The organism is Sporosarcina sp. SAFN-015 (assembly GCF_051966875.1).
Lineage (GTDB): Bacteria > Bacillota > Bacilli > Bacillales_A > Planococcaceae > Sporosarcina.
In genome coordinates, this window is record NZ_JBQCKP010000002.1 from 115,343 (window position 1) to 173,013 (window position 57,671).

At 46.0% G+C, this 57,671-nt stretch carries 57 protein-coding genes and 1 other annotated feature (2 of these 58 running past the window's edge); of the genes, 51 read left to right on the forward strand and 6 right to left on the reverse strand.

Features of this window, described 5'->3' with window-relative positions; genetic code table 11:
* Positions 1-1,393 carry the 3' portion of an acetyl-CoA hydrolase/transferase family protein gene (locus ACTHPA_RS03545; protein WP_440498732.1) on the forward strand. It extends 122 nt beyond the left edge of the window, so 1,393 of the gene's 1,515 nt are visible here — the last part of the coding sequence; the start codon falls outside the window, past its left edge; its stop codon occupies positions 1,391-1,393.
* 407 nt (positions 1,394-1,800) lie between these two features.
* On the opposite strand, the gene mgtE is transcribed toward ACTHPA_RS03545, so the two are convergent.
* Positions 1,801-3,159: a magnesium transporter gene (gene mgtE, locus ACTHPA_RS03550; RefSeq protein ID WP_440498734.1), complete on the reverse strand. Its 1,359-nt coding sequence runs from the start codon at positions 3,157-3,159 to the stop codon at positions 1,801-1,803.
* Positions 3,160-3,363: 204 nt separating this feature from the next.
* On the opposite strand from mgtE, the gene ACTHPA_RS03555 reads away from it, so the two are divergent.
* The 9 genes from ACTHPA_RS03555 (at position 3,364) to ACTHPA_RS03595 (ending at position 9,588) form a co-directional block, all read left to right on the forward strand.
* A complete protein-coding gene (locus ACTHPA_RS03555) occupies positions 3,364-4,176 on the forward strand; it encodes a transporter substrate-binding domain-containing protein (protein ID WP_440498736.1) in 813 nt (270 codons plus the stop codon).
* Positions 4,177-4,245: 69 nt separating this feature from the next.
* A complete protein-coding gene (locus ACTHPA_RS03560) occupies positions 4,246-4,878 on the forward strand; it encodes an amino acid ABC transporter permease (protein WP_440499200.1) in 633 nt (210 codons plus the stop codon).
* A gap of 12 nt (positions 4,879-4,890) precedes the next feature.
* Positions 4,891-5,616 (forward strand): amino acid ABC transporter ATP-binding protein, encoded by a 726-nt coding sequence (locus ACTHPA_RS03565; RefSeq protein WP_440498737.1) that lies wholly within the window; start codon positions 4,891-4,893, stop codon positions 5,614-5,616.
* A 120-nt stretch (positions 5,617-5,736) separates the two neighbouring features.
* Positions 5,737-6,195, forward strand: coding sequence for a GyrI-like domain-containing protein (locus tag ACTHPA_RS03570; protein WP_440498739.1), 459 nt, complete (start codon positions 5,737-5,739; stop codon positions 6,193-6,195).
* Between the two features lie 30 nt (positions 6,196-6,225).
* Complete coding sequence (locus tag ACTHPA_RS03575; protein ID WP_440498740.1) at positions 6,226-6,576, forward strand: VOC family protein; 351 nt, start codon at positions 6,226-6,228, stop codon at positions 6,574-6,576.
* 15 nt (positions 6,577-6,591) lie between these two features.
* Positions 6,592-6,999, forward strand: a complete 408-nt coding sequence (locus tag ACTHPA_RS03580) for a VOC family protein (RefSeq protein WP_440498741.1) — start codon at positions 6,592-6,594, stop codon at positions 6,997-6,999.
* A gap of 142 nt (positions 7,000-7,141) precedes the next feature.
* The gene (yfkAB, locus tag ACTHPA_RS03585) at positions 7,142-8,272 is read left to right on the forward strand and encodes a radical SAM/CxCxxxxC motif protein YfkAB (RefSeq protein ID WP_440498742.1); all 1,131 of its coding nucleotides are present in this window, start codon (positions 7,142-7,144) and stop codon (positions 8,270-8,272) included.
* A 26-nt stretch (positions 8,273-8,298) separates the two neighbouring features.
* On the forward strand, positions 8,299-8,541 hold the full coding sequence (locus ACTHPA_RS03590) for a hypothetical protein (protein ID WP_440498744.1): 243 nt from the start codon (positions 8,299-8,301) through the stop codon (positions 8,539-8,541).
* A gap of 117 nt (positions 8,542-8,658) precedes the next feature.
* Positions 8,659-9,588: an AEC family transporter gene (locus ACTHPA_RS03595; RefSeq protein ID WP_440499201.1), complete on the forward strand. Its 930-nt coding sequence runs from the start codon at positions 8,659-8,661 to the stop codon at positions 9,586-9,588.
* Positions 9,589-9,783: 195 nt separating this feature from the next.
* Here ACTHPA_RS03595 and ACTHPA_RS03600 read toward each other — a convergent pair whose 3' ends face one another.
* The 3 genes from ACTHPA_RS03600 to ACTHPA_RS03610 all read right to left on the reverse strand — a co-directional run bounded on the left by ACTHPA_RS03600 (position 9,784) and on the right by ACTHPA_RS03610 (position 12,417).
* Positions 9,784-10,848, reverse strand: a complete 1,065-nt coding sequence (locus tag ACTHPA_RS03600) for a M24 family metallopeptidase (protein ID WP_440498745.1) — start codon at positions 10,846-10,848, stop codon at positions 9,784-9,786.
* Positions 10,849-11,123: 275 nt separating this feature from the next.
* Positions 11,124-11,903: a cytochrome c oxidase assembly protein gene (locus ACTHPA_RS03605; protein ID WP_440498747.1), complete on the reverse strand. Its 780-nt coding sequence runs from the start codon at positions 11,901-11,903 to the stop codon at positions 11,124-11,126.
* On the reverse strand, positions 11,896-12,417 hold the full coding sequence (locus tag ACTHPA_RS03610) for a DUF2243 domain-containing protein (RefSeq protein WP_440498748.1): 522 nt from the start codon (positions 12,415-12,417) through the stop codon (positions 11,896-11,898). Before ACTHPA_RS03610 ends, ACTHPA_RS03605 begins: the two co-directional genes overlap by 8 nt.
* 120 nt (positions 12,418-12,537) lie before the next feature.
* Between ACTHPA_RS03610 and ACTHPA_RS03615 the strand changes: the two genes are divergently transcribed.
* From ACTHPA_RS03615 to ACTHPA_RS03640, 6 genes are all read left to right on the forward strand, one after another.
* Complete coding sequence (locus ACTHPA_RS03615; protein WP_440498749.1) at positions 12,538-12,972, forward strand: YugN family protein; 435 nt, start codon at positions 12,538-12,540, stop codon at positions 12,970-12,972.
* Between the two features lie 251 nt (positions 12,973-13,223).
* A complete protein-coding gene (locus tag ACTHPA_RS03620) occupies positions 13,224-14,441 on the forward strand; it encodes an MFS transporter (RefSeq protein WP_440498750.1) in 1,218 nt (405 codons plus the stop codon).
* 28 nt (positions 14,442-14,469) lie between these two features.
* Positions 14,470-15,876 carry a M20 family metallopeptidase gene (locus tag ACTHPA_RS03625; protein ID WP_440498752.1) on the forward strand — a complete coding sequence of 469 codons (1,407 nt, stop codon included), beginning with the start codon at positions 14,470-14,472 and terminating at the stop codon, positions 15,874-15,876.
* A gap of 127 nt (positions 15,877-16,003) precedes the next feature.
* On the forward strand, positions 16,004-17,299 hold the full coding sequence (locus ACTHPA_RS03630) for a hypothetical protein (RefSeq protein WP_440498753.1): 1,296 nt from the start codon (positions 16,004-16,006) through the stop codon (positions 17,297-17,299).
* A 223-nt stretch (positions 17,300-17,522) separates the two neighbouring features.
* Positions 17,523-18,422 (forward strand): ABC transporter ATP-binding protein, encoded by a 900-nt coding sequence (locus tag ACTHPA_RS03635; protein WP_440498755.1) that lies wholly within the window; start codon positions 17,523-17,525, stop codon positions 18,420-18,422.
* Entirely contained in the window at positions 18,403-20,946 is a 2,544-nt protein-coding gene (locus tag ACTHPA_RS03640; RefSeq protein WP_440498756.1) for an ABC transporter permease subunit, read from the forward strand. The genes ACTHPA_RS03635 and ACTHPA_RS03640 overlap by 20 nt, the downstream gene beginning before the upstream one ends.
* Before the next feature lie 179 nt (positions 20,947-21,125).
* Here ACTHPA_RS03640 and ACTHPA_RS03645 read toward each other — a convergent pair whose 3' ends face one another.
* On the reverse strand, positions 21,126-21,887 hold the full coding sequence (locus tag ACTHPA_RS03645) for a SurA N-terminal domain-containing protein (protein ID WP_440498758.1): 762 nt from the start codon (positions 21,885-21,887) through the stop codon (positions 21,126-21,128).
* A 219-nt stretch (positions 21,888-22,106) separates the two neighbouring features.
* Positions 22,107-22,811: a 23S rRNA pseudouridine(2604) synthase RluF gene (gene rluF, locus ACTHPA_RS03650; RefSeq protein ID WP_440498759.1), complete on the reverse strand. Its 705-nt coding sequence runs from the start codon at positions 22,809-22,811 to the stop codon at positions 22,107-22,109.
* Between the two features lie 209 nt (positions 22,812-23,020).
* Positions 23,021-23,249: a binding site (T-box leader), on the forward strand.
* 84 nt (positions 23,250-23,333) lie between these two features.
* Here rluF and ACTHPA_RS03655 point away from each other — a divergent pair.
* The 35 genes from ACTHPA_RS03655 to ACTHPA_RS03825 form a co-directional block, all read left to right on the forward strand.
* A complete protein-coding gene (locus tag ACTHPA_RS03655) occupies positions 23,334-24,692 on the forward strand; it encodes an anthranilate synthase component I family protein (protein ID WP_440498760.1) in 1,359 nt (452 codons plus the stop codon).
* A gap of 30 nt (positions 24,693-24,722) precedes the next feature.
* Positions 24,723-25,754 carry an anthranilate phosphoribosyltransferase gene (gene trpD / locus ACTHPA_RS03660; RefSeq protein WP_440498761.1) on the forward strand — a complete coding sequence of 344 codons (1,032 nt, stop codon included), beginning with the start codon at positions 24,723-24,725 and terminating at the stop codon, positions 25,752-25,754.
* Complete coding sequence (gene trpC, locus ACTHPA_RS03665) at positions 25,751-26,542, forward strand: indole-3-glycerol phosphate synthase TrpC (RefSeq protein ID WP_440498762.1); 792 nt, start codon at positions 25,751-25,753, stop codon at positions 26,540-26,542. Before trpD ends, trpC begins: the two co-directional genes overlap by 4 nt.
* Entirely contained in the window at positions 26,539-27,150 is a 612-nt protein-coding gene (locus ACTHPA_RS03670) for a phosphoribosylanthranilate isomerase (protein WP_440498763.1), read from the forward strand. Before trpC ends, ACTHPA_RS03670 begins: the two co-directional genes overlap by 4 nt.
* A 1-nt stretch (position 27,151) precedes the next feature.
* On the forward strand, positions 27,152-28,345 hold the full coding sequence (trpB, locus tag ACTHPA_RS03675) for a tryptophan synthase subunit beta (protein WP_440498764.1): 1,194 nt from the start codon (positions 27,152-27,154) through the stop codon (positions 28,343-28,345).
* A complete protein-coding gene (gene trpA, locus ACTHPA_RS03680; RefSeq protein ID WP_440498765.1) occupies positions 28,342-29,136 on the forward strand; it encodes a tryptophan synthase subunit alpha in 795 nt (264 codons plus the stop codon). The genes trpB and trpA overlap by 4 nt, the downstream gene beginning before the upstream one ends.
* A 48-nt stretch (positions 29,137-29,184) precedes the next feature.
* Positions 29,185-30,159, forward strand: a complete 975-nt coding sequence (locus ACTHPA_RS03685) for a DUF4003 family protein (protein WP_440498767.1) — start codon at positions 29,185-29,187, stop codon at positions 30,157-30,159.
* 318 nt (positions 30,160-30,477) lie between these two features.
* The gene (locus ACTHPA_RS03690) at positions 30,478-31,503 is read left to right on the forward strand and encodes an ABC transporter ATP-binding protein (protein WP_440498768.1); all 1,026 of its coding nucleotides are present in this window, start codon (positions 30,478-30,480) and stop codon (positions 31,501-31,503) included.
* The gene (locus ACTHPA_RS03695) at positions 31,484-32,410 is read left to right on the forward strand and encodes an ABC transporter ATP-binding protein (RefSeq protein WP_440498769.1); all 927 of its coding nucleotides are present in this window, start codon (positions 31,484-31,486) and stop codon (positions 32,408-32,410) included. Before ACTHPA_RS03690 ends, ACTHPA_RS03695 begins: the two co-directional genes overlap by 20 nt.
* Before the next feature lie 14 nt (positions 32,411-32,424).
* Positions 32,425-33,393: an oligopeptide ABC transporter permease gene (gene opp4B, locus ACTHPA_RS03700; RefSeq protein WP_440498770.1), complete on the forward strand. Its 969-nt coding sequence runs from the start codon at positions 32,425-32,427 to the stop codon at positions 33,391-33,393.
* A gap of 28 nt (positions 33,394-33,421) precedes the next feature.
* Positions 33,422-34,333, forward strand: a complete 912-nt coding sequence (locus tag ACTHPA_RS03705) for an ABC transporter permease (RefSeq protein ID WP_440498771.1) — start codon at positions 33,422-33,424, stop codon at positions 34,331-34,333.
* 22 nt (positions 34,334-34,355) lie between these two features.
* Positions 34,356-36,191, forward strand: a complete 1,836-nt coding sequence (opp4A, locus tag ACTHPA_RS03710) for an oligopeptide ABC transporter substrate-binding protein (RefSeq protein WP_440498773.1) — start codon at positions 34,356-34,358, stop codon at positions 36,189-36,191.
* Positions 36,192-36,417: 226 nt separating this feature from the next.
* On the forward strand, positions 36,418-37,242 hold the full coding sequence (locus tag ACTHPA_RS03715) for a M55 family metallopeptidase (RefSeq protein ID WP_440499202.1): 825 nt from the start codon (positions 36,418-36,420) through the stop codon (positions 37,240-37,242).
* Between the two features lie 15 nt (positions 37,243-37,257).
* Positions 37,258-38,193: an ABC transporter permease gene (locus ACTHPA_RS03720; protein WP_440498775.1), complete on the forward strand. Its 936-nt coding sequence runs from the start codon at positions 37,258-37,260 to the stop codon at positions 38,191-38,193.
* Positions 38,193-39,131, forward strand: a complete 939-nt coding sequence (locus ACTHPA_RS03725; protein WP_440499203.1) for an ABC transporter permease — start codon at positions 38,193-38,195, stop codon at positions 39,129-39,131. The genes ACTHPA_RS03720 and ACTHPA_RS03725 overlap by 1 nt, the downstream gene beginning before the upstream one ends.
* Before the next feature lie 110 nt (positions 39,132-39,241).
* A complete protein-coding gene (locus ACTHPA_RS03730; protein WP_440499204.1) occupies positions 39,242-40,228 on the forward strand; it encodes an ABC transporter ATP-binding protein in 987 nt (328 codons plus the stop codon).
* Between the two features lie 55 nt (positions 40,229-40,283).
* A complete protein-coding gene (locus tag ACTHPA_RS03735) occupies positions 40,284-41,951 on the forward strand; it encodes an ABC transporter substrate-binding protein (protein WP_440498776.1) in 1,668 nt (555 codons plus the stop codon).
* 107 nt (positions 41,952-42,058) lie between these two features.
* Positions 42,059-42,982: a S66 peptidase family protein gene (locus ACTHPA_RS03740; RefSeq protein WP_440498777.1), complete on the forward strand. Its 924-nt coding sequence runs from the start codon at positions 42,059-42,061 to the stop codon at positions 42,980-42,982.
* Positions 42,983-44,089, forward strand: coding sequence for a mandelate racemase/muconate lactonizing enzyme family protein (locus ACTHPA_RS03745; RefSeq protein WP_440498778.1), 1,107 nt, complete (start codon positions 42,983-42,985; stop codon positions 44,087-44,089).
* Positions 44,086-45,030 (forward strand): C40 family peptidase, encoded by a 945-nt coding sequence (locus tag ACTHPA_RS03750; RefSeq protein ID WP_440498780.1) that lies wholly within the window; start codon positions 44,086-44,088, stop codon positions 45,028-45,030. The genes ACTHPA_RS03745 and ACTHPA_RS03750 overlap by 4 nt, the downstream gene beginning before the upstream one ends.
* The gene (locus ACTHPA_RS03755) at positions 45,031-46,044 is read left to right on the forward strand and encodes an ABC transporter ATP-binding protein (protein ID WP_440498781.1); all 1,014 of its coding nucleotides are present in this window, start codon (positions 45,031-45,033) and stop codon (positions 46,042-46,044) included.
* 492 nt (positions 46,045-46,536) lie between these two features.
* Positions 46,537-46,839 (forward strand): urease subunit gamma, encoded by a 303-nt coding sequence (ureA, locus tag ACTHPA_RS03760; protein WP_440498783.1) that lies wholly within the window; start codon positions 46,537-46,539, stop codon positions 46,837-46,839.
* 17 nt (positions 46,840-46,856) lie between these two features.
* Positions 46,857-47,222 (forward strand): urease subunit beta, encoded by a 366-nt coding sequence (ureB, locus tag ACTHPA_RS03765; RefSeq protein WP_440498784.1) that lies wholly within the window; start codon positions 46,857-46,859, stop codon positions 47,220-47,222.
* Entirely contained in the window at positions 47,223-48,938 is a 1,716-nt protein-coding gene (ureC, locus tag ACTHPA_RS03770; RefSeq protein WP_440498786.1) for an urease subunit alpha, read from the forward strand.
* Positions 48,939-48,974: 36 nt separating this feature from the next.
* Positions 48,975-49,421 (forward strand): urease accessory protein UreE, encoded by a 447-nt coding sequence (locus ACTHPA_RS03775; RefSeq protein ID WP_440498787.1) that lies wholly within the window; start codon positions 48,975-48,977, stop codon positions 49,419-49,421.
* Positions 49,363-50,103, forward strand: coding sequence for an urease accessory protein UreF (locus tag ACTHPA_RS03780; protein WP_440498788.1), 741 nt, complete (start codon positions 49,363-49,365; stop codon positions 50,101-50,103). Before ACTHPA_RS03775 ends, ACTHPA_RS03780 begins: the two co-directional genes overlap by 59 nt.
* A gap of 18 nt (positions 50,104-50,121) precedes the next feature.
* Positions 50,122-50,751, forward strand: coding sequence for an urease accessory protein UreG (gene ureG, locus ACTHPA_RS03785; protein WP_440498789.1), 630 nt, complete (start codon positions 50,122-50,124; stop codon positions 50,749-50,751).
* Positions 50,752-50,785: 34 nt separating this feature from the next.
* A complete protein-coding gene (locus ACTHPA_RS03790; RefSeq protein WP_440498790.1) occupies positions 50,786-51,550 on the forward strand; it encodes an urease accessory protein UreD in 765 nt (254 codons plus the stop codon).
* A 16-nt stretch (positions 51,551-51,566) separates the two neighbouring features.
* A complete protein-coding gene (locus tag ACTHPA_RS03795; protein WP_440498791.1) occupies positions 51,567-53,135 on the forward strand; it encodes an ABC transporter substrate-binding protein in 1,569 nt (522 codons plus the stop codon).
* Positions 53,125-54,096, forward strand: a complete 972-nt coding sequence (locus tag ACTHPA_RS03800; protein WP_440498792.1) for an ABC transporter permease — start codon at positions 53,125-53,127, stop codon at positions 54,094-54,096. Before ACTHPA_RS03795 ends, ACTHPA_RS03800 begins: the two co-directional genes overlap by 11 nt.
* Positions 54,093-54,905, forward strand: a complete 813-nt coding sequence (locus ACTHPA_RS03805; protein ID WP_440498793.1) for an ABC transporter permease — start codon at positions 54,093-54,095, stop codon at positions 54,903-54,905. The genes ACTHPA_RS03800 and ACTHPA_RS03805 overlap by 4 nt, the downstream gene beginning before the upstream one ends.
* Positions 54,898-55,644, forward strand: coding sequence for an ATP-binding cassette domain-containing protein (locus ACTHPA_RS03810; protein WP_440498794.1), 747 nt, complete (start codon positions 54,898-54,900; stop codon positions 55,642-55,644). Before ACTHPA_RS03805 ends, ACTHPA_RS03810 begins: the two co-directional genes overlap by 8 nt.
* A 27-nt stretch (positions 55,645-55,671) precedes the next feature.
* A complete protein-coding gene (locus ACTHPA_RS03815; protein WP_440499205.1) occupies positions 55,672-56,361 on the forward strand; it encodes an ABC transporter ATP-binding protein in 690 nt (229 codons plus the stop codon).
* 61 nt (positions 56,362-56,422) lie between these two features.
* On the forward strand, positions 56,423-56,899 hold the full coding sequence (locus ACTHPA_RS03820) for an acyl-CoA thioesterase (protein ID WP_440498796.1): 477 nt from the start codon (positions 56,423-56,425) through the stop codon (positions 56,897-56,899).
* Positions 56,900-56,983: 84 nt separating this feature from the next.
* Positions 56,984-57,671, forward strand: the 5' portion of a protein-coding gene (locus ACTHPA_RS03825; RefSeq protein ID WP_440498798.1) for a hypothetical protein. The gene runs 263 nt beyond the window's last position; only the first 688 of its 951 coding nucleotides appear in the window; its start codon is at positions 56,984-56,986; its stop codon lies beyond the right edge, outside the window.

The following is a 57,671-nucleotide window of genomic DNA, read 5'->3' on the forward strand; positions in this document are numbered from 1 at the left end:
GGGTGACGCGAAAGCGGTTCCAATGGCTTTAGTGAAACGGGCAGAAACGGAAAAGTTCAAAGTGAATGTATTCACGGGAGCATCCCTCGGCTCGGATATCGATAAATTATTTGCGGAAGCGGGAATTGTGAAAAAGAGACTCCCTTTCCAAGCGGAAAAGGCGATGCGCAACGGCATTAACAATGGCGAACTGCTTTTTGTGGACCATCATCTGTCCCATACGGCAGAGTGGATTCGTTCGAATGTGACTGAACCGATTGATTTCGCAATTTTGGAAGCGATTTCAGTGACAGAAGATGGGATGATCATTCCTTCAACGTCTGTCGGCAACTCGTTATCGTTTGCGAAGCATGCAAAGTCAATAATCATTGAAATAAATACAGCACAGACGACTGCATGGGAGGGAATCCATGATTTGTATGACCCAGGCAAACAAGGAGAACGGAATCCGATTCCACTGATGAAAGTGGATGACCGGATTGGAACAATCGGCATTCCAATCGACGTGGATCGAGTAAAAGGGATCGTGTTCACGCACCAACAAGATTCCGCGTCAACAATTACGAAGCCTGACCATGATACGGAAGTTATGGCTGAACACTTGCTGTCATTTCTACGTTCGGAGGTGGAGGCGGGCCGATTAACGAACAGCCTCGCGCCTCTTCAATCGGGAATTGGTTCCCAGGCGAACGCAGTATTGCATGGTTTACTGGATTCGGAATTCGAAGACCTTGAAGTATATTCAGAAGTGCTGCAAGACGCAGTATTTGATTTGATTGATGCGGGCAAGATCCGTACCGCTTCATGTGCATCGATTACTCTGTCGCAAGAAAAGATGGATAAGGTTTTCGGTAATTTGGATCACTACCGGGACAAGCTGATCATGCGTCCGCAAGAAATCTCGAACCATCCTGAAATCATCCGCCGACTCGGTTTAATTTCCATCAATACGGCTCTTGAACTAGACATTTACGGCAACGTCAATTCGACGCATGTAACCGGGACGAAGATGATGAATGGCATCGGGGGCTCCGGCGATTTCGCCCGAAATGCAAGACTTGCCATCTTCGTTACAAAATCGATTGCCAAAAACGGCGATATTTCAAGCATTGTCCCGTTCGTTTCGCACGTGGATCATACAGAACATGATGTCGATGTCATAGTCACGGAGCAAGGATATGCGGATCTCCGCGGTCTTGCGCCAAGGGAACGCGTTGGCCTCATCATTGCGAATTGCGCGCACCCAATGTACCGCAGTCAACTATGGGAATACTATTACGAGGCGCTTGAACGGGGCGGGCATACGCCACATGTACTCGAAAAAGCATTCTCTTGGCATATGAATCTCATGCAGCACGGCACGATGCACCCATTCACCGAGAAACGCGTCTAACGTTAACCAACCAATCGAATTTAACTATATACTGCAAAGAAAAGCTGTCCAGAAATGACTGTGACAGCTTTTTTATATATGTGGTGTCCATGTCCAAAGCAAGAGGAAAGGAACCGACTTTCGCGCTCAAGAATCTGTATGTCGCGCTCAAGAAATCGGTAAAGCGCTCAAGAATCTGATGTCGCGCTCAAGAAAACGGTAAAGCGCTCAAGAATCTGATTCCACGCTCAAGAAATCGGTAAAGCGCTCAAGAATCCGGATGTCGCGCTCAAGAAATCGGTAAAGCGCTCAAGAATCTGATTCCGCGCTCAAGAAAACGGTAAAGCGCTCAAGAATCCGGATGTCGCGCTCAAGAAATTGGTAATGCGCTCAAGAATCCAGATTCCGCGCACAAAGCGATATAATCCCTACATCAATTTCGAAATGAACATCGTTGCAATTCCGAAATAGATCAATAGCGATAAAATATCATTGATGGTTGTAATAAGTGGGCCCGACGCAACTGCAGGATCAACTTTGAATTTACTTAAAATCAACGGAATGATAGTCCCTGCCAACGTACCGATAATGAGAGTCGCAACGAGGGAAGAACCGACGACGAGTCCAAGTGTGAAGCTGCCTTGCCAAATATAGGCGATGACGGAAATTACCCCGCCGCAGACAACACCGAGCATGATGCCGACGAGCAACTCGCGGAAGACTAAGCTGAGTGTCTTCTTCCATGTCAATTCTTCCGAGACAAGACCCCGAACGACAACAGCCAATGATTGAGTACCTGTATTTCCGGTCATCCCTGCAATCATGGGCATGAAAAATGCCAATGCGACGACGGCTTCGAGCGTTGCCTCAAATTTGGCAATGATGCTTCCTGAAACGAGGCCGATGAACAATAGCAAAATAAGCCATGGAAGCCGTTTATACGTAGCAACGAACGGTTTTGTGTGGAAGTCGATCTCTTTGCCGGAAGCAAACAACATTTCAATATCTTCATTTGCTTCCCGCATGACGATGTCAAGCACGTCGTCTGCTGTAATAATGCCAACTAGAATATTGTCATCATTGACGACGGGCACGGAAAGGAAGTCGTGCTTGCCTAGCATCCTGGCGACGTCACTCTCTTTTGTATCTTCATGGACTTTAACGATGTCCGTCGTCATTACATCGGTAATTTCATCTCCGGGCTCGCTTAAAAGAAGGTCGCGATAGGAAGCGACGCCGACCAACTCTTTTTCATCATTGATGACATATACGTAATTCAAGTAATCCGCAAAGTCTCGAAAATACTTCAATTTGTTAATCGTTTTTTCAACTGTAAAAGATTTATGAACCCAAACATACTGGCTGATCATCGCTCGTCCTGCAGATTTTTTCGGATACATCATCTTTTTACGGATGTCTTTCTTTTCTTCCTCTCGCATTTGAGCAATAAGGCGATTGACCTTTTTATCCGGCAGATCGGACAGCAGATGGGCGAGGTCATCCCTCTTCAACACTTCCAATAATTCCGTGGAACGAACAGCTCCGATTTTATTCAATACACGCAGTTGTTCGTTGCGGGTCAAGTATCTTAGTAACGTTACGAGCTGCTCCAAAGAGAGCCACTCCAAAAAAAGGATTCGGCGTTTTTTTGGCAAATCGCGGTAATGTACGGATATTTCATACGGAGTTAATTCGCTGATGATTTTTTGAAAAGTTTCTTTCTGCCCTTCCTTCAATACGTGGACAATTGCACGTGATACTTCTTCCTGATCCCCTTTTAACGTCATGACTCCCTCACCTCTCTTTTCATATGAAATGAAATACTTGCTAACCCGTCTATTCCCCTCATTCCTTGTTACATAAACAGAACAAGGATTTCACTGGTAGAATAATTGATTACGAAAAAAGATGTTTAGCGCAGAAATGATAGGGAAAGAGAGTTAGTAAGCAAAAAAAGACGGCATTTTGTCGGGAAAAAGGGAGTTTTTTCTATGGGAAAATGGAAGACGCTATTATTCTTGCTTATGGCAGCCATGCTGGTGCTTTCAGCATGCGGAGAGGATAAAGGAGAAGCGACAGATGAGGGGTATAAGCTTGTCAAAAAAGGCAAATTGACATATGCGGCGAGCGGTCTCTACAAGCCGTTCAACTTCGAGGAGAATGGTGAATTGACTGGGTTTGATATGGAAATCGGAGCGGAAATCGCGAAGAGAATGGGTCTAGAGCCGAATCCGGTGACAAACCCATTTGAAACGATCCTTCAAGGACTTGTTGCGAATAAATATGATGCCATCATCGGTTCGATGGCCTACACGAAAAAACGTGCCGAGCAAGCCGCTTTCACAGAGCCGTACTACTACTCGGGCGGGATGATTTGGGTCGCGGAAGACAATAACGACATCAAATCCCCGGAAGATCTGAAAGGGAAGAAGATTGGTGTTATTGCTCAATCGACATATGAAGAGCCGGCAAAGGAACTATCCGACAATATCCAGTATTACAGCAGTGATGTTGTTGCGCTGAAGGATTTGACGGTCGAAAATCGGTTGGATGCCGTCATTACGGCTGATATCGTCGGTTATGAAGCGCAAGATAACGGCTTTGCCATTAAAGAAGTCGGCACTCCGTTATGGGTGGAACAGCCATCGATCGCGGTGAAAAAGGATAATGAAGAGCTCCGTGACGCGATTGACAAAGCCCTGAAAGAAATGATCGATGACGGCACATATGATGAAATCTCAAAGAAGTGGTTCGACCGGAACCTATTGGATATCGACTTGGAAGACGCTGAGATGCTTGAATAAAACAGATTTGTGAATAGAAAGAGGGAGTGACCAGTGCCAGAAATATTGATAACGTTATCCGAAGTGTTCATGCGCACGTACGAAGGCTTCCTGAAAGCGGCACTTGTCACATTGAAAATAACTGCTATTGCCATTGTGTTAGGTACCTTGTTCGGGATTGTCTTTGCGTTAATGAAAATATCAAGATCAAAAATCTTACAAACGATTGCCAACTTATATATTACGTTGATCCGTGGAACGCCGCTCATCGTACAGATTATGTTTTTATACTATGGGATTACATCGATTGTCGTCCTGTCGAATTTCTGGGCAGGTGCGATTGCACTAGGCGTCCATAACGGGGCGTATATTGCAGAAATTTTCCGCGGAGCAATCCAAGGGGTTGACCGTGGACAGCGTGAGGCGAGCCTGGCGCTTGGGATGAATCGAACGCAGGCGATGCGCCGAATCATTTTTCCGCAAGCGTTGCGTCGCGCAATCCCTCCGCTAGGGAACCAATTTATCATTACATTGAAGGACTCGTCCCTCGTATACGTCATCGGCGTTACGGAATTGTTTGGTCTTGCGAATCGGGAGGCGGCGGCATCCTTCATGCCGTTCGAAACATTCCTCGTTGTTGGACTATACTACCTAGTTCTCGTCCTTATTTTCACATGGCTATTGAAGTTGTATGAGAACAGGTTGAACGTAGATGGATCTTAAGGAGGGAACGAAATGATCAAAACAAAAAATCTCCACAAGTCATTCGGCAATCTCGAAGTGCTGAAAGGAATCGATATCGACATCAATCCAGGCGAAGTCGTCGTACTCGTCGGAGTGAGCGGCTCTGGGAAGAGTACGTTGCTGCGCTGTCTAAATTTCCTTGAAAAAGCACAAGAGGGAGATATTTTGATTGATGGGCGGAGAATCGACCGAAAGAAGGAGGACTTGTCTAAAGTCCGTGCGGAAGTGGGCATGGTGTTCCAGCACTTCAACTTGTTCCCGCATAAGACGGTGCTTGAAAATATTATGGAAGCGCCGTTGATCGTTAAAAAGGAAGAGAAGGGGAAGGCGAAGCAATTGGCACTTGCCCTGTTGGAGAAAGTCGGCCTTTCCGACAAGGCGGACGTCTATCCGAATAAGTTATCAGGTGGACAGAAGCAGCGGGTCGCCATTGCACGAGCGCTCGCAATGGAACCGAAAGCACTACTGTTCGACGAACCAACCTCTGCGCTCGATCCGGAGCTCGTCGGCGAAGTGCTAGGGGTCATGCAAGACCTCGCCAATGAAGGAATGACAATGGTCGTCGTTACACATGAAATGAAATTCGCGAAAGAAGTGGCGGACCGAATTATCATGCTAGACGAAGGGTGCATCATCGAGGATGCCGACCCGGATACATTTTTCAACCATTCCACAAACGAACGGACACGACAGTTTTTGGAGATGGTGGATTTGTGAACGAAGAAGCAGCTTCCTGTTTATATGGGAAGCTGCTTTTCTGTTCAATAAATGGTTTTCAAAAATATCAGTTTTATGTCATGATAATAGAAATGACTAAGATAAGGGGAATGTCTGGAGATGGAAATTGTTGAAAAGGGAGAAATGAAGTTTGTCGGTATTCGTCTGCAATGTGATTCAGTGGAGGATTATCAACTGAAGATACCTAAGACGGTTGGGGAATTAAAGGCTCGAACTTCCGAAATTGTACGACCGATTGATCGAGAGCGGATATTTGGGTTGTTTAAAGTGGAGGCTCAATCTTCTGAAGATGGCTATTGGGTCTGCTTGCAAGTTGAAGAGATTGAAAGTATTGCAAATGGCTTCGAAGGTCTTTCAATAAGACCGAGTAAATATGCCACACTTCGGCATGTCGGTGCGGCAAAGGATCTCCATCAAACATATGAAAATCTCCATGAAGAAATTGCGAAAGCGGGATACCAAAGGTTGCCTGACGAATGGACGATAGAAGAATACAGTCCAAAACATGAACAGAGCGCCGATATGATCAATGTTTCTTTGTATGATCCGGTAGTGTAAACACCACATTGTTAGAAAGTAAGGTGCGAAATGAAAACAATTATGAATGCAATTGGAACAGTCTTTTTGCCGGTGCAGGACGTAGAAAAATCACGGGACTGGTATTGTGATCTATTCGGAATTTCTCCAGAAGGGGACATCCAATTCGGGCATCTATATGTGATTCAAATGGAAGGTGTAAACCTCGTCTTGGACAGCAAGCTGTTTCAAAAAACAGGGCCGCTTCGAGCACCGATGTTCCATTTGAATTCAACTGATATTCAAAAGGCTTATGAAGAGATGCAATCTCGGCATGTTGACTTGACGACAGGTATAGAAAACGGTCATTGGTTTAATTTCAAGGATCCGGATGGAAATGAAATGATGATATGTCAATGTTGAAAGTAGGGGGAAGTTATGGAAAGCTTCATTAAACGAATTGAAACGATCTACTTGCCGGTTGCCAATCCGAAATCATCTGCGGAGTGGTATGAGAAGAATTTGAAATTAAAAGCGGTCGGTCCAGCTGAATCAGATGCTACCCAAGTGCGGCTCGCGTTAGAGTCAGGCCAATTCATCTTTTTAATTCAAAGCAAGGAAACGGTGAAGGCAAATTTCACAGAAGCTAGCGGCGAGGAACAATGTTTGCTCACATTGCAAGTAACTGATTTTCAACGTTTCCATGAAGAATTGCATGCGAATGGCGCAACCATTACGGCGATTGAAGACAATGATGATTGTGGACAAAACTTCTATGTGTATGACCTTGATGGCAATAAACTTGATATTTGGAGTGGCTGGCCAGTCGTTCCGGAATCTAAATAACGAAACTTTACGCCTATAAAAAGTATCGAGAGAACAACTTCCTGATACTTTTTTATTTTTTGTTATAAGGATCTGAGGTTGCAAATGCCCCAAATGAAGCTCATACTATTTAAATGCAATTAACTAGTAGGGAGTCATAGAAATGAAGAATGTAGCAACATTGAAAAAAATGTCACCTGCCTATGATCCGTGGGAAGCTTACTTGGACGTGCAGGAGCATGGCAAGTTAACATTATCAAGCATTGAATTTACGACTACTTATTTGTGCAATATGCGATGCGAGCATTGTGCGGTCGGCTATATGCTGCAGCATAAAGACCCCGATGCATTGCCGATCGACTTGCTTCTTTCCCGACTTGATGAAATACCGCATTTACGGACGATCAGCATAACAGGCGGCGAGCCGATGTTTTCGAAAAAGTCGGTTGAGCAATATGTTTTACCATTATTAAAATATGCACATGAACGCGGCGTTCGAACGCAGATGAATTCGAACTTGACGATGCCGCTTGAGCGTTATATGGGGGTTGCCCCTTATTTGGACGTTTTGCATATCTCCCATAACTGGGGCACAGTTGATGATTTCATTGATGGTGGTTTCGCAAATATGGAAAGGAAACCTCCAAGGGAACGCCGTGCCGAGCAGTTCCAGCGAATGATCGATAACAGCCGCGCATTGGCGGAAGCCGGTGTCATGGTATCAGCGGAGACGATGTTGAATAAGCGGACGTTGCCGCATCTCGGACATATCCATCGACAAATCGTCGAGGAGATGAAGTGCGCAAGGCATGAAGTGCATCCGATGTACCCAAGCGATTTCGCATCCCAGCTTGAAGTGCTATCATTGGATGAAACGCGAGAAGCAATCCATCAATTATTGGATATGCGTGATGAAGACGTGTGGATGCTATTCGGTACATTGCCGTTTTATCCTTGTAGCCAGAATGAAGAAGATTTGAAACTGTTGAAACGCATATACAGCAGTAAAAACGTCTCGGTGCGTAACGATCCAGACGGTCGTTCCCGTCTGAACGTCAACATCTTTACAGGCGACGTCATTGTAACTGACTTTGGCGATACACCACCAATGGGGAATATCCAAAATGATTCATTACCCGAAATGCTCGACAGATGGCTTGACCGTCCGCTTGCAAAATCGATCAGTTGCCACTGTCCTGCCGTAAAATGCCTGGGACCGAATCTATTAGTGAAAGATGCGTATTATCCGGAAGAGGATTTTACAGGAAAACAGGCAAGACTTTCAACGGAATGATTTGCAGTACGCGGAAGCGTGCATGATTGGGGAAACCTGCTTCGCGCCAAGTGCCTTTGACAAATAAAGAGCTCATTCCATTTCGGCGGATAGGTAAAAGGTCACGAAATGTCGATAACTTTGTGAAAATGATCGATAACTCGCACCGTGTGACCGATAAGTACTTGCAATTGACCGATAACTTTCGAGAAATGACCGATAAACCCCGGGAAATGATCGGTATCCATTCATTGAAAACAATAGACCATCAAGAAAGGACTTCCGAATGAGGGAAGTCCTTTTCTTATCGTACAGTATAACTTTTTCCTAATTACAATGAAGGATTGTTCTCCTGTATACTCAAATGGAAGAGATTTCTGAAAGAGTGACCTCACATAGGGGGGACCATCATGTTCATAGGGACTATTTTTATTAATATTATTATACCTATATTAATCCTATTAATAATCGGAGCAGGTTTACAAAGGAAGTTTGCATTTAATTTAAAAGCGATTTCGAACCTGATTACGTATTGTCTTATGCCAGCAGCCGTTTTCATCAATCTATACCAGACGGAGATTGATGTGCAAGTCCTGTTGGAAATCATAGGTTATTTAGTTGCCTTCAGTTTAGTAATAATCGTTCTAACAACTATTTTGAGTAAATTATTGAAGTTAGACAGAGAAGAATCGGCCATATTTAAAAACAGTATTTCGTTAATCAACTCTGGGAATTACGGAATACCGGTCAGTCAGCTGTTATTCCAAACGAACCCCCTCGGCATCTCCATCCAAATTATCGTAATGGTTTTCCAAAATGTTTTAACGTATACATATGGATTGTATAATTTGATATCCGCAACGAAGTCAGGGTTAGAAATCCTGAGATCATTATTGAAAATGCCCGTCATCCACGCGATGCTTCTCGGCAGTTTGTTGAATTGGCTGCATGTTCCGATTCCGAACGCTATTTGGGTTCCGATCAGTCATCTGGCGGATGCATTTTTAGCAATTGCGCTTATTTTATTGGGAGCGCAGCTTGCACAAATTGAGTTGAAAACGATTCTGAATCGGACGATTGTCATCAGCAGTATCGGTAGGCTTGTCATCGGTCCAAGTGTTGCATTACTTCTCATTTTTCTATTTGGTCTAGACGGTGTTGTTGCACAATCTTTATTTATTGCAAGCTCCTTCCCCACGTCCAGAAACAGTTCAACACTAGCGTTGGAATATGACGTGAATCCGGATTTGGCCGCTCAAACCGTTCTGTTTTCAACTGTGTTAAGCGCGATCACGGTGACGTTTGTTGTTTATTTATCTGCAATTTTGTTTGTTTGATTGGAGAGAGGTATTTTGGAAGGTAGAAGGTCACGAAATGACGATAACTTTGTGAAAGTGACCGATATCTCTGTCGAGGGTGACCGATAACTCCTCAAAGATGACCGATACCATTGTGAACTTGACCGATAACCATCGCGAAGTGACCGATAACACTAAAATGGACTTCCGGATAGCTGGAAGTCCATTTTTGTCTTAAAGAATGATTAAGTTTTTCGGAGATTTCGTGATAATCTCTATGCCATCTTGCTTCAAGATAATATCATCCTCAATCCGCACCCCTCCAAGGCCTGGAATGTAAATGCCCGGCTCGACCGTCAACACCATTCCCTCTTCGACGAGCAGCTCGCATGTCGGATTCATGAAAATATCTTCATGGATATACAAGCCAATCCCATGCCCCATGCCATGTCCATAATAGTCGCCATACCCTTTTTCGCTGATCACATCACGGGTCAATGCATCCGCTTCTTTTCCAGTCATGCCAACTTTGATGCCGGAGAGCGCGTTTTCAAGAGCGTCATGAACGATTGAATAGATTTCCTTCAGCTTCGGATCAGGCTCGCCGACTGCTACCGTTCTTGTCATGTCGGAGCAATATCCTTTGTAATATGCACCAAAGTCCAATGTCACCATATCGCCTTGCTCAATTACTTTGTCACTCGCCACGCCATGCGGCAATGCGGAACGTACGCCGGAAGCAACAATCATATCGAATGAGGAAGAAGTCGCACCCAGTTTTCTCATATGGAATTCCAGTTCATTCGCAATTTCTATCTCCGTACGCCCAGGTTTAATGAAAGTCAGAATATGCTCGAACGCAGAATCTGCAATTTCAGCAGCCTTTTTCAAAATGGTTACTTCATCTTCATTTTTAATCATCCGCAACTTTTCAACGACATTCGAAACAGGTACCAGCTCCGATTTTACTGCTTTCGAAAGCTGGGAGTAATAAAAATAGGATTGGTGCTGTTGTTCAAATCCGAGCTTCTTGATTCCCAAGCTTTCCGCAAGCGTTGAAATCTCCTCATAAATGATGGAGCGGTCGATTTCTTTTACGGTGAAATCGGTCACTTGGGCATTCGCCTGGCTCGTATAACGGAAATCTACTAATAAATACGCTTCCGCCTTAGACACGAGTACAGTCCCTGCAGTTCCCGTAAAGCCCGTCAAGTATCTCCGATTGTACGGATCTGTAATAAGCATCCCGTCAATTCCTAATTCATCAAATGAACTACGTAACTTCACTAATTTCTCCATTATAAAACCCCCACTAATAAAAATATTCCCATTATTACTATGACATAGGAAGTCCGGAAATAATAGAGGGGGTAATGGCTTTTTACGATGAAGATTTGCAGCGCATTTGACTGGGTAAAAGGTCACAAAATGACAATAACTCCTGGGGAATGATCGATAACTATTGGGAAATAAACGATAAGTGCTCGCAAATAATCGATAACTTCTGGGAAATGAACGATATCCATCGGGAAATGATCTATAAAATTAAAATGTATTCCACCTTGCAACTGCACTCATACTTCGACGGAAGTATATTTGCGCAGACGAACGGATTGATACCAATGCTTGAACAATATAAAAATCAACAACAGATCCACCGCGTCACCACCATAATACATCAGCATGGCGCCAACCCTTGCTTGTTCTGTTGGGACGCCCGCCGGAGGGTAGGCGTAGATGAATTTTGACAGAATGCCATGACCGGCAAGTGCCACAATGAAGACGACAGTTCTGTACGTGAAACTGAAACGGTGGAAGACCGGATCAATATAAATTAAAGAGATTGTGAATAAATAACCTGCCAGGAAGACGTGGATGTGAATGATGATATGTAGCCAAATGTTAGCATGCATCGCTGAATATAAACCGGTCGTATAGAGAAGCCATAACCCGCCAATGTTCAAGATAGAAGCAACGATCGGATGGGTGAAGAATCCCGCGAATGAACTTTGCAGCAGTCGGCTAAGCTTTCTTCCCAAATGAACATTTAACGTACGCATTACTAATGTCATAGGGGCAGCGAGTGCAATGAGAAGCGGGGCAAGCATGCCTAATAGTAAATGCCCCGCCATGTGAGCCGTGAAATCGGCATGGGATTGACGTGAAAGAGGGCCGACCACTGCTGCGGCAGCAAAAAGTACACCTGAAATAAAAGAAACGGTACGCAGCCATGGCCACTTACGAAGTCGCCCCCGTCTATTCGTGATGATCACAGCCCCGATGTAAACTCCGATCGCAAGCAATGCCGGTATGCCAAAAAACAAATCGGTCAACAGAAAATGAGTGTCATGCATTGGAAAACGCCCCTTTTCCTTCACGCTGGTCGCGTCGTGCACTTGCAATCAAACCAATGCCAGCGACAATCATGACGGCTGCAGAAATATTCCAGACGAGGTCATACGGTAAAATGTCAACATTGTATCGGATCTGGTGGATGCGCATGACTTTATGCTGGATCGTGCCGTCATAAAGCTGGAAAGCCCCGCCGCCAAGCAACTTCCCTCCCCACCACATTTTATGCCACAATGCGTTTCGCCTCCGCAAATCGGCAACGAGGAATAAGCCGCCGACAGTTGCAAACCAGCTAAATGCGTGAAATAGTCCATCTGAAACAAGTCCGACCGCAACAGTGGATTTATCGTAAAACTTATGCCAATGGAGCAGCTGATGGAACAATGTTTCATCTAGAAAAGCGACAAACCCTAATCCGAATAAAATACCCGACCAAAGGTTTCTACGCGCAAATAACGCCCTATTATTTAAATTTGCTTGTGTGTTATGTATTGTTGTCAAAAAGTTCCCCTCCATTTGAAGATTCTTTTGAAGTATAGCCGTTAGGAAGGAATGGTAATCTTCTGCTTTCGACAGTATGTCTTCCTTTCCTTTTGTGAATGCTGTATAGCGAATCATGCAGAAGGAGGAGACGTTATGTTGAAATTACAGACGGGGCTTGAAGGGCAGATAGCGTCGTTCGGTCTTGTAAGGGATTGCATCCATGGGCTTGGATACCATATGGGCGGCAATTGGGACTACCACCAAGGATATTTTGATCATATCTTGTGCAAGGAGGGCGGGGAAACAATCTACATTCGGATTCCCTTTACCGTCATGGATGGCGAGCTAGATAATTATGAAGCAGTCATTCGATTCCGTACACCTTATATTATTAAACATGTAGTGCATGTCGGGCTGGACAGAGATGAGACGTCCATGCTAAATGTTGCCGGCTTCAACCAATTCCAGCCGCCGATTGACAAAGACGGCAAGATTACAAATAAAGACAGATGGATGCATGCCGGAGAAGTCGCTGTTCAAGAATTAATGGATTGCTTGCATGCACAAGATTTGTTGAAAATCAGCTGAATCGAATGGAAAGCTTGCTTGACCCTTATAAAAAACAACTTGCCAAATTTATTAATTTTGGCAAGTTGTTTTTTGTCAAAGGTGGACGTTTGAAAAGAGAAAGAGATAGCGGCGACAATTTGAACGTTCGAAATATTGTCGGTTAAGTAAAGCATTGCAATATCGTTAAATTTTATTTATAGTATTTCTATATAACGCAAATTTCGTTTTATGTTCGTAAATTGGTAGGTTGTGAAAAGGGAGGTTTTCTTTTGGTTTCTTCGAAGCAGAGAAATTTAATATTGTTATTGCTTTTTGCCGGATGGGCGATTGGGAATTTTGATCGTTATTTTATAAACTATGCGGTCTTGTCGATTACAGAGGATCTGCAGTTAAACCCGGCTAGTACGGGATTGATTCTTAGCAGTTTCTTTGCGGGGTATGCATTAATGCAAATACCCGGTGGTTGGCTAGCTGACAAATTTGGCTCAAGAAAAGTTTTAATTGTATCCGTTTTCATGTGGTCGGTGTTCACTGCATTGACCGGGGCAGTTTGGTCAATGGCTTCCATGATTGTTGTCCGTTTCCTATTCGGCATCGGAGAAGGCGGGTTCCAGCCTGCTAGCTCAAAAATGATTTCGCAAACGTTTCCAAGCGAAAAAAGGGCGTGGGCCATGTCTGTTATGCTGTCATCAGGAGGCATCGTGTCCTTGGTCGTGCCGCTTCTTTCCGCATATATGCTGACGACAATCGGATGGCGTATGTCTTTCCTTATTCTCGGTGGAATTGGTCTTTCAATTACAATTCTTTATTGGGTGTTTGTTAAATTGCCTGCCCATCTAAAAGAAGAAGAGTTGAAGACGGAAATGGAATCACAAAAAGGGATTTTTAAACAAATTTTAAAAACACCGCTTATGCTGAATCTGTTTATTGCCTACTACAGTATTTATGCAATCAACTGGGGTTTGGCAACATGGCTGCCGACATATCTCGTTAATGTAAGAGGCCTGGATCTGGTTTCGCTTGGCTGGGCACAAACGATCCCTGGTTTAGCTATGCTTGTTGGAATTTACCTTGCTGGCTATATCATTGACAGATTGCCGCTTGGCAAAGAAAAAATTGTGGGCGCAATCTCCAGTGTTGCGATCGGTGTCATGCTATACCTTATGTTCAATGCACCAAGTGTAACGGTTTTTATCGTTTATCAGACAATCGTGCTGCTATTTGTTTCATTCGTCATATTGCTTTTGCCAGCTATTATTTTGAAAAGGCTTCCATCTACCGTGACAGGGACAAGTATGGGGATTGCCAATACAGGCGGGCAGTTGGCAGGATTCATTACACCGCTTGCCATCGGGTTTATCGTACAGGCGTTTAATGGCTCCTATAATGCTGCCTTTTGGATGCTGATCATTTTCGCGGTTATCTGCACAATTTCCCTATTGACATTGAATTATCGGAAAGGTCAATTGTTGCAAGATGCTGCATAATAATTTTCAGAAGAAGGAGAGATGAATGATGGATACATTGAATGCGGTTGTGAATGTAATTGAACAGAAAAGGGAAAAGTTCATTGCTTTAAGCGATAAAATTTGGGAAGTGCCCGAATTGTATTTTCAAGAATTTCAATCGTCGGGCTATTTAATTCATGCATTAGAAGAGGAAGGGTTTCAAGTTGAGCGGGAGGTGGCAGGGATAAGCACAGCGTTTGTCGGAAGTTTCGGTTCCGGGAAACCTGTCATTGCCATTTTAGGTGAGTTTGACGCGTTGCCAGGGCTTAGCCAGAAAAAAGGGCTAACGCATCACGACCCGCTTGTCGAGGGCGGAAACGGACATGGCTGCGGCCATAACTTGCTTGGTACGGGTGCATTTGCGGCGGCTGTCGCAGTGAAAGAGTATTTGGCGCAGAACGATAGACAAGGGACGATCCGTTTTTATGGATGCCCAGCCGAGGAGAATGGCTCTGGAAAAGCGCTGATGACGAAAGCAGGACTCTTCGATGATGTAGACATTGCTTTTTCGTGGCATCCTTGGGATGTACCGGGGCTTATGGATAAAAGGACACTTGCGAATTACTCTGCAAAATTTAAGTTCACAGGAAAAAGCGCCCATGCGGCGGCGGCTCCCCACTTAGGAAGAAGTGCACTCGATGCCGTCGAGCTGATGAACGTCGGGGTTAACTACTTGCGTGAGCATATGGTGCCGGACGCAAGAATCCACTATGCCGTGACGGATACAGGTGGTGCTTCGCCGAATGTGGTTCAAGCAAATGCCGACGTGGTCTATTTGATAAGAGCTGCGGAAAAAGATGAAGTGGAATCGCTTTATAAGAGGGTACAGGACATTGCGAGAGGTGCCGCTTTAATGACAGGCACTACGTTTGAAGAGGAATTTGTAGGAACCGCTTCCAACCTCATTCCTAACTCTGTACTTGCGGATATAATGTACGAGAATTTGGAGAAGGTAGGGGCGCCTTCCTATGATGAAGGTGACGTTGCCTTTGCAAAGAAGATTCGTGATACGCTGTCAACAGAGGACTTGAATAGTGCGTATGCCGGACGGGATCGTGAAACAGTGAAAAAGCTGAAAGAAAGGGATATTGCTGATTTCATCCCGCCATATATACCTTCGGAAGCCATCATGTCAGGATCGACGGATGTTGGGGATGTCAGCTGGGTCGTCCCGACGATGCAATGTCTTACAACTTGTTTTGCACTGGGCACTCCCCTTCACACTTGGCAGGTAGTTTCGCAAGGGGTTGCTCCGATTGCGCATAAAGGGATGTTGCAAGCAGCCAAAGTGATCGCATCCACCGTGTTGCAAGTGATGGAAAATCCAGTAATTATTGAACAGGCGAAAGAGGAATTGGCGGAACGCTTGGATGGCAAATCATATCGTTCATTAATTCCCGATTCAGTGAATTAAAAAAGTTGTTTGGGGCTGATTATATGGTCAGCCTCTTTTTCACGTATAAAATTGGAAGACCACTGGATTTCGTAAGGAAATATCGATAAAATTGGCTCACAGGTGTTGATGAGAAAGCAGGGATAGCATGTACAAAGTTGCGGTTGTCGGTCCGGCCCGATCTGTTAATCGGATTCTAACGTTAGCAATGGAGATAGAAAAGGAATTGGAATTCATTCCGTATGTTTATATGAAAACGAGTGAAGTAGAGGATTTTGTTAAAAATCCAAAGGTACCGGTGGACTTTTGGCTGTTTTCAGGTTACATACCTTATAAGATAGCGCTTAATGTGAAAGGCCCTCAAGAAGCTTTCGTATATATTGATTCGAGCGAATTAAGCATTTATAAGGAAATCGTGAATTTATCTAATAAAATTGGCAAACTCCCGGAACGGATCAGTATTGATATCGTAACATCTATTCATCTTGAAGAAGAGACTGTCAAATTGGAAAAAATAATGAAAAAAGTATTTGTGAAAAAATTTGACGTGGAGATTGACGCAGAAGAATTATTTAATTTTCATTATGAATTATGGCTAAAGGGAGAGATAGAAGGGGCGTTGACTTGCTACCCCACTGTTTATGACCGATTGAAGGAGGTGGGAGTTCCAGCGTTTTGGCTATCGCCGACTCGTAATGAAATCTTCCACACCACACGAATGTTTTTTGAGAAGATCAAGACTTCCTACTATAAAGACACCCAAATTGGCATTAACTTGATTGAAGTTATCGAATATGACGCTATCAAGGAAAAAATGAAGGAATCGTATAAATTGGAGTATTTGGAGCTTCATTTGAAAAAAACACTTATCCAATTATGCGAATCGCTGGACGGATCGCTTATCGAGCAAGGGAATGGCAGGTATGCAATCTTCAGTACACGTGGGGCGGTGGAGCGCGAAATCAGAACAGTAAAAGAGAAAGTGAATCATCTTTCGCTCGAAGCGGATTCGAGTGTTGCTGTCGGGATCGGCTTCGGTCAGACTGTCCTAACAGCAGAAGTGAATGCAAATCGGGCGATTCGTGAATCAAAAGAGATAGGGCAGCAAGAAATCATTATCATCCAGGAAGATGGGACAATAATTGACGCTGCCGGGAAAAGTGAGGAACTTATTTACGCCTATAGAACGGATGACGAAGAATTTGTAAAGAGGTTGAATGAAGGCAATATCAGTGTCAAGACATTTAAGCGCATTGAATCATTGATTCGGAAAATGGATTGGGCTGATTTTACAACAAAGGACTTGGCAATTCACTTAAAGATGAGCGAACGTAATGCTCAAAGAATAATAGCAGAATTATGTGCGGTACATCTGGCTGTCTGCATCGGGGAGGAGTCCCATTATTCGAGGGGGAGGCCGGTGAAACTATATAAGCTCGTCTAGCAAACAGCACTCTGTTCCATTCCGAGAAAAGAACGTTTTTGATGGATTGTATGTATACGGAAGATTTATTGAAAACGAGTTGAATAAGTAATCCATCTTGGCAGCATTGGCTAAGGTGGATTTTTTATTTCGGAATATAAATTAAATATTAAAACAAATACGTTCATAAGTATAGTAGAATAGAGTCAATTGTAAGTAAAATTTTGGAAAGGGGCGGTGGGGAATGATTTTATCTGTTAAAGACGTGTACAAATCATATGGCAAAGAACAGGTTTTGAAGGGGATTACGTTTGAGATTGAAGAGCCACAGATCATAGCGCTCGTTGGGCCGAATGGGTCTGGGAAGTCTACGTTAATGAACATCATTACGAATTTGTTGCCTGCACATAAGGGCGAAGTGGAGGTTCTTGGGAAGAGCAATCGGAATCCAAATATTTTCCGTGAGATTTCTTTCATGCAGGACAATACGGTGCTATACGAATATTTAACGGGGTACGATCATTTGCAATTCATTTGCGACGTGCAAGGATTGTCAAAGAAACAATTATTGGACACGGCGGAACGTATCGGGATTACGAGTTATTTGAATAAAAAAGTGAAAAATTATTCGCTTGGAATGAAACAGCATCTGCTGCTCGCAATGGCTGTCGTGAACAAGCCGAAGCTCATGATTTTGGACGAACCGTTGAATGGTCTTGACCCAACGAGTGCTATTCGGGTACGAAATTTGCTGCTCGCGTTGCGGGAAGAAGGGACGGCTATTTTATTGTCATCTCACAATCTGGCGGAAATCGACCGTGTGACGTCATCGATTTTATTCCTGAAGAAAGGAAGTTTGATTCAGGAAGATATGGCGGAATTTGAGCAAGTACGCTATCAGATTACAGTTAATGATATCGTAAAAGCGGAAAAGACATTGGCATCAGTGGGGATACCTGTCGAAGTAGTGGATGAGCGGCTGCATCTATACCGGAAAGATATAGGGCTTGACCGTGTGTTCTATTTGTTGGATCAAGAGCAGATTGTTATTGACGATATCGAGAAGAAAGTGTTCGGTTCCGAGGAGCGCTACCGGAAAATCTTTACGGAAGAGACGAAGTCCAATGAGCTTGTTGAAGTTTGAGCTGAAGAAGATTTGGCGGCAGAAGAAGTTCATTTGGTTATTGGTTATAGTGATGCTGACCGTTGGATGGTTTTTTTATCAAAACAAAATCGAGCAGGATTTGATGTCGAAAGAGGCAGAGGAGAAAATACTTCAAGTTGTTCTCAAAGTCGACCAACTGTACGCACAGCTCTTGCCGTTGAACAGGGAGAATAGGCTGACAGAGGTGCAGGCGGAGCAATTCGACATCTTGAACAATATGGCGACGGCCACGTTTCAGTGGAAGAGCGCCATTTACGGAAAACGTTGGGATGAAATACCGCTCGTCGAGAATGAATTCTATTCGCTATTGGAAAAGTATGAGAAAACTGGTGGTGTCTTTACAACATTAGAGGGCGTAGAACGGGAAAAGGCCATTAATAAGAATGCTTATTTGGTAAAGCATGATTTGCCGTATGCCAACGAAACAGATCCGGTGTCCCCTGCCTTGCAAATGAGTGAAATCGCTCCCATTTTGCTAGGACCGGCCGGACTTTTGCTGCTATTGCTCCTTTTTGGGAACGCTTATACTTCGGAGAAGGAGCAGCAGACATTATTGACGTTAAGGACGCAACCGCTCCGTAGATGGGAGTTGTTGCTTGCGAAGTACGCGGGATTGCTAACCGTAACGTTTTTCTACTTGGTTTTCGTCGCGATTGGCGGATGGATGATCCCGGTTGTTTTCGGAGAAACATTCAATGACTTGTTGTATCCAACGTTTCTGGAAACAGGCGATTCATTCTCCATCATTCCCATATGGCAACATTTGTTGAATGTGACGATTCTATTTGTGGGAGCGGGGGCATTCCTTTTTGCCTTGTTGCTTTTAATTGGTACGCAATTAAGAAGCTCATTTTCAACAATCATGCTGACAGGCTTCCTTACAATGATCGGCGTTGTACTGACGGATGCACTGCCGATTACGCAGACACCTTGGAACCCTTTCCAGTTTTTCCGCGCAGACCGGTTTTTGACCGAAATGCCGACCGATCCGATAGGGATGTATGCAGTTTCGGCAATTCTATGGAGCGTTTTATTGCTCGCGGCAACCATTTTCTTGCGTGAAGGTGAACGTGGTTTATTTAAATCGGCCGAGGAACTGAAGCCGTACCATAAAGGGAAAATGACACATCTCCGCTCCATTTGGAATACTAGTTTGTTTGAATGGCGGAAGTCGAAGCGGAGGGGGCTTGTCGGGCAGTCGCTGATCGTCCTATTCATCGCTGCTATTGTCGGCTATTTCTATTTCGCGGAGCAAGTGAAGGAGAAGGAGACTGAGGCTCTCGAAAGGTTGGCATCGATTGTAGAAGATGCGGAGAATGAGACGGGACTCATCGGTTACTTTATGGAAGCCATCAAAGAAATGGAGAAGCAGGTTGCAGAAGCAAATGCAAGAGGTGAAGACGGGGATTTCATATATGGACATAATATTGAATACTTTAACGAGTATATAGATGTAGCCCGTGAAGAAGCCGCGCATGCCGAACGTGCATTGAAGGCTTATGAAAATAAAGATTGGACCCCGTTATACGAATATCAGCTGTTCAATGACCATCGATATCTTGAAAGCTTGAAAGAGTCTAAAAAGCATAATTATGATCCTCTCACCATTTTCGGCTATGAAACAGCGATTGCGCAAAAAGAGTGGATGAAAGATCATAATATCCAACCGGTATTTGCGGGCACCTATATTCCGAACATCCATGACCAATGGAAAGAGGAACACCGGAAGGAGAAGAAAATGAATGAACAGGCGAACCGGAAAGTTGATCATAGCGGGTTATTCTCGCTCTTTATGTATTTCCGGGACTACCTGTACTTCATTCCGCTGATTTTATTCCTTCTCCTTGTAGGCGCAGGCTTTTCGGGCGAGCGAGGGAAGAGGCCGACGTTGCAGTTGCTTGAGACATTGCCGATCATGAAGCGTTCCCTTTTCCTTGGTAAAGTGTTTTTCAGTTCTGCTATTGCGATCGGGAGCGCGATTGTTGTTTTCCTGTTTGCCGTGCTCGTCGGAACGGTGTTCAACCGGTTTGGCGACTGGATGTATCCGGTGCTGCATTATCATAGCAGAAAAGAATTCCAATCGTTTGATTTTACAGGGCAGCGGGCATTCGAGGGCGGCTATCACTTCATGCCGCTCGGAGAGTACTTGTTGAAGGCCCTCTTGCTATATGTTTGTGCAGCATTGTTCCTGCTTGCATTGACGAATGTCCTAGGGCTCTTCATCCGCCAGCCGCTAGTCGTGTACGCATTGACGGGATTAATAAGTTTAGCAGGGTATTTAGTGAGTTGGGAAATGAATGATTTTGCTCATTATTCGCCGTTCCTCTATCTCAACATACCGAAAATTGTCAACGGGGAAATAATGACGCTGCTGAATGTTCCGGCCATTAGTGTGTATATGGGCTGCGGGATGCTGCTTGGAGCGACGGTTTTCCTTTTGGGTGCGGCTTATATCGGATTGAGTTTTGAGAAGGGGAGGAAGTCGGTAACAGCAACGGCGTGAACGCTCACAGCATAAAAGAGGATTTAGGGAAAAGATTGATCAAGCCCAAGAGCCTTATATGTAGACACGATATATAGTGAATAAAAAAGAAGATGAACACTACATTTTGTAGAGATTCATCTTCTTTTTCGTTTGAATGGCCGTTTATCAACAGCCCATTGAGCATTTTTGTGTGTACATCAAATCATTATGTCAATCGTCGCATTTTTCTTTAACTCTTCAGCATGCTGAGCAATTTTTTCCTGCTGTTTTTGCTGATGAAGAGATTGTTCGATTTGCGGTTTTACTTCCTCAAGCTTTGGAGCTTCTTGTCCTGCACTCTTTGCTTGTTCTGCATATTGCTCATACATTCGTTGGATTTCTTCATCGGTTATTTTGCCTGCCGGCACTTCTTTCTCAACGTACTGTCTAAGTTTAACATCGTCAGCTATTTGAGTTTCAAGTGTTTTCATATCTATGCCGGATTGTTTAAGGGCGGCTTCGAATTCTTTTTCTGTTTTAAACTGTTTTTTTATTTCGTCCAGCTGCTTATTAATCTCTTCCTCTGAAACTTTATAGCTTTTTTTATCTGCCTCTTGTAGAAGAAGAGTTTGCACGACCAAGCTGTCAATAGTTTGATTTTTCGCTTGCTCTGCACCTTCTTTAGAAGTCGGATCTTGTCCCATTAGCTGCAGTTGTCCTTGGACAGACGCTAAACCAGTATTATAGTCGCTTCCCAAAATCTCTTTATCATTCACTATGGCGACAGTTTTATTTTCATCTATTTGCTGTTCTTCTAATTTCTTTTGCATTTCTGCCATTTGGTTTTGCTGTTCCTTCTGCTGATCGGTTTCGGCTGTTTTATTATCATTTGTGGCTTCTGTATTTTCTCCATTTGCTCCGCATGCCACTAAAATAACGGCCATTAGACCGGTTACTAATGTAAACAACATTTTTTTCATAATCGATCTCCTCCCTTTAGCTAGAAGTATGATTTTTATTAAATAAATCATCTAGTGCGCATTATAAAGTTAATCCTGCGAAAAAGAAACGGGATGCGCCCCTTTTTAATATTTATCACAGGATTGAAATATCTGTAATGACTATGGATGCGTATAAAAAAGGCGATACATATTGTGCTTTCACAATATGTATCGCCCTTTAAACGTTCATCGTTGTATTCACCTTTTCGGCTCATAATTGAGCATTTGAAACATTTCCTTCAGTTCCTTATCCGTCAAGTCGCGCCATTGTCCGATTGGCAAATTGCCAAGATGGATGTTCATGATCCGTGTACGCTGGAGGCGTCTGACGTTGTAGCCGAGTGCCGAGCACATGCGGCGGATTTGGCGGTTTAGGCCTTGTGTCAACGTGATGTTGAATTTGCGGGGGCCAAGTTGTTTCACTTTGCACGGTTTCGTCACTGTGTCGAGGATTTCGACGCCGGATTCCATTTTTTGAATGAATTCTTTTGTAATGGGGCGGTCCACGGTGACGATATATTCTTTTTCATGGCCGTGTTCTTCGCGCAGGATTTCATTGACGATGTCGCCGTCATTTGTAAGAAGCAGCAAGCCGTCGGAGTCTTTGTCGAGCCTTCCGATATGAAAGATGCGGAGCGGGTGATTGACGAAATCGACGACATTCCCCTCAATATGACGTTCAGTCGTGCTCGTAATGCCGACGGGTTTATTGAGAACGATATAGACGAGCTGCTCTTCGGTTTTAACGGGTTTGCCGTCGACACGTACTTCATCTCCTTGTTCGACTCTGCTTCCGAGTTCTGCGGGCTGGCCGTTGATAGTGACGCGTCCGTCTTCAATCCATTTGTCTGCGCCGCGTCGCGAAACGATGCCAGCTTCGCTTAAATATTTATTAATTCTCATTCGGTTCACCTTTTTTCGAGTTTCTTTCCCACTATTGTACAGCTTGGGCAATAGTTATACAAAGTATGGGGGCTACATATATTAACGAAAGGTTGACAATTGATTGAATGAATAGTAAGGTTAGTACAACTTTTTTGTTCGGAGAGGGTAGAGGGGCCGGGAGCGGCGCCGCCCAGGAACAGATGAGTCGAGTTGAGAAGAGCATAGCTGAGAAATTGTTGAATAAGAGGAGTAGCTTCGGAATCGCGATATAGAGAGTCAGTGGGTGGTGGAAACTGATTCGCGGCCGTTGTGAATGGACTTATGAGAGCTGTCTGGAGTTTTTCAGGCGGACGCCTTTCCCACGTTACGGGAAGTGCCTTTTTTAGGCGCGCCGAGTGGAAGCTATTTTAAGATGGCTTCAAATAGAGGTGGCAACGCGGGTAACCCGTCCTCTGCAATTGGACTTTTCTGTCCTTTTGCAGAGGGCTTTTTTGTTTTTAATCTAGCCTGCCACAAACAAATTAGAAGAGGAGAGCTGAGATGGAAAAGACGAGTTTACGTATTACAGAGAAGAAGATTGAAGGAGATTCACTGACGCCGATCCTTATTTTCAGGCGGTTGCAAGGGCGCCATCGATTTTTGTTGGAAAGCTCGTCGCAGCATGATCGGTCGGGGCGGTATTCGTTCATCGGGGTGGATCCGGTGAAGGCATATCGCGGAAGGAATGGCCGGTTGGAAGAGTTCGTGTATGCGACGGAAAAGACATATGTGCATGAAGGGGATTTGTATACACTTCTGAAGAGATTGATGCCACGTATTGCGGAGCATGGAAAATATCCATTCATGGGAGGCGCAGTCGGATATGTCGGCTATGGGGCGGCGGAGGAAGCAGTAGTTCATTCCAATGAAAAGCCTGATGTGTATTTCAATATTTACGATACGGTCATCATCTTCGATCACCTTCTGAATGAAGTGACGTTGCTGCATACGGAAATCCATCCGGAATACGCGAAGCCAGACTTAAATGCTATGGCGGAGACGATTACATCAGGGCCGGTAGAAGAAGAGAAGGGCGTATCCGTTTCTGATTATCGATGTGCAATCTCGCAACAAGAATTTGAGGACCGTGTCCGGCAGGTGCTGCAGTTCATTGAAAAAGGCGAGGCTGAGCAGGTTGTCCTCTCCCGGAAGCTTGTGGCAGAAATCGATGGCGACCCGTTTGCGCTGTATCGAAAACTGCGTAAAAAGAATCCTTCGCCTTATATGTACTATATGGAGTTCGGTGATCATACCGTCATCGGTGCTTCTCCAGAAAGTCTCGTCAAGGTGACGGACGGAACGGTCATAACGAATCCGATTGCAGGGACGCGGAGACGGGGGTACACCGCCGAAGAAGATCGAGCATTGGAAGAAGAGCTGCGAAGTGATCCGAAAGAGCTTTCGGAGCACGACATGTTAGTCGAAGTAAGCAAGAAAGAGATGGAAATGGTCTGTGAGCCATCGTCCATCCTCGTTTCGACATACATGGAAACCGTAAGATATGAGCATGTCATGCACCTAGTTTCGGAAGTGGAAGGCAAAATAGCCCCGGGTTTGCATGCACTCGATGCACTAAAAGCGACTATGCCGGCGGGGACGGTTACCGGTTCGCCGAAAAAGGTTGCGATGGATATCATTACACAGCTTGAGGATGAGCCGCGAGGGTTGTATGGCGGTGCAATAGGCTATATCGGGCTAAATGGGAATATCGATTTTGCATTGACCATCCGGACGATGACGGTGCAGGAAGGAATAGCGACCGTGCAAGCGGGCGCAGGGATTGTGAAGAATTCAGTGCCAGCGTTGGAATATAAGGAGACAGTAAACAAAGCACGTTCTTTATTGGACGCTTTGAAATAAAGGACTTGATAAGAAGAGGAGAGATGAGCGGTGAAAAACTATACGAGAATAGTAGAGGAAGGCCGGAACTTACAGTATGAAGAGATGGAGCATGCGGCAAAACGGTTGTTTTCGGAAGAAGCGAATGTCGAGGAAATGGCCGCGTTTCTCGTCGCTTTGTCCAAGAAAGGAGAAACAGCGACTGAAGTGGCGGCGTTAGCTTCGGTCATGACGTCACATGCAATAGAAATGGACGTCCCGTCTGCCCGTTATTTGGACAATTGCGGAACAGGCGGGGATGGTTCGAACTCGTTCAATATTAGCACGACGTCGGCTTTTGTTTTAGCGGGTGCTGGTGTACATGTAGCCAAGCACGGCAACCGGAAAGTCACAAGTGCAGCGGGCAGCCAAGATGTGCTCGATGTGCTCGGCATCCATTCACGTTTTACAACTGACGATATGGGAAGGATGCTTCGTGAGGAAGGGTTAGCCTTTTTGTTCGCACCGATCGTCCATCCGAAAATGAAGCGGATTGGCGAAGTGCGAGCAATGATCGGTAAGCCGACAATCTTCAACCTCGTCGGACCGCTGACGAATCCTATTCCCCTCGAAACCCAATTCACGGGCATTAACCGTCCCGATTTTATTATGGAATACGCGTCCGTTATGCGAATGATTGGAAGGGAAAGGGCACTTGTCGTATCAGGGGCGGGAGGCCTGGATGAGGCGTCACTTGCCGGACAGAACTCGTTTGTCCTTATGGATAAGGGAGACTTGATCCCGTTTTCATTAACTGCCGAAGATGTTGGGCTATCCTATGCTCCTTTATCTGCGATTCGCGGTGGTTCACCGGAGGAAAATGCTGCGATGATCCGCTCCGTGTTACAAGGCGAACGGGGCCCGCGTTTTGACACGGTCGTATTCAATGCTGGTTTAGGGTTGTTCACGAACGGCATGGCAGATTCGATACAGGAAGGGATTGAACTGGCGACCGACAGCATTCTGTCGGGTAATGCACTTCGGAAATTGAAGGCAGTTGTAGCATTCAGTGAACAGATCGGGCAGGAGGCGATGGTGAAATGACGATATTAGAAACGATTTTGCAGACAAAACGGCTTGAAGTGAAGCAGCTTTTAATGGAGGAACTTGTCGTTTCATGTGAAACATTGCCCAAACGTCCTTCCCTTTTTGAAACGTTAAGAGAATCAGATCGCTTGGAAGTCATTTCGGAGATGAAACGCGCTTCGCCTTCAAAGGGGATGATCGCCGGGAATACGGATTCGGTCGCGCAAGCGAAGGCGTACGAGCAAGCTGGAGCGGCATGCATCTCGGTATTGACGGATTCAACTTTTTTCAAAGGCTCCTTGGACGATTTGGCGGCGGTAGCTGAAGCAGTCAAAATCCCGCTGCTCTGCAAGGATTTCATCATCCATGAATTGCAGATCGACCGAGCGAAGCAAGCAGGGGCATCTGTCATTTTACTTATCGTAGCTGCGCTTGACGATGTGACATTGCAAAGGCTATACAGCTATGCGACTGCGCGTGGACTCGAAGTGCTTGTGGAAGTGCATGATGCAAAGGAATTGGACCGTGCTCTTGCAATAAATGCAAAACTGATTGGCGTCAATAACAGGGATTTGAAAACGTTCGATGTTGATATGGCAAGGACGGAAGAAGTTGCAAAGCATTTTCCATTCAATGAAAATCGCGTATTCATCAGTGAAAGCGGAATTAAGGACGCGGAGGATGCGAGTAGAGCGGCTATGGCCGGAGCAAGCGCTGTTCTTGTCGGTGAGTCGCTCATGCGGAGTGCTTCCGTTGAAGACTCGCTCCGTTCGTTGCAAGTTCCAAAGGCAGGTGTTCCGCTATGACGAAAGTGAAGATTTGTGGGTTGATGGAGCCTGAGCATGTTAGAGCTGCGGTGGATGCGGGGGCGGATGCGGTCGGATTTGTATTTGCACCGAGCAGACGCCGTGTCGCGATTGCGCAAGCAAAAGAACTGGCACGACTCGTTCCGGATCATGTTATAAAAATTGGTGTCTTCGTTAATGCGGAGCAAGAAGAACTGGTGCGGGCATTTCGGGAGGTGCCGCTCGATTTCATTCAATATCATGGCGGGGAGTCAATGGGAACTATCAAAAAAGCAGGACTTCCTTCTATTAAAGTATTATCAGTGCATGGCAGTGAAGATGTGGAAAAGGTGCATGGCTATGATACGGAGTATGTCTTGTTCGATACGCCAGGCGTTGAATTCAGCGGCGGAAGCGGGAAGGTGTTTGACTGGAGTTTGGTGGAGAAGGATGTTCCGAGAGATCGTCTTATTTTGGCGGGCGGATTGCATGCGCAAAATGTCAGAGAGGCAATCCGGCAAGTTCGTCCGTATATGGTAGATGTGTCAAGTGGAGTGGAGATAGATCGTAGGAAAGACGCGACACTGATCCGTGAGTTTGTTCAAGCAGTGAAAGAGGAGGAGAGCTGAGATGGCAGTAGAGATGAGAAAAGGAAGGTATGGAAAGTTTGGTGGACAATATGTGCCAGAAACGTTGATGTCTGCGCTGATCGAATTGGAGAAAGCCTATGAAGAGGCAAAGGCCGATCCGACGTTTGCGGATGAGTTGGATTATTATTTGCGTGATTTCGTCGGTAGGGAAAATCCATTATATTTTGCGGGGCGTTTGACGGAGAAGGTCGGGGGCGCAAAAATTTTCTTGAAGCGTGAGGATTTGAACCATACGGGCGCCCATAAGATCAATAATTCGCTCGGGCAGGCGTTACTTGCGATGCGGATGGGCAAACGAAAAATTGTTGCGGAAACAGGTGCTGGGCAGCATGGTGTGGCAACCGCTACGGCTTGCGCATTGTTCGGTTTGGAGTGCATTGTCTTCATGGGCAAGGAGGATATCCGCCGACAGGAGCTGAATGTGTTCCGGATGGAGCTGCTTGGCGCGAAAGTAGTATCGGTCGATAAGGGATCTGGCACGTTGAAGGATGCTGTCAATGAAGCGCTTCGTTATTGGGTCGCGAATGTGGACGATACGCATTATATTTTAGGCTCAGCGCTCGGTCCGCATCCGTTCCCGGAAATCGTGCGTGATTTTCAACGGGTGATCGGTGTAGAGACGAGGAGGCAGATTATCGAGAAGGAAGGTCGTTTGCCTGACGCGGTCGTTGCGTGTATCGGAGGCGGCAGCAATGCAATCGGTATGTTCCACCCGTTCGTCGAAGATGAAAAAGTTGCATTGTACGGTGTTGAAGCGGCGGGTAGCGGAGTTGCGACAGGACTTCATGCGGCAGCGATTGCGGATGAGAAGGAAGGTGTTCTGCATGGGGCGTATATGTATGTGCTTCAAGACGAGAACGGCTTCATCCAGGAGGCGCACTCGATTTCTGCAGGTCTTGATTACCCGGCTGTCGGACCGGAGCATTGCCATTTGCATGACATCGGAAGAGTGAAGTATACGGCGATCACGGATGCGGGAGCGTTGGAAGGACTTCAGCTTCTATCAAGGACGGAAGGCATCATCCCGGCGTTAGAAAGTGCGCATGCGATCCAGTTTGCGACAGAGCTGGCAAAAAGCATGGAGAAGGACCAAATTGTCGTCATCTGTTTATCAGGCCGCGGTGATAAAGATATGCAGACAGTTCGTGATGTGCTTGGAGGTGGAGCGGAATGAAGACATTGGAGAAGAGAATTCGTACATGTATCGAGGAAGGCGGAAAGGCGTTCGTACCGTATATAATGGCGGGCGACGGAGGTTTAGTGACGCTGAAAGAGAAACTGCTCTTTTTGCAGGAAGCAGGCGTGACAGCGATTGAAGTCGGCATTCCTTTTTCGGATCCGGTAGCGGATGGGGAAGCTATCCAACATGCAGGAGCAAGAGCGCTTTCCGAAGGCGTGACGCTTCGGAATGTTTTGGAGGAGCTTATGAATTGTAAAGGGGAATTGGCGGTTCCTTTGGTTGTTATGACGTATTTTAATCCGATTTTGGCAATTGGTGTGCATCAATTTGTCGAAGCGTGCGGAAAAGCAGGGATCAGTGGATTAATTATCCCGGATTTGCCGCATGAGGAAAGTGGATCACTTCGTGGAATGTTGAAAGGGACTGATATTGCATGGATCCCTCTCGTGTCGTTGACAAGCCCGGATGAAAGGATTGCAATGATAGCAGAGGGCGCTGAAGGTTTCTTATATGCTGTTACCGTCAATGGAATTACCGGAAAACGGAATGAATTCGGTACGGCTATTTATTCCCACCTAGAACGTGTTAAGCGATTCAGTCCTGTACCTGTATTGGCGGGGTTTGGTATTTCAACGCAAACACAAGTGAAAGAGATGGGCAATTATACGGACGGAGTCGTTGTCGGAAGCGCGATTGTCGAAGCCTTTCATCGGGGGGAGCTGGAAAGTATCCGTGATTTAATACAGTCTGGTGTAGAGAAATTTGAAATTGTCGATCAACGTTGAAACTTTTCATGCTGTCATAACGTACATATAGCAAAGGAGTTGTACGGGATGCATTTGGATATGATCAGGCAAGAAGTAGAGATGACATATGACAAAGTGAAATCATTGGCAGGCTGGAGTGTCGATAAAAACGTTGTGTTGACGATCACTTCGTATTACGTGACGGCAGCGAAAGAATTCGATGCTGTTGACTTCAGTCGTGCCATGGCCGCCTTGAAAGAGCGGGCAGGCTGGTTTTCGCCCTTACGCGGGAATCTGTTGCCGATGATGGCAGCATTTCTTACACATTCTGAAGACTCAGTGGATGAAGGCGCGGATCGGCTCATTGATAAGCAACGGGCGTTAAAGCAGACTGGTTTTCGGAATACAATCCATTCTTATCTCGCCGCGCTGCTCATGGCTGATGATGCCAGCCGATTTCAAGAAGAGGCTGACCGTGCGAAAAAACTATATGACGCGATGAAAAAACAGCATTATTTCCTTACATCGGATGATGATTATGCATACGCCATGCTGCTCGGTAAAAAAGGGGAGGACCCGGAGGCCCACGCCAAGTCGATGCGGACTTACTACGATGCATTACGGGAAGAGGGATTTCGAACAGGCAATGAACTTCAGTGGCTTTCGCAAGTCATGACGTACATGGATATCGCATTCCAGCCGCAGCTTGTCAAAAGGGCATGGGAAATTTACGGTATGCTTCGGGACAACACAAAAGCGAAGCCTGTCCATTATCCGATGGTCGGATTTCTGACTGTGTTCGAGGTAGGAGATGAAAAGATTAGGGAAATCATCCAGCTGGCAGAACAATTGGGACAATCGAAGTTATTCAGATGGAACAAAGAAATGGCACTTTCGATTGCCATCGGTCATGTGATGCATCGCTTGACGGAAAATGCTGAGCAAGTAAATGTCAGTCTTGCCGCATCCGTAGAGATGATTCTGCAGGCACAGCAGGCGGTGATGGCCGCTACGGTGGCGGCAGTTGCCGCGTCATCGGCTGCAAGTTCCTCGAATGGATAATTGCAAGTGAATAGCAAAATAGTCAGGTGAAAAAAGCCGTTGTAGAACAGCAACAGCTTTTTTCACCTGTTTTTTTATGGACAACGATAGAAGATCGAAAAAAAAGTTTACGCTGAACCATTACGAGAAAACGCTTACATAGCAATGATTGTAACATGTTTGTCATATTAGAAATAATATAAGATTTTGATATTCTAAAAAAACAGTATTGTCAGGACTTATGTTGTGTAGTATATTGAGTTCAATAACTTTAAACGAAATCTGAAAATTAGTTATTTGAGAAAGTGTCAGTTAGTAGTGAGTAAGGAGGAAATTCTATTGAAAAACCCAGTCTTGGAAATAAAGGATCTTCGTACGTCATTCAATATTAAGGGCGACTATTATGCTGCGGTAGATGGAGTTTCCATTACAGTCCACGAAAATGAAGTCGTTGCAATCGTCGGTGAATCGGGTTGCGGTAAAAGTGCATTAGCCCTTTCTGTAATGGGCTTGCATAACCTGAAATCCACGAAGCTTGAAGGCCAAGTAAATTTTGGTGGACAAAATTTACTGACGCTATCACGTTCGCGATTGGATAAAGTGAGAGGGAAAGACATCGGGATGATTTTCCAAGACCCAATGACCGCTTTGAATCCGCTAGCGACAATCGGACGGCAAATTGAAGAGCCGATGGATTATCATATGAAATTATCCGCAAGCGAGAAGAAAAAGAGGACATTGGAACTACTTCGACGAGTAGGCATTAAAAACGAACAACGCGTCTACGAGCAATATCCGCATGAATTATCAGGTGGGATGAGACAACGTGTCGTCATCGCAATCGCTCTAGCATGCGACCCTGTTCTATTGCTCGCGGATGAGCCTACGACAGCTTTGGACGTTACGATCCAAGCGCAAATCATGGATTTGATGAAAGAACTGCAAAACCAGATGAAAACAGGCATCATCCTGATCACACATGACCTAGGGGTCGTCGCGGAAATGGCGGACCGTGTAGTCGTCATGTATGCAGGTGAAGTCGTTGAAATAGCAGAAGTAAAAGATTTGTTTGAAAACCCTTTGCATCCATATACCCGTTCTTTATTGAATTCAATCCCTTCTAACATGGATTCAAAAGAAAAATTGCATGTCATTGATGGAATCGTTCCATCCATTCAGAACCTCGACCGCAAAGGATGCCGTTTCGCACCGCGGATTGAGTGGATTCCTGAAGAGGATCATGAGGAGATGCCGGAAATGCATGAAGCTGCACCAAACCATTTTGTCCGATGCTCATGCTATAAAACGTTCTACTTTCCGGAGGACAGAGTAGGAGAGAAAGAATATGTCGCTACTAACAGTTAATGATTTAAAAGTTCACTACCCGATCCGAGGTGGTTTTTTCCGTAGAGTAGTAGATCACGTAAGAGCAGTCGATGGTATCAGTTTTGAATTAGAGCCTGGCGAGACTTACGGACTAGTTGGAGAGTCGGGATGCGGCAAGACAACTTCCGGCCGGGCGCTCATCGGCTTAAATAAAGTGACAAGTGGAGAAATGCTGTTCGAAGGAAAAGACTTGGCTAAAATGGGCAAGAGCGAAAGACGCAATTATACAAAGGATATACAAATGATTTTCCAAGATCCATATTCCTCATTGAATGGCAGGAAAAACGTCTTGAGTATCATTGCTGAGCCCCTCCGAAACTTTGAAAGGCTATCGCCGAAGGAAGAGTTGCTTAGAGTGCAAGAGTTAGTTGCAAGAGTCGGCTTAAGCCCTGAGTCTATTTATAAATATCCTCACCAATTTTCTGGTGGGCAGCGGCAACGTATCGGAATTGCACGGGCGCTAGCTCTGAATCCAAAGTTGATCATTGCGGATGAGCCGGTATCCGCGTTGGATGTATCTGTTCAGGCGCAAGTGCTGAACTTCATGCAGGAGATACAAGAAGAATTCAACCTGACATATCTATTCATTTCGCATGACTTAGGGATCATCCAGCATATGTGCGACCGAATCGGCATCATGTACAGAGGCCGTTTCGTAGAGGAAGGGACTGCTTCCGAAATTTACAACAATCCACAGCATGTTTATACAAAACGGTTGATTGCCGCAATTCCGGAAATGAATCCTGAGAAGCGTTTCGAAAAGATGCATTTACGTCAGGCAATCAATCAGGAATACCAAACTGAATATAGCAACTACTTTGATAAAGATGGGCGGATGTTCGATCTGAAGAAAATCTCGGATACGCATTCCGTCGCTATGCAATAAGGAGGATGATGTAAATGTTGAAATTCATTTTACGAAGAACACTGCTCATGATTCCACAGCTCATCCTTCTCAGCATTATCATCTTCATGCTTGCAAAAGCGATGCCGGGTGATGCGGTGACGGGGGCGTTTCAAGGGAATCCAGACGCTACACCTGAACAGATAGAGAAAATTCGTGAAAAATACGGATTGAATGATCCATGGTACCAGCAATATGGTCGTTGGATTTCAAAAGCAGTGCAAGGCGACTTCGGTATGTCCTATATGCATCAGCAACCAGTCACGAACTTATTGGCAGGGCGGGTTGAAAACACCGTACTTTTAGCGTTGTTTACAATGATTGTCATTTACTTGATCGCCATCCCGCTTGGCATTATTGCTGGAAGATGGTCAGATACTTGGGCGGACAAAATGATTGTCACGTATAACTATTTCGCTTTCGCGACACCTACATTCGTATTTGCTTTATTATTGCTATTCTTATTCGCTTTCGTACTCGGCTGGTTCCCGACCGGTAACAGTGTTGACATCCGAATTGAAGTCGGGACATGGGACTATTTCGTGAATAGGGCGAAGCACTTATTCTTACCAGTCATGTCTGGTGCTCTAATCGGAACTGTCGGAACTATCCAATACTTACGGAATGACATTATCGACCAGAAGATCAAAGACTACGTAAAAACGGCCCGCGCGAAAGGTGTGCCGGAAGGGAAAGTATATACGCGACATATTTTGCGTAACTCGCTATTACCAATTGCAGCTTTCCTTGGAATGGAAATTACCGGTCTTATCGGCGGTTCGGTTTTTATTGAAACAATTTACAGTTATCCAGGCCTCGGATACCTTTTCATTCAGTCTATTAACTTACGTGATTTTACCGTCGTAACGGCGCTCGTAATGATTTCTGGTGCTGCCGTCATTATCGGAACATTGCTTTCGGATATTATTCTGAGCATTGTCGATCCACGTATTCGACTTGAATAGTGAAAAGAGAGAAGAGGAGGGGAAATGAATGACTAATCCAGTTCTAGATGAAAAAAAGCTTATTGCACAAGAAAAGTTAAATAATCCGTCGCTTATGCGCACGATTTGGCGTGAAATAATAAACGATAAAATGGCGTTGGGCTCGTTGATTTTGCTTACAATCATCGTTTTAGCGGCATATATCTCTCCATTAGTGATTGACCCGGCCTCTTTGACGCGGGTAAACTTCCTGAACGTTTGGAAACCACCATCCGCTGCCAACTGGCTTGGTACTGATGATGGAGGTAGGGACGTGTTCGGACAACTTATGATTGGGACAAGAAACTCACTCACAATCGGAGTAGCGGTTACCGTCCTTGCAGGGTTGTTCGGCTTAACGTATGGGCTAATATCGGGTTATTTCGGTGGCGCTGTGGATAATGTTATGATGCGTATCCTTGAATTCCTCATGGTATTGCCGTCATTGATGTTCATTATCGTATTTGTAACAATCGTACCAAACTATAATGTATTTACGTTCATCCTGATCGTAAGTTTATTCGCCTGGTTCGGTAAGGCGAGACTTATCCGGTCAAGGGCTATTTCTGAAAGGGAGCTTGATTATATCAATGCTTCCAAGACGTTAGGAACACCAAGTTGGAAGGTCATGTTCTTTGAAATGTTCCCTAACTTGAGTTCCCTCGTCATTGTTAATATGACACTTACGCTTGCAGGAAATATCGGGTTGGAGACAGGGCTGACCTTCTTAGGATTCGGTTTACCCGCTGGAACTCCATCTCTTGGAACGCTGATTTCGTTCGCAAGGAACCCTGATATCGTAAAGAATAAGTGGTGGTCATGGTTACCTGCAGCATTACTAATTCTAGTAATGATGCTGTGTATAAATTACGTCGGGCAAGCGGTCAAACGCGCGTCAGACGCAAGGCAAAGATTAGCCTAAAAAATAAGGGGAGGTAATACAATTGGCAAAGAAGCAATTTATGCTACTTGCAAGTCTCTTGCTTGTTCTCAGCGTATTTTTAGCTGCATGTACAGGTAAAGACAAAGAGGATGCTGGTGAAAAAGAACCGGCTAAGGAAACAGGCAAAGAGAACACAGAAGAAACGACAGAGGAAGATCCAGCTGAAGAAGATGCAAGCGCTGGCCTAGACTTCCCGTTCGAAGTATCGAACAAAGCTGAGCCAATCGAAGACGGAGAAATGACAATCGCAATGGTTACAGACACTCCGTTTGAAGGAACTCTTGCACCTGTATTCTATTCAGGCGCATATGACTGGGAAGTAATCAGTAAGTTCCACGAAAGCGTATTTGCTTACGATGGCGACTACTTGATCACTCAAGACGGTGCTGCTAACTGGGAAATTAGTGAAGATAATAAAACAATCACAATTACAATTAAAGACGGCGTTAAATGGCATGATGGCGAGCCTTTAAAAGCTAGTGACCTTCTTTACTCTTACCAACTTCTTGGTCACCCTGATTACACAGGAACTCGCTACACGTACATGATCTCTAACGTTGAAGGTATGCCTGCATACCATAACGGCGAAACAACAGAAATTTCTGGTATCACAGTTTCTGAAGATGACAAAACAATTGCTATCACTTACACAGAAGCGACTCCATCGCTAATGTCTGGTATTTGGGGCCATGCTACACCTAGACACCATGTCGGCGATATCATGACTGGTGAAGTGACAATGGAAGAGCTTGTTTCTTCTGATAAAATCCGTGTAAACCCAATCGGTTTCGGTCCTTACAAAGTTGCAAAAATCGTACCAGGCGAGTCTGTTCTTTATGAGCGCTTTGATGACTATTGGAGAGGGAAACCTGCTCTAAAATCATTGGTTCAAAAAACAGTAAGCTCTGCTTCAATTCTTGAAGTTCTTAAAAAAGGTGAAGTGGATATCGCTTCTATCCCTGTAGACCAATATCAAAACGCTAAAGAAATCGACAACATCGAGCTTCTTGCTGACGTTGATACTGCTTACACATATATCGGGTTCAAACTTGGTAAATGGGATGCAGAAAATAAAACAAACGTAACTGATCCAAACGCAAAAATGGCTAACAAACTTGTTCGTCAAGCTATGTGGTATGCAATGGATAACGAAACAATCGGTAAAGAGCTTTATCACGGTCTTCGTTTCCCAGCAACTACTTTGATCATTCCTGTATTTGCTAGCTTCCATGATTCTAGCATTGAAACACCGTCTTACGATCCGGAAAAAGCGAAAGCACTTCTTGACGAAGCTGGATACGTAGATACAAACGGCGATGGTTTCCGTGAAAACGACAAAGGTGAAGAATTCGTTCTTAACTTTGCTTCTATGTCCGGCGGAGAAACTGCTGAGCCAATCGCACAGTTCTACATTCAAAACTGGGCTGACGTAGGTATTAAAGTTCAACTTCTAGACGGACGTCTACACGAGTTCAACTCCTTCTACGACATGGTAGAAGCTGATGATCCGAAAATTGACATCTACCAAGGTGCATGGGGAACTGGTACTGATCCAGATCCATCCGGCCTATACGGAAGAGATGCTGCGTTCAACTACACTCGTTACACAAGCGAGAAAAACGACGAGCTTCTTGCAGCTGGTACATCTGAAAAAGCATTTGACTCAGACTACCGTAAAGATATCTACAAACAATGGCAACAGTTGATGGTTGAAGAAGTTCCGGTTGCACCAACTGTATACCGTTACTACCTAATGGGCGTTAACAAACGTGTTGTTAACTACTCTATCGATCCAGATTCTGACCTATTCTTGTATCAAATGGGTGTAAGTGAATAATAATTGATTATTGAGCAATCTCAGTAATCTGTAAACCGCCATCCGGGCAACTGGATGGCGGTTTTTTGATGAAATCTGCAACCCGTTACTACTTACTTTCAACAATAGCATGAATCTATTTTTTGAAACCATATTGTAATATTCTTAAAAATTTGATAGGATTGAACTTACCAATTAATCGATTATACTAGCAATTCAGAGAGGTAAAGGAATGGGGGAAGCAAAGTTGAAGATTTACGTATCCGTTGACATGGAAGGGATTACAGGGCTGCCCGATTACACATTTGTCGACTCGGCCAGACATAATTATGAACGAGCGCGCCGTATTATGACCGAGGAAGCGAATGCTATCATACGCGCAGCGATTGGACAAGGGGCTGAACAAGTCCTCGTGAACGACAGCCATTCCAAAATGAACAATTTGCTAGTTGAGGAGCTGCATCCGGATGCAGATTTAATAACAGGTGATTTGAAAGCGTTTTCCATGGTACAGGCGCTCGATGAATCATTCGATGGTGTAATCTTCGCGGGTTACCATGCAAGAGCAGGTCAGCCGGGCGTCATGAGTCACTCGATGACATTTGGCGTACGGAATATGCATATAAATGATGTAGCGATTGGTGAGCTTGGCTTAAATGCATATGTAGCCGGCTATTATGGAGTGCCTGTCATTATGGTCGCTGGGGACGATCGTGCTTGTCAGGAAGCGGAAGACTTGATTCCTGGCATTGTGACTGCAGCGGTTAAGCAATCTATTTCCCGTTCTGCGGTAAAGACGCTGCATCCGACAAAGGCTCATGCATTGATCGAGGAAAAGGTCGCAGAAGCGATTGCCAAGCGTTCAACGATCAAACCGCTCGTGCCGCCAGCACATCCTGTGTTGTGTATTGAGTTTACAAACTACGGTCAAGCCGAATGGGCTGCTCTCATGCCGGGATGTGAAATTGAGCAGGGGACGACGATCGTGAAATTTGAAGCGAAGGACATTCTGGAAGCATATCGGGCAATGCTCGTCATGGTCGAATTGGCAATGCAAACAAAGTTCTGCTAAAGGGGGGAGTGGCGCATGGCAATTTACATAGTTAAAAGATTCTTCATGATGATTGCGACTATCCTCATCATCGCGACACTGACATTTTTTTTGATGCATTCAATACCGGGTTCACCGTTTGATGAAGAACGGACATCGAACCCGACAATCCAGGCGAATTTGGAGAAATTCTATAAGTTGGACCAACCGACACATGTGCAATACTTATATTATTTGAAATCGATTGCGACATTTGACTTTGGACCTTCCATTAAAAAGCCGAACGACTCAGTGAATAAATTACTTGCGAGGGGTTTTCCGATATCACTCGAACTAGGAATGGTAACGATCATCGTTGCGGTTCTATCGGGGATTACATTAGGGACATTTGCCGCCTTGCGACATAACGGCATTATCGATTATGCGGCGATGGCTTTCGCGGTCGTCGGGATATCCGTTCCGAACTTCGTATTGGCGACGGTGCTGATCCAGCAATTGGCGGTAAACTGGAATCTCCTACCGCCAGCGACGTGGAGCAGTCCGCTTCACATGATCTTGCCGACATTGGCGCTTGCCACTGGTCCTACCGCAATCATCGCACGTCTGACACGTTCGAGCATGCTCGAAGTGCTGACCCAAGATTATATGAAAATGGCGAGAGCGAAAGGACTATCACCGATGCGGATAGTGCTTCGGCACGCACTTCGCAATGCGCTCATGCCGGTCGTCACAATTATGGGGACGATGCTTGCAGGGATTTTGACGGGGACATTCGTTATTGAAAAAATCTTTGCGATACCGGGCATGGGGAAATACTTTGTCGAGAGCATCAATAACCGTGATTATCCGGTCATTATGGGCTCGACTGTATTCTATAGCGCATTCCTCGTATTCATGTTGTTTTTAGTAGATATCGTCTACGGATTCCTTGATCCTCGCATTAAACTTCACCGAAAGGAAGGTGAGGCGTGATGGTGAGTCATCAGCAAAACGTAGAAGTCCAGGATGAATGGTTCCAACCGAAAGGAAAGGACACGGAAAAAGCAGAATCGGTCGTACGTCCGTCGCTCTCCTATTGGAAAGACGCCTGGCGCAGATTACGGAAGAATAAAATGGCGATGGGCGGCTTGGTATTCTTAATTATCCTAACGCTTTTCGCGATATTCGCTCCGATTCTGTCACCGCATAATATAGAAACGACGCAATATGCAAACCAAAACTTGCCGCCGTCCTCGACACATTGGTTCGGCACGGACGACAAAGGATGGGATGTCTTTACGAGAACTTGGCACGGTGCACGCGTATCGCTGTTCGTAGGTGTTGCTGCCGCATTGATCGACTTTTTCATCGGAATTATCTATGGGGGGATAAGCGGTTATAAAGGTGGAAGGACAGATACAGTGATGATGCGTATCATTGAAATCTTGTACGGGCTTCCCCACTTGCTCGTCGTCATTCTGTTAATGGTTATCATGGGACCGAGCTTAACGACAATCATCGTAGCGCTGACAATTACAGGATGGGTCGGAATGGCCAGGATTGTCAGGGGACAAGTGCTTCAAATTAAAAACTACGAATTTGTAACCGCCTCAAAATCATTTGGAGCCAAAACACCAAGGATCATACGGAAAAACTTGCTGCCGAATACAATGGGTCCGATCATCGTTCAAATGACATTGACTGTACCGAGTGCCATCTTTGCGGAAGCCTTCCTAAGCTTCATTGGGCTAGGAATTCAAGCCCCTGTTGCGAGCTGGGGGGTCATGGCGAATGATGCGTTGCCGGTTATCTTGTCAGGTCATTGGTGGAGGTTATTTTTCCCTGCATTCTTCATTTCAATGACAATGTTTGCATTTAACGTCCTCGGAGACGGTATGCAAGATGCACTTGATCCGAAACTGAGGGGGTGACTGGATTGGATAATAGAAAATATGCACCGTTGGATGAAAGTCATGGCGGGACAGCAGTCGCGCAGGAACCAAAAAAATTACGCAAGCGCAATAAAATATTTACAGACGTCATGCTTTCTGTACGTGACCTACACGTATCGTTTAAGACATTTGGGGGGGAAGTACAAGCGCTTCGCGGCGTTTCATTCGATCTTTACAAAGGAGAGACGCTTGCGATCGTCGGAGAGTCAGGCTGTGGGAAAAGTGTCACCGCGAATACGATCATGGGACTCATTCCTAAGCCTGCGGGCCGCATAAAAAATGGAAGTGTCATATTCAAAGGAAAAGATTTAACGAAGCTCGATAAATCCGAAATGAGAAAGGTGCAAGGGGTCGATATTTCGATGATCTTCCAAGACCCGATGACCGCTTTGAATCCGACACTCAAAATCGGAGAGCAATTGACGGAAGGTTTGCGAACCCACCAAAAAGTTAGTAAAGAAGAAGCACGGAAAAAGGCGATTAATCTTCTGGAAGTGGTCGGCATCCCGAATCCAGAGGAGAGGATGAAGCAATATCCTCATCAGTTTTCCGGAGGGATGCGGCAACGGATCGTCATTGCAATTGCTCTAATCTGTGAGCCAGAACTGCTTATCGCCGACGAGCCGACAACCGCACTGGACGTTACAATCCAGGCACAGATTCTAGAGCTGTTCGAAGAAATACAGGAACGGACAGGCGTTTCAATCATTCTCATTACACACGATTTAGGGGTTGTAGCGAAAATAGCGGATCGAATTGCGGTCATGTATGCAGGAAAAGTCATTGAAATCGGGGGGAAGCGTGAAGTGTTCTACACACCGCAGCACCCCTATACGAAAGGGTTGCTCGCTTCCGTCCCACGACTCGACTTAAAGGAAGAGGAGCTTCAACCGATTGAAGGGACGCCGCCAGATTTATTCGCTCCGCCGATCGGATGTCCGTTTACGGCAAGATGCCCATTCGCTATGGAAGTGTGCGACCGCGTATACCCTACAACAACCAGCTTGTCCGATACACATGCCGTCGACTGCTGGCTGCAGGACGAACGGGCGAAGAAAGTTTTTACATTCAACTAGGTTTTCCGCACGAAAGTGCTTAGCAAGTCATATATAAACAAAGGGGGCTATTGAAATGAAGAAATGGTTGACATTCTTGATGGTGGCAATGCTTGCACTCGTACTTGCAGCATGTACCGCGAACAAGGACGCAGGCAAGGAACCGGAAGAACCGGCGGATACTACATCGACGGATGATGGGAAAGAAGAAGGCAAGACAGAAGAGGCAACTTCCGGGGAGAAAATCCTCTTAATGAACAACGGGGAAGAGCCGACATCGTTCGATCCGTCCATCGGATTCAACGCAGTGTCTTGGAGCGCTCTCAATAATATCATGGAAGGTTTGACACGCCTTGATGAAGACCATAAAGCGGTCGAGGCAACAGCTGAAAAAATCGACATTTCCGAAGACGGATTAACGTACACATTCACAATCCGCGATGGCGCGAAGTGGTCCAACGGAGATCCGGTTGTAGCAGGTGACTTCGTATTTGCATGGAAGCACATGTTGAATCCGGAAACAGCGTCTCCAGCAGCGTTCCTAGCTTACTTTATCGAAGGAGCGGAAGCATACAATAACGGAGAAGGCTCCGCTGATGACATCGCTATCGAAGCTCAAGATGACAAGACGTTCGTCGTCAAATTAACTGCACCAAACGAAGCATTCTTGAACATTATTACAAATCCAAGCTTCTTCCCAATCAATGAAAAAGTAGCGTCTGCTGATCCAGCTTGGCATACAGAAGCTGCAACATTCGTAGGGAATGGGCCGTTCAAATTGACTGCATGGGACCACGATGTCAGCTTCGAATTTGAAAAGAACGAACATTACTGGGATGCAGGGGCTGTTAAGTTGGATAAAGTTCACTGGGCAATGGTGAACGACTCAACGACAGCTTATCAAATGTATCAAGCTAATGAATTGGATGTAACAGGCGTACCATCTGAAATTGCTGATCAGTTGAAGGATAGTGAAGAGCTACGCATCGATGACCAAGCGGGCTTGTATTTCTATCGTTTTAACACTTCAATGGAACCATTTACGAACAAAAAGATCCGCCAAGCATTTGCATTTGCGGTTGATCAAGAAGAAATCGTCAATTTTGTAACGAAAAATGGCGAGAAGCCAGCACATGGCTTCGTCACATATGGCTTCATCGGACCGGATGGTCAAGAATTCCGTGATTCCGTAGGCGACCTCGTCTCCTTCGATCCGGAAAAAGCAAAACAACTTTTGGAAGAAGGTATGAAAGAGGAAGGCTATTCAGAGCTTCCGAAAGTGACAATTTCTTATTCTACGAGCGAATCACACCAGAACATCGCGATTGCTCTTCAATCCAAGTTTAAGGAAGTGCTCGGAGTTGACGCAGAGCTTCAAAATGTTGAAAGCGGAGTATTCCTTTCAGAGCAAAAAGAGTTCAAATACCAAATGTCCCGTTCTTCTTTCTTGCATGACTATGCTGACCCTGTGAACGCGCTCGAAAGCTTCATTACTGGCTCTTCGATGAACCGTACAACATGGTCGAATGCGGAATATGACAAGCTCATCGCGGACATCAAAAATGAAACTGACGAAAATAAACGTTGGGAATTACTGAAACAGGCAGACACGCTTCTCATGGATGAAATGCCTGTATTCCCACTATACTTCTACAACCAGACATCACTTGAAAAACCGGGCGTATCCGGTATCCTGCGTCACCCTGTCGGCTATGTCGATTTGAAATACGCGGATAAGAACTAATGAACAAGTCGCGGTGTCCTTCATGGCGCCGCGATTTTCTAATTATGCGTATTTGGATAAAGATATCCATGTTAACAATGATTATTAATGGAAAGAGGTGCCGGAGATTGAGAATACGACCGAAAAGGCTGCATGCAGGGGATACGATTGGAATCGTTGCTCCTTCAAGCCCTCCGAATCAAGCCAATCTAGAACGCTCTCTCGCTTTTCTTGAACAGCTTGGACTGAAATGGAAATTCGGGCGACATGTAAATAATGTCAATGGTTATTTAGCAGGTTCGGATGATGAAAGGCTGCAAGACTTGGAAGACATGTTCGCGGACCCGTCCATCAGCGGCATCATTTGTGCGGGGGGCGGATATGGTTCGGCTCGCTACACGGATCGGCTGGATTTGCAGTTGATTCGGGAAAACCCGAAAGTGTTTTGGGGATTCAGCGACATTACATTCCTCCATACGGCAATCGGCCTGTATTCGAACCTTGTCACCTTTCATGGTCCGATGCTTGCATCTTGTGTCGGAAAGGACACTTTCCATGAACTCTCCGCAAAAATGTTCCGGCAATTGTTCGAACCGATGGAGCTACATTATACCGAGGAGATTTCCCCGTTAAACGTACTTGCAAGTGGCAGTGCGCAAGGCGAGCTTGTCGGAGGGAATCTGTCACTGCTTGCGGATACGATCGGGACGAAATTTGAAATCGACACGAAAGGGAAGCTGCTATTCATCGAAGACGTTGGAGAGGAGCCGTACCGAGTCGATGGGATGTTGAACCAATTGCGAATGGCGGGGAAACTGTCAGATGCAGCTGGAATCGTTATCGGGGATTTCTCGGATGTAGAACCAAAGAAACAGCAGAGGACCTTGTCATTGGATGACGTGTTCCACCATTATTTGGGCGGATTAGCAAAGCCGGTTGTGGAGGGCTTCAAGATAGGTCACTGCGAGCCGCATTTCGCGATTCCCCTAGGGGTCGCCGCAAAGCTGGACGCAGATCAAAAGACATTGACGATTTTACCGGGGGTGGAATGAATGCGCATCCGCTCAATCGAAACAATTCCCGTCGCTGTCCCGTTGACGAAGCCGTTTAAAACGGCGCTTCGGACAGTGACGACAGCATATGCCATCTACGTGAAAGTGACTTGTGAAGACGGACGCACCGGTTGGGGAGAAGCGCCTCCGACCCACGTTATTACAGGCGATTCCCTCGGAAGCATTACATACGCGATTGAAGAGGTGATTGCGCCGCTTTTAGTAGGGAAGGATGTTCGGAATCGCGAGGAGATATTCCGCCTGGTGAAACGGTCAATCGTCCGCAATACAAGTGCAAAAGCCGCTGTAGACATGGCCATCCATGACCTGCTTGGGCAGTTAGCGGGCATACCGCTCTATCAATTGCTTGGTGGGAACAGAAGCGAAATTGAAACCGACTTCACGGTGAGTGTCAACGATGCGGCTGAAATGGCAGATGATGCAGAGCGTTATATTGCTGAAGGCTTTAACGTATTGAAAGTGAAAGTCGGCATCGGGGACATTAACGAAGATATTGAGCGAATCCGGGCGATTCGGGAACGAGTAGGGGCGGCACCAAAAATTCGGCTCGATGCGAACCAAGGGTGGAAGCCGAAGGAAGCGATCTTTGCGATTGGAAAGATGGAGGACGCAGGGCTCGATATTGAATTGATTGAACAGCCAGTGCTTGCAGATGATATCGATGGGCTATTGTATGTGACAAATCATACACTCACACCGATCATGGCGGATGAAAGCGTGTTTTCCGCGAAAGATGCACTCCATGTATTGGAGCGTCGGGCGGCAGATTTGATTAATATTAAACTAATGAAATCGGGTGGAATCCACGAGGCATTAAAGATCAATGCATTGGCGGAAACGTACGGCGTTGAATGCATGGTCGGCAGCATGATCGAGACGAAGCTCGGTATAACAGCTACAGCCCATTTTGCTGCTAGCCAGCCGAACATTACTAGATTCGATTTCGATGCACCGCTTATGTTGGCAAAGGATATTGTCGCAGGCGGCATCGTCTATGACGGAAGGGTCATCCGGCTGCCTGAAGGGCCAGGGCTCGGATTGGATCAGGAAGGAATGGAACTGATCGGGAAGGGGACAGGACAATGACGGAGTTGACAGTGAATATGTACGCATGCGCAGTGCCGGTCGCGACTGTTTGGACTTCACCAGAGTCGGCGCGGGAGATGGACGTTGACGGTATTTCTAATCCGCTTCAACTGAACAAATGGCTGGAGAAGCTTGCATATGAAGAACGGCTGGACTTGTGCAACGGCAATCGAGTGCAGACGCAAATTTTGTACGGTGAACCTGTCATCGTTGACGAAATCGAAGGTGAATGGGCGAAGGTGATTGCCGTCTGGCAGCCGTCAAAGAAGGATGAACGCGGCTATCCGGGGTGGGTGCCGTTGCGCCAATTGAAAAAGGCATCGCCACTTGCAGAGGCCGGTGGATTCGTAAGAGTGTCGGTCCCAAAATCGCAATTATGGAATCCGGACGGGACGCCTTTTATCATTGTTCCGTTCAATACGATTTTGCCGCTGACCGATGAAAGCGACGACTACTTCCATGTGCAAACACCTGATGGGGACGCATTAGTTTTGAAAACGGATATCGTGCGGGCCTCATCCGTCCATCAATTTAAAAAGCGGAAAGCGGCGGCCGCTGTCGAAGAGGGCCTTGCCTATTTGGATCTTCCATATTTCTGGGGTGGCATGTCCTCGTACGGCTTTGATTGCTCCGGCTTCACGTACAATATGCTGAAAGCTTGCGGGCATTTCATCCCACGGGATGCGGGCGATCAGGCGAGAAGCGGCGAGGAAGTGCCGATGGATAAGCCGGAGCATTGGGAAAAAGGAGATTTGCTATTCTTCGCAAATGACGAAGGAAAAGGAAACGTCCGTCATGTCGGGTTTTATTATGGAAATGGATTGCTTCTTCATTCTCCTTCAACAGGGCAGTCGATCGAGCTAGTAAAGCTTGCAGGTTCGAAGCTGGAGCGGGAATTATGCGCAGTCCGCCGGTATGGCAAAGATGAAGGGGGAAATTGAATGGCTCACGATGTGATTTTATCCGTAAAGGATTTGAAACGCCATTTTGATGTAGGCAAAGGATTGAAGCTGAAGGCTGTCGACGGTATCAGTTTTGACATTTTCAGAGGAGAGACGTTCGGGCTTGTCGGCGAATCGGGCTGCGGCAAATCGACAGCGGGCCGGACAATCCTAGGCCTGTACAATAAAACGGACGGCGAAGTTCTCTACGAGGGACGAAGTGTCCATACGATGACTGACAGTGAACGGCAGCGCTTTTTAAAGAAAATGCAGATGATCTTCCAAGATCCGTACGCATCATTGAATCCCCGTTCCACTGTGTATGAAATTATTTCGGAGCCGATGCAAATCCATGGGATGTACAAGACGCAAGCGGAGATGAGAGCACGTGTCAATGAATTGCTTGAGGATGTCGGCTTGAACCGGGATCATGCGAACCGTTACCCGCATGAGTTTTCCGGCGGTCAACGGCAACGTATCGGCATCGCCCGTTCACTGGCTCTTGACCCGGAATTCATCATCGCTGATGAGCCGATTTCCGCGCTCGATGTGTCCGTGCAAGCGCAAGTCGTTAAACTACTTCAACGTCTGCAGCGGGAGAAGGGCTTGACGTATTTATTCATCGCACATGATCTGTCGATGGTCAAATACATTTCCAGCAGGATCGGCGTTATGTATTTAGGGCATATGGTAGAGCTCACTACGAGCGCGCAGCTTTATGACAAGCCGCTTCACCCTTACACGGAAGCGTTGTTATCGGCGATTCCAATTCCAGATCCGGATATCGAGGAGTCGCGTGAACGGATTTTATTAAAAGGTGAGCTGCCAAGTCCGATTAATCCGCCATCTGGCTGTGTGTTCCGGACACGCTGTCCGTATGCGATGCCGGTGTGCGGAGAGTTGAAGCCGAAATGGCTTGAAAAGGAAGAAGGGCATTTCGTCGCTTGTCACTTGCATGATGAGGAAGTGATGAAGCGGTCGGATGCGGTAAAGATTCCAGTAGGGTCGTCCTGATTATGATCAGGACGATTTTTTTATGGTTTATCGAATGGATCGATAGTCCCGAGATGAGCATAACTACGCCAAATTGCGCCATAACTGGCCGAAACTTGAGCATTATCTTCTGGTACTCGCGCAAAACACCCTCAAACTCGCGTATACGTGAAAAAATCGCGCAAAACATAACCGATACACGGAGGATTGCTGCGCGGGAAGCTGTATGGGCTCTGGCATTGCCAACGGCGCGATTTCCAAGGAAAAATTTCCTGTTTCCGTTAATGTTGCCAAGGATATTTGGTTATCTTATAATAGTATCGTTGTAATTCCTCTTTTCCCTCTATCGGCCTGCATCGCGCCAGGTCCCAATCAATCGGGCTGCGCCAGCCCTATATTGCATACTCTTGCAAGACACAAGAATTCGAAAAAATTGAATAGGAAAGGCAGACGGAGTAGAATACTGTCTTTAGTTGTCGAAAATGTCTGATTATAATTCGGGGGTGTTTTTTGTTGAAGTTATCACCAGTTGAACAGGAAAAATTGATGTTGCACGTGGCGGGAGAGCTTGCGCTGAAGCGGAAGGCCCGTGGGGTAAAGTTGAATTACCCTGAGGCTGTGGCTCTTATTTGTCATTTTATTATGGAAGGCGCTCGTGATGGTAAGTCCGTCGGTCAGTTGATGAGTGAAGGAAAGCAGTTGCTGACAGCGGATGATGTGATGGAAGGCGTCGAAGATATGGTGAAGGATGTGCAGATTGAGTGCACATTTCCGGACGGAACAAAATTGGTTACGGTGCATCACCCAATTCAATAATAGAGGGGGTTTTTCGTTTGAAACCAGGAGAGATCAAGGCTGCTGAAGGATGGATTGAAATTAACGTGGGGCGTGATGTGAAGACGGTGAAGGTCGCAAATACAGGTGACCGTCCGATTCAAGTCGGGTCTCATTTCCATTTCATAGAGGTGAATAAATTTCTTGAATTCGACCGTGAGCAGGCGGTCGGAATGCATTTGAACATACCTTCAGGGACAGCGGTGCGTTTTGAGCCGGGCGAGGAGAAGGAAGTGGAGCTTGTCGAGTTTGGCGGGAAGCGCCATGTGTTCGGTTTGAATAAATTGACAGAAGGTTCCACTCATAAAAGAGATGAGATTGTAGAGAAGGCATCGGATGGCGGATTTAAAGGAGCTGACAGTTAAGTGAGAATTACACATGAACAGTATGCAAGAATGTTCGGCCCGACTGTGGGCGACAAGGTTCGTTTAGCGGATACCGATTTATGGATTGAAATCGAAAAGGATTATACGACGTATGGAGATGAAGGCATTTTCGGCGGTGGTAAATCCCTTCGCGTGTCAATGGGACAGAACAGCGAGAAGACGTCCGACGAAGGCGTGCTTGATACGGTCATTACAAATGCGACGATCATTGACTATACAGGGATTGTGAAGGCGGATATTGGGATAAAGAATGGAAGGATCGTCGGCATTGGCAAGGCGGGAAATCCGAATACAATGGATGGTGTCGATCAAGGCATGATTATCGGAGTCGGCACGGAAGTGTACGGCGGCGAAGGCTTGATCGCGACAGCGGGTGCGGTCGACACACATATCCACCTCATTAGCCCGCAGCAGGTGGATGTGGCATTGAATGCAGGAACGACAACATTCATTGGTGGTGGGACAGGTCCGGCATCTGGTTCAACTGCGACGACAGTGACGCCGGGGAAATGGCATTTGCATCGGATGCTTCAGCAAATTGAAGACATTCCGTTGAATATAGGTATTTTCGGGAAAGGTAGCGCTGCTTTTCCAGAACCGCTTGTTGAACAAGTCCGAGCGGGTGCAATTGGCATGAAAATCCATGAGGACTGGGGGGCAACTCCGTCGGCATTAGATCAAAGCTTGAAAGTGGCGGATGAATATGACATTCAGATCGCTCTGCACTCCGATACGTTGAATGAAGCTGGTTTTGTCGAGGATACGATCAATGCGATTGATGGACGGGTCATCCACGTTTTCCATACGGAAGGTGCTGGCGGAGGTCATGCGCCTGACCAGTTGAAGATGGCATCATTGCCGAATGTATTGCCGGCTTCGACAAATCCGACGAAACCTTTTACAGTCAATACGATTGATGAGCATATGGACATGCTCATGGTTTGCCACCATTTGAAGCGTGATGTGGCGGAAGATGTCGCTTTCGCAGACTCGCGAATCCGTCCGGAAACAATCGCTGCAGAGGACATAATGCAGGATCTTGGAATTTTGAGCATCATGTCATCCGACTCCCAAGCTATGGGCCGCGTTGGTGAAGTGGCGATACGGACATGGCAGACGGCGGATAAGATGAAGAAGCAGCGAGGTCCGCTTCCACAAGATGAAGGAAAGGGCCATGATAATTACCGCGTTAAGCGATACATTTCAAAATATACGATCAACCCTGCGATTGCCCAAGGAATTTCGCATGAGATCGGTTCCATTGAAGAAGGGAAATTGGCGGATATCGTTTTATGGGATCCCGCATTTTTCGGCGTAAAAGCACAAGTTGTTATTAAAGGCGGCATCGCGGTGTATGCAATGACGGGCGATCCGAATGCTTCCATTCCAACTCCACAGCCTTTAATGGGCCGCCGGATGTACGGCTACCATGGACAAGGTCCTCAAAATGCCGCAATGACATTCCTGCCAAAAATCGCAGTGGAAGAAGGACTTCCGGAACAGCTGGGGCTGAAAAAGATGATTGGAACGGTGAAAAATTGTCGTAACGTATCAAAGGCGGACATGAAGCATAATAGCGAAATGCCCGTAATTGACGTCGACCCGGAGACATATGAAGTGAAAATCGACGGCGAACTCGCCACGTGCGAACCGGTAGACGTACTGCCAATGGCGCAGAGGTATTTTTTATTCTAATAAAACCCCAGTCTTAGCTATGAAGGAGAATACAAGATGCTAATTGAAAAAATCATATGCAATATCGGTGATACAGAAGAAATCCCAGGAAAACGCATCGAATGGGTCGAACTCGAATGGGAAGAATTAAGCAAACGAATTTTGCGTACGGAATCGACAGAAGGTACGGATGTCGCATTGCGCATCGATCAGGAAGAGCCTTTGAAATACGGTGACTTGCTGTTCGAAGACGACGAGCGATGCATCGTGATCCGGACGAAGATGGAACCGGTCATCGTCATTCGTCCGAAAGATATGGTCGAAATGGGCAAAGCTGCATTCGAGCTTGGCAATCGCCATACTCCAGCGTTAATCGAAAAAGATGAAATTGTCGTCCGCGCAGATCACACGTTGGCGCCATTATTGGATGAGGTGGGTGTGGACTATGAGACGACAGAACGAAGATTCAAACAACCTTTCAAATACCGTGGCCATTCCCACTGATATTCAGTTTTTGCGTTTGCTTCAAATTCACGATTCAGCATTCCCGATCGGCACCTATACGCAATCATACGGAATGGAAACGTATATCCAGGAAGATATTATCCGGAAGAAAGAAGAGCTGATTGACTTTTGCACGACTTTCCTCCATCAAAATCTCGTATATGGCGATGCTATTCTCATTCAGGAAGCGTATAAGGCTGCAAAGCAACGTGATACGGATCGGCTGTTGCATTTGGAAAATCTTTGCGGGGCCATCAAACTTGCAAAAGAATCCCGCGATGCGAGTGTCAATTTGGGCAGGCAGTTCATCAAAACAGTTTCACCGCTCGTCGAGGATGCCTTTTTCGACGAGTGGAAAAACCGGATCGATGCGAATGAAATAAAAGGGCATTATGCAATCCTTTACGGAATTTATTGCGCTGTCAATGATATGGAGGCTCATTATGCAGTCCTATCGTATTTATTTTCATCGGTGAACGGGCTTGTCCAAAACGCAGTGCGTGCAGTGCCGTTCGGACAAAATACGGGTGTGCAGGCAATGCATCAATTGGCTGAAGAAGTCGTTGTAGCTGCCGGAATTGTTGCCGGTTTGCAAGAATCGGATATTAGTAACAATGCGTTAGGCATTGAGCTTGCATCAATGAAGCACGAATATTTATTTTCAAGATTATTTATTTCATGACAGGAGGCGTTTCTATATATGAAACCAGTACGTATCGGAATCGGGGGTCCCGTCGGATCGGGCAAAACATCGCTCGTCGACGCACTGACCCGCGCAATGCATGAAGATTATAACGTTGCAGTGATTACGAATGATATTTATACACGTGAGGATGCGCAATTCCTCATGAATCACGGTGTGTTGAATGAAAACAGGATTCTCGGAGTAGAGACTGGCGGATGCCCGCATACCGCAATCCGTGAAGATGCGTCTATGAACTTCGCGGCAATCGATGAGTTGAAGGAACGTTTCAATGATCTTGACATCATTTTCGTTGAGAGCGGCGGCGATAACCTGTCCGCGACATTCAGCCCTGAGCTTGTAGATGGGTATATATATGTAATCGATGTTGCAGAAGGACAAGATATTCCTAGAAAAGGAGGCCCGGCGTTAACGAGATCCGATCTTTTATTGGTCAATAAAACTGACCTTGCTCCGCATGTCGGCGTTGATCTTGAATTGTACGAGAGCGACGTGAAGAAGATGCGAGGCGGCCGCCCTTACGTTCTCGCGGACGTCCGTACACGGAAAAATGTCGACCAGATCGTCAATTGGATCAAACGGAATATGTTGCTAGAAGGCGCAGGGACTTCAAGTGCTGGCGAGTAAAGTTGCTCGTCGACACCATAATGGAGTGCTGGATATGGTGTTTGAGCCGAGAAGAGGCTACACCCGGTTGACGCATGTATTCCAGCAGCCTCCATTGAAGGCGAGCCGTGAGTTATACGAAGGTAATGACCCTACGGCGACGGTCTATTTGATGGAGTCGTCGGGTGGAATGGTGGCAGGCGACCGGAATGACATTTCAATCCGCCTACTGCCCGGTAGCAAAGCAAGAATCATCCAGCAATCGGCGTTAAAGGTATACAGGTCCCATACAGGTGAAACTTGCGTACAATCGATAGATGTGGAGGTCGCAGAAGACGCTCGTCTTGAATGGATGCCTGAAGTGATCATCCCATTCGCAGATTCCAAGTTTCAAATGGAAACGACGATCCGTTTGGCAAAGGGCTCAACTTTGCTTTGGGGGGAAATTCTCGCTCCTGGCCGGGAGATGCGCGGGGAAGTATTCGATTTCTCTTCATTAAAATCAATGATGAAGATTTATGTCGATGAGGAGCTGCTCGCCTTCGACAGCATTCATTTCGTCCCAGAAAATCTACATCTGCATAAGCTTGGTTTACTTGAAGAGGCATTGTATGTCGGATCCATTTGGCTCGTTTCCGATGAAGCGGACAAAATTGATCTACGGGCGATTCAGGAAGCGATGAACGTTGGCGACGGATTACGTGCAGGCGTTACCAGACTAGCTGGAAATGCGGTGCATTGCCGTTTTCTTGGGGTCAATCAATGGAGACTGCAGCAGGAATTGAAACGTGTCTTTTCCGAATTGTCGGCGCTCATATGAAAGTGCGAGGGAAACTATGTATAAACAAAAACTGATGATAGTGTTAATTGGAGTAATCATGCTCGTTGCCATTGCAGGCTGCGGGAAAAAAGAGACGTCTGTCGTGAAAGAAAACAGTCTTATTTATGCTTCGGAATCAGAGTTTGATGGATTGAATCCGCTCCTTGAGGAGACGAATTTGGACGCGCTTCTATTCCGCGGGCTGTTCCGCTTTGACGAAAACAATGTACCGAAAGAGGATATTGCAGAGTCGTTCACTATGACGGATGACAAATTGACGTACACATTCAAGTTAAGAGAGGACATCCGATTTCATGATGGTGAACCGCTAACTGCGGACGATGTCATCTTTACAATTGAGAGTGTTTTGGATGACAAGAATTCATCGTTCTTGAAGTCCGATTTCAATGAAGTAGAATCCTTGAAGAAGATCGACGACTATGAATTTGAACTGAAGCTGAAGCACCCTTTCACGCCGATATTGGATAAATTGACGTTGCCGATATTGCCAAAGCATGCGTTTGACGGCGTGGATATGCGGACAGCAGATTTCAATAGCCATCCGATCGGTGCAGGGCCTTATCAGTTCGACCGATGGGATCGGGGAAATAGCTTGACGTTGAAAGCGTATGAGCAATTTTATGGCACGAAGCCATCCATCGAGAAAGTCATTTTCAAATTCATTCCTGACAGCAATGTAAGGGCCTTGCAATTAGCTTCGGGAGAAGTCGATATTGCATTGCTCGACCCGGTACAAGTCGGTGAACTGGAGAAACGGGATTATGTGAAGATTTACAATATCGATACCGCGGACTACCGAGGAATCCTTTTCAATATGCAAAATGATGTATGGCAAGATGTACGGGTGCGGCAGGCATTCAGCTACGCCATCGATCGAGCGCAAATTGTGAAAGGTATTTTGAAAGGGTATGGGAAAGTGGCTTATTCGCCTCTTCAAAAACATGCTTTTCATAATGAAAACATCGAAAAATACAGCTTTGATATCGCACATGCCGAATCCTTGCTGGATGAAGCCGGTTGGAAAAAATCAGAAGACGGTTTCCGCTATAGAGACGGTAAGAAGCTGAGCTTTACAATCACAGCTCCTGCTTCCGATGCGGTGCGCGTCAATATGGCGAACTATGTTGCGGAAGGCTTCAAGTCGATCGGAGCGGATGTCAACGTGGCGGCGCTTGATTGGAGTGCCATCACGATTGAAGAGACAGACGCTTTCATGATCGGATGGGGCAGTCCGTATGACGCGGATCATCATACGTATAGTTTGTTCCATTCTTCGGAATCAAGCTTGACAGGATCCGGTTATAATTACGGAAGTTATTCGAATAAAAAAGTAGATGCATTGCTTGAAAAAGGTCGTTTGTCAATGGATGAGCAGGAAAGGAAGACTAGCTATATGGACTTCCAAGAAGAATTGGCGAACGATCCGGCATTCGCATTCATCGCATATGTCAATGCAGTTTATGGCATTCACGGAAATATCGAAGGTGTAAAGGAGCGTACACTCGGTCATCACGGCTCCGGTTTCCTTTGGAATGTCGAGGAGTGGAAGTGGAATGACCGTTAAATGGGTCGGGAAGCGCATGATGTTGGGGATACTCGTCCTCTTCATCGTGAGCTTCCTCTCTTTTTTCATTATGCATGCGGGACCGGGTAGTTCCGCGACTGCCTATTACGGAGGCAATGCCCAAACGTTGACTGCCGCAGAAAAAGAGCGGATCAGCAAGGCTTTTGCATTGGACCGTCCGCTGATCGTCCAATACGGGGCATGGTTGAAAGAGACCGTGAAAGGGAATCTCGGCATGTCTGCGAAAGAGGGCCGCCCTGTTGCTGCGATTCTTGGAGAACGGCTGCCGAATACGTTATTGTTGTTTGGGGCATCGATGTTTTTTATTATTTCGGGGTCGATTTGGCTCGGGATGGCGGCGGGTATGCGGCCTGGATCGTTGCTGGACCGAGGTCTGTCGGCATTCAGTATCGCATCTTCTTCCATTCCGGCGTTTTGGCTCGGAATTTTATTCATTTATATATTCGCTGTTACACTAGGTGTCTTGCCGTCGTCCGGTACGAGAAGCCTAGGAGGGGATGGCGGTTTTGGTGATAAAATGAAACATCTCCTCATGCCTGCAGCTGTCATTGTCTTAACGCATGTCGGACTTTACGCACGCTTTCTCCAAGAAAGCGTGAAATCCGAAATTGCAAGCTATTATGTGATGGCGGCAAGGGCGAACGGTGTTGAGGAAAGGGAAATTAGGCGAGGAGTTTTACGGAATGCCTTTATCCCATATTTGAATTATCTCGGAGTCACGATCCCTTCATTTTTCGGAGGCTCTGTCATTGTGGAAGCATTATTTTCCTGGTCGGGCATCGGACAATTGCTCGTGAAATCGGTCATGGTGAAGGATTATCCGTTGCTTATGGGCGGCATTATGCTGACTGGTTTGATTGTCGTCATCAGCCTTTTTATCATTGATGTGCTCATGTATGTCCTCGACCCGAAACTCCGGAAAAGGGAGGTGGGCGTATGAAATCGTGGAAGAAACTTGTCTTCTGGTGCTCGCTTTTAGGTTTGATACTCGCTTTGACGTTGTTTTCGGATTTTTTGGCAACACAACCTGTAAATGAAATGGATTTAGATGCGGTTTATGCGCCGCCGGGTGAAGGCCATCTGTTAGGGACGGACCATCTCGGCAGGGATGTATATTCTCGTTTATTGCAAGGTGGAAAGGTGACATTGGCTGTCGCGTGCTTGTCGGTCGCCTTGTCATTTGTAATCGGCGTCCTATATGGAGGAATTAGCGGATATGTAGGCGGCTGGACCGATAGTGTCATGATGCGGATTTTGGAAGCCCTTATTTCAATCCCATCCCTCATATTCGTCTTAGCATTTCAGGCGATCATGCAAGGCGGAATGTGGGGGATGACATTTATTATTGGCGTGACGGGCTGGTTCACAACCGCTCGGATTGTCCGCTCGGAATTCATCCGGCTAAAGGACACGGAATATGTGAAGATGGCGAAAATGTTCGGCACACCGTTTTGGAGAATCATTACGGGTCATCTATTGCGCAATAGTCTGCCGCCGCTTTTTGTCGTGACGATCTTCAATTTGGCAGGTGCCGTGTTCATTGAAGTGTCCCTCAGCTTCCTCGGGGTCGGCATTCCGCCTGCGGTTCCATCGTGGGGCAATATGCTATACAATGCCCAAAATGATTTATTGATCGGCGCTTGGTGGATCGGTGTTTTCCCAGGAATATTGATCTTCATGACGATCTTATCTATTAACTTCATCGGGGAAGCGTTGAAGGATCCTGAAAGGGGGCGGTTCAGTGCTTGAGGTGAAGGAATTGTCGATTAATATTAATGGTACTCCTGTTGTGAATCAAAGCTCGTTTTTCATTCCGAAAGGGAAAGTGGCGGCAATGATCGGCGAAAGCGGCAGCGGAAAAAGCATGACAGTTGCAGCCATATTAGGCATATTGCCAATTGGTGCGCATGTATATGGAGAAATTCGTTTCAGAGGCGAGGATCTGTTAGAAGCTTCGAAGAAAGATATTTTAGCTTTGCGGAGACAGGAGTTTTTCACGATCTTTCAAGATCCATTGAACAGCTATAATCCAAGCGTGAAGATAGGTCGACAGCTTTACGCATTTTCTGCAGGCCGAATCGGCGATGATGAAGCTAGCTTTTTAAAGAAGATGAAGGAGATTCTTAGGAGGCTGAGTTTATCCGAAGAAATCTTGGAACGGTATCCATTCGAATTATCCGGAGGGATGCTGCAACGATGCATGATTGCTTGCGCCTTGTATGTTGAACCAACTTTGCTCATTGCAGATGAACCGACATCAGCTCTCGATAAAGTTGTACAGAAGGAGTTTTTGAAATGGCTCCGTCTATTGAATGAAAACGGAACGACGGTGTTGATTATTACGCATGACTTGGAAGTCGTGGCGGAGACAGCCGATGATATGATCGTCATGCGAAAGGGCGAAGTTGTAGAAACGGGACCTGTTGCAGATGTCTTTAGGAAACCCGTGCATGAGTATACGAAGCGTTTGCTGGATAGCCGATTTTAGGAAAGGGGGGCGGGCAAATTGCTGCAAGTGGAACATCTTTCAAAAAGCTATGGCAAGGGAAAACAGCGAAAGACTGTTCTTCACGATATTAATTTGTCGGTAGGTGAAGGGGAGCTTGTCGGAATCGTCGGCGAAAGCGGCAGCGGAAAAAGCACGCTGGCACGCCTCATCATGCGATTAGAGCCTGTGGATGAAGGAACGATTGCATTCTTTGAAACGGATGATTTCTATGCCGCCTGCCAAATCGTCTTCCAAAATGCATCCGCCGCCATGAATCCTTCCTGGACAGTCCGCCATATTTTAAAGGAGCCGCTTCGGTCGATGAAAGACGATCGGGATGCACATATCAAATTGATGCTTGGAACGGTCGGCTTGGAAGAAAAACATTTGGATCGGCGCCCTTCGGAGTTAAGTGGCGGTGAGCGGCAGCGCGTGAACTTGTTGCGCTCCATGCTAATTGAGCCAAAGCTTTTAATATGCGATGAAATCGTGTCCAACCTCGATCGTCTAGTTCAAAAGGAGATTGTCGAGCTCATTCAGAAATTGAACCGGGAGACGGGCATGGCAATTCTTTTCATTTCCCATGACTTAAAAGTTGTACAGCATTTATGCGAGCGAGTGTATGTAATGGAAGGCGGAAAGATTGTCGAGGAAAGCGTGAAACGGGATGGTCGTTTTTCATTCACGCATCCGTATTCCCGCCAATTGTTCGCGTAAGCTTGTTCAACTAATTAAGTAGTGGGTATACTGGAAAAGAGTATTGAGAGGGAGATGGATTATGGAACAACGACCAATGAGTCAATCACGGACGATCATTTCGAAACTTGTATTGCCGCCGGACACAAACCATATGCAAACAATTTTTGGTGGAAAAGTTCTGGCGTACATAGATGAAATTGCCGCTATTACAGCGATGAAACATTCGAACAAGGCGGCTGCCGTCACTGCCTCCATCGATTCGGTCGACTTCTTGTCGTCCGCCAAAGTCGGGGACGTACTTGAACTCGAAGCCGTCGTCAGCTCAACAGGGCGCACATCAATGGAAATTTTCGTCTCGGTGCACTCGATGGATCTGTTGACAGGCGCGAAAAAACTGACGACCGAATCATTCTTGACGATGGTCGCGATGGATGAAAACAACAAACCGACTCCGGTTCCAGGCGTCTATCCGGAAACCGAAGCGGAAAAACGCTTATTTGAAACAGGTCCCGCCCGCCGGAATCACCGGATACTGCGGAGGGAAATAAAGCATTAATGAAAGTCGCCGCCTTTTTATGGGCGGCTTTTTTCTTGAAACTTTCAACGGAATTTTCCGTATATAAGGAAAGGAGTGAGCATAATGAGAGCGGATATACATGAACGACAAATGGAACTGACGATGCTCCGGAATGAGCGGAATCGAGTGAAACGAAGGCTGGAAGGTGCGGAGGCACAATATAAAGAAGCGGTTCAGTTGCGCGATCGCCTGCATCGGCAGCTATCGAAGGAGCAACAGGACGTCGTGAAGTTAGGCAAGTTTTCATTTGCGAATAAAATCAAAGAGTGGACGGGCAAATGGGATGAACAAATGGAAAAGGAGATCAATGAAGTCGCGGAGGCCGAGTTGAAATACAATGAAGCTGAAAAGACGGTAACCGACTTGGAGGCGGAAGTCGGGCGGCTGCGCGCAGAGATGAAACGTGATGATTTCCTTTATGTAGATGAAGATTGGGAGGACTTTTTGAAAGAGAAAGAGGCGTGGATCCGGCAAAACGATACGACGGCGAATAGCACACTGCAGAAAATTGCTGATGACCGGGTGCGGGTGCGTTCATTGGTGAGGGAAATCGACGAGGCGTATGAGGCGGGCGACAAGGCAAAACGGGCGTTGGACGCCGCACTCGACAAGCTTGGCAATGCGGAAGGGCTGTCGATGTGGGATACATTTTTAGGCGGCGGACTTATCGTCTCCGCAATGAAGTATTCGGAAATGAACAGCTCTGACGACCTTGTGCACCGCGCACAACGGGCTCTTCGTCATTACGAGA

Bases quoted from the DNA above. Each gene is read 5' to 3' on its own strand.
- mgtE (WP_440498734.1), bottom strand. From the start codon at position 3,159: ATGACGTTAAAAGGGGATCAGGAAGAAGTATCACGTGCAATTGTCCAC.
- ACTHPA_RS03555 (WP_440498736.1), top strand. From the start codon at position 3,364: ATGGGAAAATGGAAGACGCTATTATTCTTGCTTATGGCAGCCATGCTG.
- ACTHPA_RS03560 (WP_440499200.1), top strand. From the start codon at position 4,246: ATGCGCACGTACGAAGGCTTCCTGAAAGCGGCACTTGTCACATTGAAA.
- ACTHPA_RS03565 (WP_440498737.1), top strand. From the start codon at position 4,891: ATGATCAAAACAAAAAATCTCCACAAGTCATTCGGCAATCTCGAAGTG.
- ACTHPA_RS03570 (WP_440498739.1), top strand. From the start codon at position 5,737: ATGGAAATTGTTGAAAAGGGAGAAATGAAGTTTGTCGGTATTCGTCTG.
- ACTHPA_RS03575 (WP_440498740.1), top strand. From the start codon at position 6,226: ATGAAAACAATTATGAATGCAATTGGAACAGTCTTTTTGCCGGTGCAG.
- ACTHPA_RS03580 (WP_440498741.1), top strand. From the start codon at position 6,592: ATGGAAAGCTTCATTAAACGAATTGAAACGATCTACTTGCCGGTTGCC.
- yfkAB (WP_440498742.1), top strand. From the start codon at position 7,142: ATGAAGAATGTAGCAACATTGAAAAAAATGTCACCTGCCTATGATCCG.
- ACTHPA_RS03600 (WP_440498745.1), bottom strand. From the start codon at position 10,848: ATGGAGAAATTAGTGAAGTTACGTAGTTCATTTGATGAATTAGGAATT.
- ACTHPA_RS03605 (WP_440498747.1), bottom strand. From the start codon at position 11,903: ATGCATGACACTCATTTTCTGTTGACCGATTTGTTTTTTGGCATACCG.
- ACTHPA_RS03610 (WP_440498748.1), bottom strand. From the start codon at position 12,417: ATGGAGGGGAACTTTTTGACAACAATACATAACACACAAGCAAATTTA.
- ACTHPA_RS03615 (WP_440498749.1), top strand. From the start codon at position 12,538: ATGTTGAAATTACAGACGGGGCTTGAAGGGCAGATAGCGTCGTTCGGT.
- ACTHPA_RS03625 (WP_440498752.1), top strand. From the start codon at position 14,470: ATGGATACATTGAATGCGGTTGTGAATGTAATTGAACAGAAAAGGGAA.
- ACTHPA_RS03630 (WP_440498753.1), top strand. From the start codon at position 16,004: ATGTACAAAGTTGCGGTTGTCGGTCCGGCCCGATCTGTTAATCGGATT.
- ACTHPA_RS03635 (WP_440498755.1), top strand. From the start codon at position 17,523: ATGATTTTATCTGTTAAAGACGTGTACAAATCATATGGCAAAGAACAG.
- ACTHPA_RS03640 (WP_440498756.1), top strand. From the start codon at position 18,403: ATGAGCTTGTTGAAGTTTGAGCTGAAGAAGATTTGGCGGCAGAAGAAG.
- ACTHPA_RS03645 (WP_440498758.1), bottom strand. From the start codon at position 21,887: ATGAAAAAAATGTTGTTTACATTAGTAACCGGTCTAATGGCCGTTATT.
- rluF (WP_440498759.1), bottom strand. From the start codon at position 22,811: ATGAGAATTAATAAATATTTAAGCGAAGCTGGCATCGTTTCGCGACGC.
- ACTHPA_RS03655 (WP_440498760.1), top strand. From the start codon at position 23,334: ATGGAAAAGACGAGTTTACGTATTACAGAGAAGAAGATTGAAGGAGAT.
- trpC (WP_440498762.1), top strand. From the start codon at position 25,751: ATGACGATATTAGAAACGATTTTGCAGACAAAACGGCTTGAAGTGAAG.
- ACTHPA_RS03670 (WP_440498763.1), top strand. From the start codon at position 26,539: ATGACGAAAGTGAAGATTTGTGGGTTGATGGAGCCTGAGCATGTTAGA.
- trpB (WP_440498764.1), top strand. From the start codon at position 27,152: ATGGCAGTAGAGATGAGAAAAGGAAGGTATGGAAAGTTTGGTGGACAA.
- trpA (WP_440498765.1), top strand. From the start codon at position 28,342: ATGAAGACATTGGAGAAGAGAATTCGTACATGTATCGAGGAAGGCGGA.
- ACTHPA_RS03685 (WP_440498767.1), top strand. From the start codon at position 29,185: ATGCATTTGGATATGATCAGGCAAGAAGTAGAGATGACATATGACAAA.
- ACTHPA_RS03695 (WP_440498769.1), top strand. From the start codon at position 31,484: ATGTCGCTACTAACAGTTAATGATTTAAAAGTTCACTACCCGATCCGA.
- opp4B (WP_440498770.1), top strand. From the start codon at position 32,425: ATGTTGAAATTCATTTTACGAAGAACACTGCTCATGATTCCACAGCTC.
- ACTHPA_RS03705 (WP_440498771.1), top strand. From the start codon at position 33,422: ATGACTAATCCAGTTCTAGATGAAAAAAAGCTTATTGCACAAGAAAAG.
- ACTHPA_RS03720 (WP_440498775.1), top strand. From the start codon at position 37,258: ATGGCAATTTACATAGTTAAAAGATTCTTCATGATGATTGCGACTATC.
- ACTHPA_RS03725 (WP_440499203.1), top strand. From the start codon at position 38,193: ATGGTGAGTCATCAGCAAAACGTAGAAGTCCAGGATGAATGGTTCCAA.
- ACTHPA_RS03730 (WP_440499204.1), top strand. From the start codon at position 39,242: ATGCTTTCTGTACGTGACCTACACGTATCGTTTAAGACATTTGGGGGG.
- ACTHPA_RS03735 (WP_440498776.1), top strand. From the start codon at position 40,284: ATGAAGAAATGGTTGACATTCTTGATGGTGGCAATGCTTGCACTCGTA.
- ACTHPA_RS03745 (WP_440498778.1), top strand. From the start codon at position 42,983: ATGCGCATCCGCTCAATCGAAACAATTCCCGTCGCTGTCCCGTTGACG.
- ACTHPA_RS03750 (WP_440498780.1), top strand. From the start codon at position 44,086: ATGACGGAGTTGACAGTGAATATGTACGCATGCGCAGTGCCGGTCGCG.
- ACTHPA_RS03755 (WP_440498781.1), top strand. From the start codon at position 45,031: ATGGCTCACGATGTGATTTTATCCGTAAAGGATTTGAAACGCCATTTT.
- ACTHPA_RS03775 (WP_440498787.1), top strand. From the start codon at position 48,975: ATGCTAATTGAAAAAATCATATGCAATATCGGTGATACAGAAGAAATC.
- ACTHPA_RS03780 (WP_440498788.1), top strand. From the start codon at position 49,363: ATGAGACGACAGAACGAAGATTCAAACAACCTTTCAAATACCGTGGCC.
- ureG (WP_440498789.1), top strand. From the start codon at position 50,122: ATGAAACCAGTACGTATCGGAATCGGGGGTCCCGTCGGATCGGGCAAA.
- ACTHPA_RS03790 (WP_440498790.1), top strand. From the start codon at position 50,786: ATGGTGTTTGAGCCGAGAAGAGGCTACACCCGGTTGACGCATGTATTC.
- ACTHPA_RS03795 (WP_440498791.1), top strand. From the start codon at position 51,567: ATGTATAAACAAAAACTGATGATAGTGTTAATTGGAGTAATCATGCTC.
- ACTHPA_RS03800 (WP_440498792.1), top strand. From the start codon at position 53,125: ATGACCGTTAAATGGGTCGGGAAGCGCATGATGTTGGGGATACTCGTC.
- ACTHPA_RS03805 (WP_440498793.1), top strand. From the start codon at position 54,093: ATGAAATCGTGGAAGAAACTTGTCTTCTGGTGCTCGCTTTTAGGTTTG.
- ACTHPA_RS03820 (WP_440498796.1), top strand. From the start codon at position 56,423: ATGGAACAACGACCAATGAGTCAATCACGGACGATCATTTCGAAACTT.